Origin of the sequence: Trichocoleus sp. Lan (assembly GCF_039961855.1) — a bacterium.
Lineage (GTDB): Bacteria > Cyanobacteriota > Cyanobacteriia > Cyanobacteriales > FACHB-T130 > FACHB-T130.
Genome location: NZ_JAMPKA010000008.1, coordinates 56,858 through 114,528, shown reverse-complemented (window position 1 = coordinate 114,528; position 57,671 = coordinate 56,858). Strand labels below are relative to the sequence as shown.

Genomic DNA, 57,671 nt, shown 5'->3' with positions numbered 1-57,671 from the left:
CCTACAACCGATGAGCGGTGAGATTTTTAATGCAGCTATATTGTCCTCTACCCTGATTTTAGTGGGTCTGGGTCTAGGCTTTTTGTTACTCAAAATCCAAGGCGGCGAAAACGAGTCCCTCTAAGGGCAACCCCTGAAAGCAAGGGCAAGCCACGCCGGGGCGTGTTCCATCAACGCGCCTAGCAGCTTGTCCGTTGCCATAAAAACGAATCGTTGATTTGTTCCTCGCCCGTTGCTTTGTCATCTGGCGAGAATTTACTATTGGGAATTTTCATAGGATTAGCGACTAGGATTAGCGACTAGTAATTGAAGTGCGCGATCGCTCTGATTACTAGTTTTGTAAACTTTCTTTGCGTTAATTCTGAGATTTCTGATAACATCTTATAGAAAGTTTAAGATTCCTTACTAATTACTAGATGACTTTATTAATTGTCGGTGCCACCGGCACCCTGGGCAGACAGGTGGCTCGTCGGGCAATAGAAGAGGGCTATCAAGTTCGCTGTCTGGTACGAAGTGCGAAGAAGGCGGCATTTTTAAAAGAATGGGGCGCTGAGTTAGTCGGCGGCGATCTCACCAATCCTGAAAGCCTGAAAGCAGCCTTTGAAGGTGTCACAGCCGTGATTGATGCGGCAACTTCACGACCGACAGACGCCACTAGTATCAAACAGGTAGACTGGGATGGCAAAGTAGCGCTGATTCAAGCCGCCAGCGCTGCCAAAGTTGATCGTTTTATCTTCTTTTCCATCTTGGATGTTGAAAAGTATCCCAATGTCCCGTTGATGGAAATCAAGCGGTGTACGGAGCTTTTCTTAGCAGAATCCGGGTTAAATTACACCATTTTGCGACCTTGCGGCTTTATGCAAGGGCTGATTGGTCAGTATGCAGTGCCGATCTTAGATGGACAAGCTGTATGGGTGACAGGGGACACCTCTCCGGTGGCTTACATGGACACTCAGGATATTGCTAAGTTTGCAATCAAAGCCCTGAAGGTTCCGGAAACTGAAAAGAAAACCTTCCCGATTGTCGGTTCTCGCGCTTGGGGTGCTTATGAAATCATCCGCCTGTGCGAACGTCTTTCTGGGCGAGAATCCAAGGTCACGCGAATGCCTTTGGGCTTACTGCGGACAGTGCGACGGATCGCTCGCTTTTTTGAATGGGGCTGGAACCTAGCAGATCGGTTGGCTTTTGCCGAAGTGGTAGCGACCGGCAAACCCCTGAATGCGTCGATGGATGAGGTTTATCAAGTCTTCGGGATAGACTCAGCCCAAATCACGACTTTGGAGGCATACCTGCAAGACTACTTCAGTCGCATCTTGAAAAAACTCAAGGAAATTGATTACGAAAAATCAAAAAATAAAAAGCAGAATAAAAAGAAGATGCCCTATACATCTTGAACTGATTACAGCCTCAAAGCAAAGTGAGTTGTTAGTTGTTGGTTTTTAATAGGTTACATACCTAAAAACCAATCCTCGATCGCTAACAATTAAGAATGAACTACTACCGGACTCGAAGCGTGCCCAAAGCAGGGATTATATACAATGACACCAAACCTGTAGCTTGTCGCGCTGCAACAGAGTTAAAAGACAAGCTGACAGCCGCTGGTTGGGAAGTTTGCATGACAACAGGTTCCGGTGGGATTTTGGGATATTCTCGCCCCGATCGTCCGGTATGTCATACCCCAATCGATTCCCTGGCTCCCCCCGGCTTTGATGAAGAGATGAAATTTGCCGTGGTGTTAGGGGGAGATGGCACGGTTCTGGCGGCATTTCGCCAAGTAGCACCTTGCGGGATTCCCTTGCTGGCGGTGAATACTGGGCACATGGGTTTTCTCACTGAAGCTTATGTGAACCAGATCCCGCAAGCGCTGGAAATGCTCATGGCTGGGGAGTATGAAGTCGAAGAGCGGGCGATGCTCGCGGTGCAACTATTTCGCGATAATGTCCGGCTGTGGGAAGCGCTGTGCCTGAATGAAATGGTGATTCATCGGGAACCGCTCACTAGTATGTGCCATTTCGAGGTGCTGATTGGGCGTCACGCGCTAATGGATATTGCCGCAGACGGGGTGATTATCTCGACCCCGACTGGCTCGACGGCTTACTCATTGAGTGCTGGGGGGCCGGTGGTGACGCCTGGGGTGCCGACATTACAGTTGGTACCGATTTGTCCTCATTCACTGGCGTCTAGGGCATTGGTGTTTGCAGATAGCGAACCTGTGACGATTTTCCCTGCAAATCCTAACCGACTGGTGATGGTGGTGGATGGGAATGCTGGGTGCTATGTATTGCCAGAAGATCGGGTGTATCTGGAGCGATCGCCTTTTTCAGCTCGATTCATCCGCTTGCAATCCCCTGAGTTTTTCCGAATTTTACGAGAAAAACTCGGTTGGGGTCTGCCTCACATTGCTAAACCGACATCGGTTGAATTGCCTTAAAAAAAGCCAGGAGTCATGAGTTATTCGTAATTTCCCAACGAATGACCCATGACCCATCAGCCGGATGAATTACAAAAGTTAACATAAACCAAGCCGTTAATCTCCAGCTTTGGGTATCCCCCCTCTGATAGACTTCTAACTGGAATCGCCAGATGAAACGACGCTAAATCAAGCAGTTGAGAGGATAATTTTTGTGGAAAACACGCTGGGATTAGAAATTATAGAGGTAGTTGAGCAAGCTGCGATCGCATCCTCCCGGTGGATGGGAAAAGGCGAAAAAAACATCGCTGACCAAGTCGCGGTGGAAGCCATGCGGGAGCGGATGAACAAAATTTATATGCGGGGTCGGATCGTCATCGGTGAAGGCGAACGGGATGATGCCCCCATGTTGTATATCGGAGAAGAAGTTGGTATCTGTACCCGCGAAGATGCCAAAACTTATTGCAACCCAGATGAATTAATTGAGATTGACATTGCCGTTGACCCCTGCGAAGGCACCAACCTCGTTGCCTACGGTCAAAATGGTTCAATGGCAGTTCTGGCAATTGCTGAAAAAGGCGGTTTGTTTGCCGCTCCTGACTTTTACATGAAAAAGCTGGCAGCGCCCCCAGTTGCACGCGGTCATGTTGATATTAACAAGTCCGCCACCCAAAACCTGAAGATTCTCGCAGAGTGCCTGGGTCGCTCGATTGAGGAACTGGTGGTCGTAGTGATGGATCGCCCTCGTCACAAAGAACTGATTCAAGAAATCCGGCAAGCGGGAGCCAGAGTGCGACTGATCAGCGATGGTGACGTTTCTGCTGCCATCTCCTGCGCCTTTGCCGGTACCAATATTCACGCTTTGATGGGAATTGGTGCTGCACCCGAAGGCGTCATCTCAGCAGCCGCTCTGCGCTGTCTGGGTGGACACTTCCAAGGTCAGCTGATCTACGATCCAGATGTGGTGAAAACTGGATTGATCGGAGAGAGCAGAGAGAGCAATATCGCACGGCTTAATAGCATGGGCATCACAGACCCAGACAAAGTTTACAGTGCTGAGGAACTCGCCTCTGGCAAGACAGTTCTGTTCGCAGCTTGTGGTATCACTCCTGGTACGCTCATGGAAGGCGTCCGGTTCTTCAAGGGTGGGGCACGGACTCAAAGCTTGGTCATTTCCAGCCAGTCGCAGACCGCCCGCTTTGTTGATACGATCCACATGTTTGAAGAGCCGAAGCAACTGCAATTGAGGTAGTCTGCGGATAATCGGAAATCGGGTTGCAGGTTGTAGGTTGCAGGTTGAAGGTCGTGCAGGTTAACTTTCAACCTTCAATCTTCACCCTTCAATCTTCAATCTTCTAATCTTTTAACCATCAACCCAATAAGCAATTAGTAATTAGCAATTAGCAAATGAATATTGCAGTCGTAGGTCTTAGCCATAAAACAGCGCCGGTTGAGATTCGGGAAAAATTAAGTATTCCAGAGCCAGCGTGTGAAGGTGCAACTCTTGCCCTCATGAGCTACCCCCACATTGCAGAAGTCGCGATTCTTAGCACCTGCAACCGCCTGGAAATTTACATCGTGGCTCATGAAACCGAACAGGGCGTTCGGGAAGTCACCCAATTTCTTTCCGAACACAGCAAATTTCCCCTCCATCAACTGCGGCAACACTTGTTTGTTTTGTTGCATGAAGATGCAGTCATGCACTTGATGCGAGTGTCAGCAGGTTTAGATAGTTTGGTGCTGGGGGAAGGGCAAATCCTGGCGCAAGTGAAACATACTCACAAACTGGGACAGCAATACAAGGGCATTGGTAGCATCCTGAATCGGTTGTTCAAGCAAGCACTGACTGCTGGGAAGCGAGTTCGGACGGAAACCAGTATCGGTACGGGTGCTGTCTCCATCAGTTCAGCAGCGGTAGAGTTAGCCCAGATCAAAGCCCAGAACTTGGCAGCTTGCCGAGTGATGATTCTAGGTGCGGGGAAAATGTCCCGGCTGTTAGTGCAACATTTACTGGCAAAAGGAGCGGTTCACATCTCGGTGTTGAACCGTTCTATGCAACGGGCACAGGAATTGGCGAATCAGTTCCCAGAGGCACAGTTGCAACTGTATCCACTGTCAGAAATGATGTCAGCGATCGCTTCCTCAGATTTAGTGTTTACCAGTACCTCTTCCACAGAACCCCTGTTGAATCGATCGAAACTGGAAATTCACCTGGAAGCGCACCGAGGTTTGATGATCTTTGATATTTCCGTGCCGCGTAATGTGGATGGGGATGTTAACGAGCTGGACAACGTGCAGGCATTTAATGTCGATGACTTAAAGGCAGTGGTGGCTCAGAATCACGAAAGCCGCCGCAAGATGGCAATGGAAGCCCAGGAATTGCTAGAAGAAGAGGTGGAAGCCTTTGATCTCTGGTGGCGATCGCTGGAAACCGTTCCTACCATCAGCTGCCTGCGCGATAAAATGGAAACGATTCGCACCCAAGAGTTAGAAAAAGCTTTGTCTCGCTTGGGTACGGAATTTGCCGAAAGACATCAAGAAGTTATCGAGGCACTAACGCGCGGAATTGTCAATAAAATTCTGCACGATCCGATGGTACAACTGCGATCGCAGCAGGATATCGAAGCCAGACGCAAAGCGATGCAGGCACTCCAAACTCTGTTTAACCTGGATATAGGCGAACAATTTAGCTAATCGTTCGGGGTTCATCGTTCAGGGTTCATGGCAAACTTCTATGAACAATGAACAACGAACAACGAACAATGAATAATGAATCGAATTTTTCCAGGACTTTTACTGCTACTAGGACTGTGGCTAGCCTTCGATCTAGTCGCTTACCTAGTAGCAGATGTTTTTTGGTTCCAGGAAGTCGGATATCTACCGGCGTTTCTTCTCAGGGTAAGCACTCAGGCGGGGTTGGGGGCGATCGCATTTATTGTCACCGCTGGCTTTTTACTGGGTAATCTATATCTTGCCCATCGTCTTAAGTATTCTAAAGAGATCCCCCCAACAGGGTTTAAAAAGGGGGAGGTTGATTCTCACTTTTTTCTAGCGAAGCAGCGCGTTGGTGCGGGAGTTAGGGGAGATAAAGTCTTAAGTGAAGAGTACCAAAGAGAATCTTTGTCTTCGATCCGTCCTCAGTCCTCAGCACTGAAATTGCGATCGCTTTTGCCTTTGCTAGGAGTACTTAGTTTAGCGATCGGGTTGATGCTGCTGCACTACAGTCAAATAGCCACGAGTTATTGGCATTCTAAGGTCGGGTTGCCAAGTGTATCTCCTCTGTTGCCAGTTTGGTTTCAGCCTGACTTGATCTGGCAGATGGGTAGAAAGATGCTCTCTAGCATCTGGCAGGTTGTCGTGGTGTTGGTATCGGCGGCTCTGGTGTTGATTTATCCGCAGTTTTTGTTAACAGCGATCGCGCTTGTCCTCAGTTTATTTTTTGGACTGGTGCTATCAAGCCACTGGGCGAGAATTTTACAGTATTTTCATCCCACCAGTTTTAACAGTGTTGACCCCTTATTTGGACGAGATATCAGCTTTTATGTATTTCAGTTGCCTGTTTGGGAGTTACTAGAATTTTGGCTTTTTGGACTATTTTTGTATGGTTTTGCAGCAGTCACTCTAATATATTTGCTATCTGGAGATAGTTTTAGTGAGGGAAGATTTTTAGGGTTTTCCAAATCCCAGATGCGCCATTTGTACGGACTCAGCGGTTGCCTATGTGCTGCTTTGGCTCTCGGTTATTGGTTATTGCGGTATCAATTGTTGTATTCCACCACCAGCGTTACTTATGGTGCCAGTTACACCGATGTCACCGTGCGATTGCCACTGTATACCGGATTGAGCGTATTTTTACTAGCGATCGCGTTGCTTTTGTTTTGGCAGACAATTCAATTAAAAATTAAAACTTTTAAATTAAAAATTGGTTTGTTGGGATTTTCAATTTTCAATTTTTTATTTTTAATTGGCTTACCTGTCGCAGTGCAACGCCTCATTGTTCAACCCAATGAGTTGGTGCGAGAAAGAACCTATATTGAACACAGTATTGCCTATACGAGGGAAGCATTTAATTTAGAGAATATTGACGTTCAAACCTTCGACCCTCAAGCAAATCTTACTGCCGTAGACCTCCAGCAAAATGAACTGACGATTCGCAATATTCGCCTTTGGGATACACGTCCCTTATTACAAACAAATCGCCAACTGCAACAGATTCGGCTTTACTACAAATTTCCTGACGCCGATATCGATCGATATACTTTGAAACTAGAAGCATCTGCACAAAGCGATGGGACAGAAAAACGACAGGTGATTCTGGCAGCAAGAGAATTAGATTACAATGCCGTTCCCCAAGAAGCTCAAACTTGGGTTAATAAACATTTAGTTTACACTCACGGTTATGGCTTTACCCTCAGCCCTGTGAATACAGTTGGCGCAGGTGGGTTGCCAGATTACTTTGTTAAAGATATTGGAACGAGTGCAGATTCTGGTGATAACAATGCCTTAAATGTATCCAGCGAACGCATTCGAGTCAGCATTCCGATTGGGATACCCCGGATTTACTACGGCGAACTCACGAATACTTATGTGATGACGCCAACGACAGTCGAAGAGTTAGATTATCCCAGTGGCAACGAGAATGTTTATAACACTTACGATGGTACTGGCGGCGTCTCCATCGGTTCGTGGTGGCGTCGTCTTTTATTTGCCGAGTATTTGAAAGACTGGCAGATGATGTTTACGCGGAATTTCACACCGCAAACCAAGCTGTTGTTTCGTCGCAATATTGCACAGCGAGTTCAGAAGATCGCGCCTTTCTTGCAGTTCGATAGCGACCCCTACTTAGTGGTTGCCAAGACCGATGTATCGAAGGAGCAAAATTACCTTTACTGGATTATTGACGCTTATACAACAAGCGATCGCTATCCTTACTCCGATCCTGGAGAAAACCAATTTAATTACATCCGCAACTCTGTCAAAGTCGTCATCGATGCCTATAACGGTTCGGTTAATTTTTACGTTGCCGACCCCCAAGACCCGATTATTAACTCCTGGACTGCTATCTTTCCCGACCTGGTAAAACCATTAAATGCAATGCCCACTTCCCTGCGGAGTCATCTCCGCTATCCAGTGGACTTTTTCAGCATTCAGTCGGAACGGTTGCGGACTTATCACATGACCGACCCCCAGGTGTTCTATAACCGGGAAGACCAGTGGCAGGTTCCGACTGAGATTTATGGCAGCGAACCGCGACCCGTAGAACCCTACTACCTAATCACAAGACTGCCAACTGCCCAGGAGGAAGAATTTATTCTACTGCTTCCTTTTACACCCACCCAACGTAACAATTTAATTGCCTGGTTAGCAGCGCGTTCCGATGGGGAGAATTACGGCAAGCTGTTGCTTTATCGGTTTCCCAAACAGGAGTTGGTCTATGGCCCAGAGCAAATCGAAGCTTTAATCAACCAAGATCCGGTTATTTCTCAACAGATTTCTCTATGGAATCGGCAGGGTTCCAGGGCAATACAAGGTAATTTGTTAGTAATTCCAATTGAGCGATCGCTTCTCTACGTCGAACCTCTTTATCTAGAAGCAGAACAAAATAGTCTACCAACATTAGTGAGAGTGATTGTCGCTTACGAAAACCGGATCGTTATGGCAGAAACTCTAGAAGAAGCACTTCAGGCAATCTTTCAACCCGAAGAATCCGCTACCCCAGCAATTATCCGTCCAGTCGAACCGTCGGGCGCTCCTTAAATCGCTTATTCCAAGAATTTAACACTTTGTAAAAATGTTTTCTGGAAAGCATCTCTACAAAGTGTAAATTCTCAAAAAAAACGTAGTTATCAAATCAAACGAATACTACTTTCTGTGGTGATGCTACATAGCAGAACCCTTACTAATACTCGATTAGGGTTGCGGCTGGAGATATAAAGCGAAAGGATATGAATCACCTAATCATCAAACTTTCTATTTGAATCAAATTCAAAGATTTGATTCAAATTTATAGTTTTTAGCTTGGGGTTCATCACGACTATCCCAATAACAATCAACTATGAAATCAACGATGAATAGATAGGCAAGTATCTCTAGAGAAGATAAATTAAGATAACCGATGAAATTACCGAAGCCGAAAACAGGTCTAGGATGCAATACTGGCGAGAACAGCGTTGTGTTGAAAACCTGCGAAGATTTGCAGAGCGCACAATTTACGATGACATCATGCCAGGACTCAAATAGGAATAGTTCGACATATAAATTAAAAAAAGTATCTTACTGCAATTAATCTCCTGGAAATCTCAATAGCTCGATCGCTCTCCTTGTCAAGCTTTAAAAATAAATTGAGACAAAAATACGAATAAACCTGATGACCTCAACACCATTGCCGACAATCATAGACTCTGCGCCTCCGAATCAGTACTCAGCCCCGCGCTTACCCCGCAGTCTTAGCTCTCTGGAAACGTGGGGCTTTGGTGTAACGGCTCATATCTCTTGGCCTGCCATAGCCCCCGTACTGCACATTGCTCTCGGTACGGGGGCTATTTTTGTCTGGTTGCCAGGAACGATCCTTGGCATCTTGCTAAACCTGCAAGTAAAACGCTTAGGCAGGCATTTTCCTGACGTAGCCGGAGGAACGCCCAACTATACCACCCGATTACTAAAGCACTATCCGGGGTTAGCCCGTTACGCGGCAGTTGGTTACTTCTTCAGCTGGGTTTCGACGCTGGCGATTAACGTGGTTGTCCTTACAGAACTCATTAAGGTAAACCTGGAGCCTTTAGGAATTACTTGTCCCGATACTCTTGTGAAAATTGGCTTGACGCTGATCGCGTTTATTTTGGCGTTTAGCGGCACCCGCGCTTTAAGTATCCTGCACTTATTTTTTGTTATCCCGGCAATCGGACTTTTACTCGCTTTTTGTCTATTTGGCATCGGCTGGTTAGCCATTTCCCCAGCAAGTCCTGGCTTTTTCCCATCCAGTTGGTCGCCTCCCTCTTTTGTAGATTGGGCGAAGTGGTTATTCTTCGTCACCTACACGACCTACGCTTGTGAATCTGCGTCTGCATTTGTTGCTGATAGCCGACGCCCTGATGAAACGTTGCGGTTTCTAAGTATCTCCTGTTGGATCATGCCGCCCATCTTTCTGGGGGGTTCCTGGGTACTGATGCGCTTAGCAACCGACCCAGGTTTGGGTAGTGACACTTTCTTAAATTTGTTAGCAGTTTCTACGCCGTTCTGGGGGCAGTCGGCAGCGATCATCGTTACCTTCTTTCTCGCTGCTGGGTCGCTTCTGAGTTGCGCGACGGTGCTTTCCAACTGTCCCCGGATGCTGTACCAACTTGCTACAGACGGACATTTATCTCCCGTGTTCGCTGTGGTGTCCCGACGGGGTGTATTCGGTCCCGCTTTGGTGCTGACGTTGTTGTTCACTTTCATTTGTCTAGCTTGGGGGGATGTCGCCCGGATTGCGGTGGTGAGTAACACCGGCTGGTTTGTGTCTATCATGTCGGTACATTTAGCACTGTGGCTGCGCCGAAAGAGACCGGAGGTATTTCTGCCTTGGTGGTCGGGGGTCTTCTTTTTGCTGGAAGTCGTTGTCTTAGTGGTTGGGGGTTTAGCTTGGGGTTGGAAAGACTTCTTGATTGGGTTGCTATTTCCTCTAGGGATTTTGGCAGCAGATCGGGTGATACGCCGCATCCGGTGGGCACCCTTTCATGCTGCTTGGTGGATTCAGCATTACCGAGGGCGATCGCAAACTAAAATATCCGATTTTGTAGGGTTTCAGGTAGTCATCCTGATCTTACTGATCTGTAGCGCTGCCACGATTAGCTGGATGTTTAGAGCCAGAATCGGGACAGTAGACCTGGGTCAGAATGGCAACAATCTCTATGTGGTGATGCTGCTGATCGCTGCCTTTGTTGGGGTAGCGATCGCTTGCTGGACAAGTTTGCCCCAAGTCATGGCAATCGTCGAAGCCAGAGAACAGTCTGAGCATTTGTTCAATATTGCCATTGACGGGATTCTCGTCGTCGATGAAAAGGGCGTTATTCGGCAAGCCAACCCAGCCGCCGAGCAACTATTAAAAGCGATCGCTCCCAATCTCCTAGGATGTCGTCTCAACCAGATATTTCCCGCCTTGGCAGGTCAGCCAGATAATTGGTCGAGTCGGAGCGAACATACCCTAAAAACGCCCGAACATCCCACCATCGTTGAGGCAGCCGTCTCTAACCGTTTCAATCAGGACTTTCAAGAATATGTGGTACTGGTGCGCGATATTACCGAGCGCCAGCAAGCTGAGGAGGCGGTGCGGAATTACAGCCACACTTTGGAACAAAAAGTTGACGAACGCACCAGCGAACTCGCTCACGCCAACGCCGAGATTCTTGCCCTCAACGAGCGTCTTCAAGCCGACAATATGCGCATGAGCGCTGAGTTAGCCGTAACGCGCCGACTGCAACAGATGCTATTGCCTAAACAGCAAGAACTTGAATCGCTTCCTGGACTGGAGATTGCCAGCTTTATGGAACCTGCCGAAGAGGTAGGCGGCGACTACTACGATGTACTCAATTATGAGGATAAAGTCAAAATCGGGATCGGCGATGTCACCGGACACGGGCTTGAAAGCGGCGTCTTAACGATCATGGTGCAGACAGCAGTCCGGACGCTACTGGAAAACAACGAAACCGACCCCAAAAAATTTTTGGACGTACTCAACCGCACTATTTATCACAATGTGCAGCGGATGAGTTCCGATAAAAATCTCAGCTTTTCCTTACTGGACTACCAAGCGGGAACGCTGCGCCTGACGGGGCAACACGAAGAAATGATTGTTGTGCGTTCCGGCGGTCAGGTGGAACGGATAGACACGGTTGATTTAGGCTTCCCGATTGGGCTAGAAGCAGACATTACCAATTTCGTTGCCCAGATTCAGTTGCAATTGCACTCAGGGGACGTCGTGGTGCTGTACACCGATGGCATTACTGAAGCCGAAAATAGATTCAAGGTGCAATACGGGTTAGATCGGCTGTGCGACATAGTCAGCCGCAGCTGCCAACAGACCGTTGAGGAAATTAAACAAGCTGTGATTGAGGATCTGCGACGGCATATCGGTGAGCAGAAAATTTACGATGACATCACTTTGCTGATTCTTAAACAGAAATAAGCCGAGTTTGACTTCTTATCTGTTGTAGATGCAAAACAGCTTGCATTGCCTTCACACCAAAGGCTGTAGTCTGCGCTGTTTGTATAGAACTTGCACTTTATCTTTCGTGAGTTTGCTGCCGCTCTCAAACTCAAATTGCTGGAGCGAGAAGTTTTAACCAGTTTGTAAGTAAATGTTCTGTAAAGTTTGTTACAAAAGCCCCTAAGAAAGGGAATATTTAAATAGTGATACAAAACTCTAAAAATATCCCTTGCTAGGGTAATCCATTTTTTGGCAAAGATAAAAATTTATGGCAATTGAGGAAGAAAAATCATTAACAGAACAGCTCTTTTTGAAGATAGAAAGCTTGTCCCAAGAATTGGAAGACTTGAAAAGAGAAAAAGTTGACTTGGAAATCTTGCTGGAGAATACTACCGAACACTCGGATACGGTTGCAGCGCAGTTGTATGACAAGGCAGTGGAGGCGGGAAAACAAAGCGATCGCAGGCTGGCGCAATTTCTAGAAGCCCTGCCAGTGGGCGTCTTCGTGGTTGATGCTAGCGGTAAATCTTACTACGCCAATCAGACGGCACAGCAAATCCTAGGCAAAGGCATTATGTCAGAAGCCACTGTCGAGGAATTGCCAGAGACTTATCAACTTTATCTCGCAGGCACAGAGCAATTGTACCCCAGCGATCGCCTGCCGATTATACGAGCGTTGAGAGGCGAAAAAGTAACCGTTGACGATACGGAGATTTATCAAACAGACAAAATAATTCCCATAGAGGTGTGGGCGTCCCCCATTTTTGATGACCGGGGCGATATTGCTTATGCGATTGCTGCCTTTCAAGACACCACCGAGCGCAAGCGATCCGCAGAAGCGCTGCAACAAGCGGAAACGAGGTATCGCAGTATCTTTGAAAATGCCATTGAGGGAATTTTCCAGATTACATTAGACGGACACTACATTTGTGTCAATCCGGCCCTAGCAAAAATTTACGGCTATGAGTCTCCTGAGGAGATGATGAATAGCATCCCAGAAATCAAAGAGCAAGTTTATGTTGACCCGAAATGCCGCAAGAACCTTTTAGATTTATTAACTAAACAGGGTGAAGTTAAAGGATTCGAGTATCAAATTTATCAACAAGATGGCAGCATCATCTGGGTTTCCGAGAATACCCGCGCGATTTGTGATGCCAACGGCACCTTACTCTACTACGAGGGAACCATCATTGATATCACTGAGCGCAAGCAGATTGAGCAATCTCTAAGGGCAAGCGAAGCGCGAGAACGAGAAAAAGCTCAACAGTTAGCGCGATCGCTGCGCGATTTGCAGCAAGCTCAAGTTCAATTAATACAAAGTGAAAAAATGTCTTCTCTTGGTCAATTAGTCGCAGGAATTGCCCACGAAATCAACAATCCAGTCAACTTTCTATCTGGCAATCTCTCCTATGTCCATGACTACACCTGCGATTTGCTCAGGTTGTTAAAACTTTACCAACAGCATTATTCAAATCTAGTACCAGAAATCCAATCAGAGGCACAAGCGATTGATATTGACTTCCTAGCAGAAGACCTACCTAAAATACTTTCTTCTATGAAGATAGGAATAGACCGCATCCATCAAATTAGCGTGTCTCTGCGTACCTTCTCTCGTGCAGATACATCCAGAAAGACACTTTTTAATATTCATGATGGCATTGATAGCACTCTACTAATTTTGAAGCATCGCTTAAATTCAAACGGAAATCGTCCAGGAATTACATTAATTAAACAATATGAAAATCTCCCGCTTATAGAGTGCTATGCTGGACAGCTCAATCAAGTATTTATGAATATCATTGCCAATGCCATTGATGCGCTAGAAGAAGCAATAGCTTCTGGAATTTTCAGTAAAAATCAAAAACTTGTGCCTACTATTCGGATTAGCACGGAAATAAGGCAGAATAATCTAAGGGTAAAAACTGAAAATAAATTAGTTGATTCTTCATTTTTTGGGCTAAATTTCTCTCATATTTTGATTCGGATTGCAGATAATGGAGTTGGTATTTCAGAAGAGTCAAAACAACAGTTGTTTAAACCTTTGTTTACAACCAAGCAAGTCGGCAAAGGCACTGGATTGGGTCTCTCAATCAGTCATCAAATTGTAGTAGAAAAACATGGGGGACAGCTTGGATGTATCTCTGAACTAGGACAAGGAACAGAATTCTACATTGAGATTCCGATTAGCTGTACAGAGGCAAATCAATGAGCCAATGTACAAGCAAATCATCTTCGCGATGTTCAAGCAAAAATGTGTAATTGGTAATGAATGTTTAGTTAAAAGGAATTATTTATAGTAATTCTCGTTTGGATGCAGTACAGTTTAATCCCACCTCTGCCGCTGCCCGAAAACCAGGGAGCAGTTCCATATTCCCCTTCTTTGCTTTTCAAAGAGGCGGTTAAGAAGCAAGTAGCAGAATGTATTGTAAGCGAGAGGAGTAACCACTATATTTCAAGACTTAGAACTCAAAATATGACCAATTACCAATTACCAATTACCAATTACCAAATTGATATGATTCAAATATTCGGAGACTTCAGGGACGAGCTTCCAAGCAGTCAGGAAGGCTTAACAATTGTATTTTCGCCTACCTCCATCCCCCTAAAGCAACGCTGGCGCAATAATGGTTTATCGGCTGATTTTATGGCTGACTATTTTGCAACTTTCTTTCCTGGTAATAAAAATACGACCGAAACCGACCCAAAAGCAGAGATCAAAAGTGCTGTTAGTTTTATCGCCAATGAGTTGCTAGAGAATGCGATGAAATTTAACGATGATATATCAGTGCAACCTATTAGTATTCGGCTGCAAATGCATAACGATCGCCTGGTATTCCTCGGTACGAACAATATCAATCCAAGCGCGATCGCTAAGTTTCAGGCATTTATCACAGAGTTAACCACCTGCGACCCGAGCGAGTTGTATCTTCGCCAGCTAGAAAAAAATGCAGAAGACGAGAGCGAGAGCGAATCTGGGCTAGGCTTTTTGACAATGATGAACGATTATCAGGCTAAGCTAGGTTGGAAGTTTGAGACTATCCAAAAAGAGTCGGAGCCGGAAGCGATCGCCGTGACCACAATGGTGCAGTTGGCAGTATAGCTTACCGAGTTGTTCAGAATATGCAAGGAGTTGATGCGTAATGGAAATTAAGACCGAAGATTACAGCATTTGGTACGACTCGGTTACTGAAACAGCGATCTTTCAGGGTTCGCTTCGACTTAGCGGAATGGAAGAATATGCACCAATCGTAAAGTTACTTAACGATCTAGTTGACTCAGAGCCACCAAAAATTACCTTGAACTTGCGGGAACTAGAATTTTTGAATAGTTCGGGAATCAATGTTCTGTCGAAATTTGTCATCAACGTGCGTCAAAAAGCAAGTATGCAGATGATTGTACAAGGCTCTAAGAATATCCCCTGGCAAAGTAAGTCGTTGAAAAATTTGCAGCGACTAATGCCTTCTTTGCAGCTGGAATTGGCATAAAAACTCCTACAAGGCTAAGATACTGGCACTTAAAACTAGATAAGTTCATTTTCGTCAAGTGCAAATCCTAAGGCGATGCAAGAAGAACAACCCTCAAGGGAACAGCTGTTTTTAGAAATCGCAAATCTGCGCCGGGAATTGGAAGACTTAAAAAACAAAAAAGCTGATTTGGAAATCTTGTTGGAGACGACGACAGAACACTCCGATATGGTTGAAGCCCAGCTGCATCAGTCCAATCAAAAGCTACAAGCCGAAATTGCCGAACGCCAGCGTACCGAAGAAGCACTACAAGCGAGTCAAGCAGCACTCCAGTCTCTTTTGACAATCGTTACTAGAGATAAGATCGATTTGGAAATTTTGCTGGAGACGACTACGGAACATTCCGATAGGGTGGAAGCTGAGTTGCATCAAAAAGCAGAGGAGGTAGTACGTGCCAGCGAGAGAAGGTTGGCTCAATTTCTAGAAGCCGTGCCAGTGGGTGTTTTCGTGATTGATGCGAGCGGCAAACCCTACTACGCCAATCATACGGCACAGCGGTTACTCGGCAAGGGCATCGCCCTGGAAGACACTACCGCTCAACTGCCAGAACTTTATCAAGCTTATGTGGCAGGGACAGATCGGTTGTACCCGAATGCCCAACAGCCCCTAGCGCTGGCGTTGAGTGGCTCCTGCTCGACTGTTGATGATATGGAGGTTCGCCAAGCAGACAAGATTATCCCGATAGAGGTGTGGGCAACGCCAATTTTTGATGAGAAGGGCGAAATTGTCTACGCGATCGCTGCCTTTCAAGATATCACGCGACGCAAGAAGGCAGAAGCAGAGCGAATTCAGTTAATCGATCAACTTTATCAACTAAACACTGCTTACGAGCGGTTTGTACCCCGTGAATTTCTTCAGTTTTTGAAGAAACAAAGCATTATTGATGTCACATTAGGCGACCAAGTGCAGCAGGAAATGTCGGTATTATTTGCCGACATTCGAGACTTTACTGCACTATCAGAAAAAATGACGCCGTCAGACAATTTTCAATTTATTAATGCCTTTTTGAGCCGCATGGAGCCTGCTATTACTGAGAATAACGGCTTCATTGATAAATATATCGGTGATGGGATTATGGCGCTGTTTAGTGGTAGTGCAGATGATGCTATTAAAGCAGCCATTACAATGCTACATAATCTTGCCGAGTATAATCAGCATCGCGCCCAAACTGGTTATCATCCAATTCAAATCGGAATTGGCATCAATACGGGTTCTTTGATGCTGGGTACGGTGGGAGGAAATAACCGGATGCAGGGCACTGTCATTAGCGATGCTGTCAACTTAGCCTCCCGTATTGAAGGATTGACGAAAGAGTATGGAGTGTCATTATTAATCAGTCATCAGACTTTTTTACAATTACAAAATTCATCTGATTACTTCATCCGCATTATCGATCGGGTGAAAATAAAAGGTAAATCCGAAGAAGTAACAGTTTATGAAGTATTCGATGGGGATTTAGCGGAATTAAAAGATGGTAAATTAAGCGCAAAAACAATATTTGAAAAAGCTTTGTTATTTTACAAAAATCAAAAATTTCATGAAGCTGCACAACTATTTCAAGATTGCTTATGGTATAACCCGATGGATAAAGTTGCTAAGATATATTTAGAGCGCTGTCAATTTGTATCTACTAATTTCAGGATAAATGAAGAGTAATCGAAGCAGAAGTATTTAGTTAAAAATATATTTTCAAGACTAGTATTTGTAATTTAAGTTACTTATCCATATAAAAATACAGAAGTTTTTCAATCAACTTTGGGTAAATAAGGGGGTAAGAGACGAAGAGACAGTATAAACAACAGCAAAACTACGGCAGAAACTACAACAATTGCTTAAAAACTAACTGGTTTATTACTCAAATGAGCGAATGAGGCTGCCTAAATTTCTGAGGAGCGTGGTAGATTAGCCGAAGTGTCTACAGAAAGAATGCAGCCTCTAACGATTATCTCTTACAAGATTTTATCCAAAAATTGCTTAGCGCGATCGCAGTCTGGATTTGTAAAGAACTTACTAGGCGGTGAATCTTCAGCCAGTTTTCCACCATCAAGAAACAAAATGCGGTCGGCAACTTCTCGCGCGAACCCCATTTCATGGGTGACAATTGCCATTGTGATACCAGTTTTGGTGAGGTCTTTCATCACCTCTAGCACCTCTTTCACCATTTCCGGGTCGAGTGCCGAGGTCGGTTCGTCAAACAACATGATATCTGGCTTCATTGCCAAGGAACGCGCGATCGCGACCCGCTGTTTCTGTCCCCCTGACAACTTAGAAGGATAAACATCAGCCTTTTCTGATAAACCTACTTTATTCAGCAGTTCCATTCCTTCTCGCCGCGCCTCTTCCGAAGAAATGCCCTTTACCTTTTTAGGCGCATACGTCACATTAGAAAGGACGGTTTTGTGAGGAAATAAATGGAAATGTTGAAACACCATCCCGACATTTTGCCGAACCTTCATAATGTCGGTTTTTCGTGAGGTGATGTCTGCGCCTTGTATATAAATCTTACCCGAAGTTGGCACTTCCAGTAAATTCATGCACCTCAAGAAAGTGGACTTACCAGAACCCGAAGGGCCAATCACCGCAACAACTTCCCCGTGTCCAATCTCAGTCGAAATTCCTTGCAAAACCTTCAGATTTCCAAAAGATTTATGCAAATCTTCAACCTTAACTGCTGCGTTGTAATCTTCGTTCGAGTACATAACCCCCCCATGTTAAACTCATGACCATTAAATAGTAAATCGCGCCTGCAAATAGCAAAGGTTCAAAGTAGATATATTGTTCTGCACCCACAATTTGGGCGCGGCGTAACAAGTCAGTTACCCCAATTGTAGAGACTAATGCTGAGTCTTTCAGTAGTGCAATACTCTCATTTACTAATGCTGGCAAAATATTTTTTATCGCCTGTGGCAAGATAATATCCAGCATCATCGGTCTGTAGGGAACTCCTAAAGACAAAGCAGCTTCCTGTTGCCCTTTATCAACGGCAAGAATACCGCCGCGAATTGTTTCAGAAATGTAAGCGCCTGAGTTGAGAGTAAAGGTAATGACACCGGCTAATAATGCCGGAATATTGTAGCCAATCAACTGAGGCGTTGCGTAATAAACTAAAGCGATTTGCAATAGTAGCGGCGTTCCTCGAAAGATAGAGGTGTAGGCTGTTGCAAACCAAACCAGTGGTTTAAAGGTAGAAATCTTAAATAAAGAGAGGATTGTCCCCCAAATAAAGCCCAAAATTGCTGAGATAGCAGTGAATTGGAGAGTTACTAATATTCCTTTTAGAATAAAAGGAATCCGAGGCGTTATCTTAGCAAAAGCCAAGCTGGAACTGCTGGCGGGAGTTTCAGTTTTTCCATTATTTTCAAACCACTTTGTCACCAACCTTTCTATTTCACCGTTCTGTTTCATTTCTGCCAGAACGCGGTTGAAGTCATTGACTAGAGGCGAACCTTGGGCGAAAGCGATCGCACTCCCTGCTTCCCCAGTATTCGGAACCGTATTAAATTCCAAATCTGGGTTATTGGCAATAAAACCTTTAGCGATGGTATCTTCAATAATTGCAGCTTCGATACGATTTGATTTAACTTCTTGGATAATTTCACCAGTCTTATTAAGGGCTACCAGATTCGCGCCCTTTATTTCTTTAGCAGCTTTTTCTTGAGTAGAACCCAATTGAACGCCGACTTTTTTTCCAGCTAAACTTTCAGGTGTCGTTAGGTTACTACCTTTTCTAGCAACAATTGTATTTTTAGCTTCATAGTAAATATCGGAAAAATCAACATTTTTTCTCCGTTCTGCTGTCGGTGTCATCCCAGCCATCGCAAAGTCAGCCCGACCGGATTGCACAGCCGGAATTATGCCGCTAAAATCTGTATCTTTAATCTCAAGTTGAAACCCTAGCTCTTTAGCAATATAGTTGGCAATGTCTACGTCGAAACCTACAATATCAGCGCTACCGCTAGCCGTATCTCGAAATTCATAAGGTGGATAGTCCGCTGACGTGACCATCACAAATTTTTTACCTTGATATTGTGGCGATTGTGCAAAGACGCGATCGCTTCTCCAACCCCCAAAAAGTAAACTTATCGATAATGTGATAGAAAATAGGATGGCAAAAAGCCATTTCCTTTTTGGCATGGCTAGTAAGTCCTTAATGTCTTGATGTATAAATATTTAACACTCAAACCACAAGACCATTTCTACTATCTTAAGGATGATATTTTGCTTACATAAAGTTACATTTTCAAAATTTTTATGATAAATAAGCTCATAAAAAAACATAGGTTTGTTAACCTTACTCCAAACCCTCTTCACCTCCCTCTAACTTTCTCCTCTTAGGAGAAAGTCAGCAGGTTAGGTTTGTTTGATTCTAAAAGACGAAACTCGTTCTCACCACACCAATCACAGCATCGGGATTTCGCTCATCATGGTTAGGTGCTGTTAGCCAAAAGAAACCAGGAGTAATCGAAATATTTTCGGTTAATTGATATCTGTAGAAAGCTTCGATGTGATATCCGGTATCGCGATCGCTTCTTTGTCCGGGAGGTAAACCAATCGCCTCTGCTAAAGCACGATTGCTAGTCCCTGTTAACTTTGGTTGCATCCCTAACACAATGCCACCTAAATTTCCCTTTTTGCCCAAATCAGGGAAAGCCAGCGTTACCGCATAATTCCAGACATCTGCATCCCCCTTGATATTACCAAGAGCGCGGGCGGCAGTGTAACCCACCCAGCCACCGAGTTCAAAGCGGGGACTAAATCGGTAGTTAACTTGTGCGCCGTAACCATTACCCACCACAGGATTCCCATCAGGATCGGTAAGATCGATGACTTTGGCGGCGTTGCTACCTGCGAGAGTATCGACACCAAAAGCTTGAGAAAAAGAGTTCAGGTAAAGCAAGCCAAGTTTCAAGCGATCGCCACTATAAACTAACTGGGCAAAAGCACTGTAACCACCATTAAATATACCTGAGTCTCTGCCTGGGTTACTAGGGCCGTTAAGGGCGTCTTCACCAAAGTAACCAACATCTAAACTGAGGGCTTCGCTAAGGGCATAATTTGCTGCAATCCCCGCTCGATTTCCCAAGGGAAAATACACAGGATTGACTTGACCAAAATTAGAAATAGCACCCGTAGAAGTGTCGATAAAAGGAGCAATTGTATCTGTTACATACGACGGATCGATTGAACCCGCTTCAATATAAATTCTGAGTTTGTCTCCAACTGGAAAGCGATACTCTAATTGGCTAATTCTGGCTTCATTATTTTGAGATACGCTACTGGGAGTAAACCGAGTTTCACCTGTTAAGCCTGGATCTGGCCCTCCACCAAATGTTGCCCCAGTGTCAAACTGCCTCAAATTAGTGATTTGAAAACGAGTCCTTAAGCGGTCTTTTCCAGTGAAGCTAGTGTTAAAATCAATGCGAGTCCGATGACCGAGAGTAGCGTTATTTACATCGCTAGCATTCTCACCAAAAGCATCGCCTGCATAGGTGATAACCTCACCGCCTAATTTAGTGGTCGTAGAAAATTGGTGAGCTTCCAGTTGGGTTGTTCGAGCTTCCAAAGTATCCACTCGACCCCGCAGCGCCGTCAGTTCTGTTCCAAATTCATCAATCAGCCGTTGTAAGGTTCCTAAATCGTCTTTGGTGACAAAATCTGCTGAACTAGCAGCAATCAATTTCTCAATTTGCTGCAAGCAGGTATTTAACCCAGCCGCAAATTCATAACGACTCAGCGCCCGATTGCCACGAAAGGTGCCATCCGGATATCCTGAAATACAACCGTAACGTTCAACAAGCGATCGCAGGGCTTCATACGCCCAATCCGTCGGTTCTAAATCTCGCAACTGCGACACGTTGCTGACTCGATCCATCGCATCAGTCTCTTCAGTTCCCTGAGAAACGGTATCTGCCCCAACTAGAGCGTCAGTATCCTGGGCAAAGGGATGGGTTTCCTCTGACACAGTTGGAAATTCTGCTGCTTGGGCAATGCTAGCGCTCGCTAAAGCGTTAACTAGCACCGCGAGGCAAAATTTTAGAGGGGCACGAAACAGTTTCAAGACGGTCTCTCCTCACACTTTTTGGCATTCCTAATGAATTTTGTCACGTAAATGCCGATCGTGCTCGCTGAATTTACGCTGGATGTTGTTTAAATACTACATTTTTGCCTAGCAAGTAATTGTATATTCTCCTACCAAGAAGAAGTTCAACATATACTCTTGCTGATTATGCGAAAAACAACCCCAATTTCTTGGAGAAATCGGGGTTCTAAAAACTGAGGATTTAGTTATCTAATGTCCAACAATTCTACGTCGAAAATTAGAGTGGCGTTGGGAGGAATGACTCCACCCGCACCACGAGAGCCATATCCCAATTCAGGAGGGATAATTAACTGGCGGCGTCCGCCGACTTTCATGGTGCTGAGTCCTTCGTCCCAGCCTTTGATGACTTGTCCAACGCCGAGTTTGAACTCGAAGGGAGAATTGCGATCGCGCGAACTATCAAACTTCGTGCCATCCTTTAGAGTGCCGGTGTAATGCACTACCACCCTTTGACCTGTTTTAGGAGTTGCCCCCTCGCCTTCCTTTAACTCAGTGTACTTAAGACCAGAAGGCGTTGTCTTCACTTCGCCACTGGCAGTTTCATCACTTCCCGGGTTGGTATTCATCGTTATAAGCCTTGTAATATCAGCAGTAGGATCGTTACTGGGAGTTTTTGCAACAACTGCGGTTTCAGTTTTGGTTAGTTCAGCTGCTTTTGCATCTCCTTGATTGCTGCTCGTAACTTGAGCAAAAATCAAGAGTACTACACAGGTAAACATTACCCCAACGCTGATTAGAATTTCTCTCATTCATCCGTTCTCCGTACCTCTAAGACCTCAAAACTTTAGATTTTAGATTGAGAGAATTTTCGATTTAATCCAAAATTCCCCATCCAAAATCCAAAATTGATTGTCCCACTAGATTTTCAATCCTATCAGCTTTACTTACCGCCAGAGCTTATTTTCCATATCACGCACCTGACGTTCGAGCCGGTCAATGCGTCCCCGCAATTCATCCATTTCCGACTGGCGAGGAACCCCCAGATCCTGCAACATATTCCGCATTTGCCGTTGCATCTGGATCTCCAAGTTCCCCTGATCTGACTTGAGCTGCTGCATCAAATCATCTACCATCCCCTTAGCTTGCTCGGGGTTGATTTTGCCTTCCTTGACCCATTCATCGCTCACTTCGCGGATTTTGTCGGCTACCAAAGACGTAGTCCCCACACCCATCATTAGTAGCTGCTTAAGCCAGTTGTTATTATCCATTTTCCCTTCCTGTCACTCCGCCGCGACTTTGAGCGGCTAAACACGTATCATAAAGCGGTGCTAAAATCTTACCGATTTTTCGCCTACAGTTCTATTTTGTGACATTCTCTCAACAACTGCCGCCTATCTTCCAGACTTTGCTCGTGGCAAAATCAATCTGTCTGATGGATGATTGAAGAGTCTATTTACAGCTTCAAAGCAGCTTATACTCCAGCTCATGGTAATTGAGTGGCTTCAGGTAAGAGTCGCCCCCGAACTGCGGGAAAAATACATTCAGAAGGATGGCGAAATCTGGACAGCTTTCCTTACTACCTGTCCGGGTTTTTTGGGTAAAGAAGTCTGGCTTAACCCGAACGAGCCAACAGAGGTCATTTTAGTCATTCGCTGGGCGACGCGGGAACAGTGGAAGTCTGTTCCATCAGAACGCCTGGAAGAAATCGAGCAGCAGTTTGTCCAAGCGATGGGAAAGGCTTTTCCCATCGTTCAGTTAGCAGAATATCAAATCCGAAAGTTTCCCCAAGCTTAAACTGGATCTAGAGGTCTTTTTAGATTGCGACTTGCTGACTGGATAGAAACCTAGAATTACCGTGCTGCTATCCATGCCGAACTGTCCAAAGTGCCATCAACCCGTCAATGCCCAGGTAACGACCTGCCCTTATTGCCGAACCGAGCTAAAAGCCTACGGTCATCCTGGCATTCCCCTGCATCGAGCAACAGGTGAGAAATTTCTGTGCGACACCTGCACTTACCACGAAGATGATACCTGTACGTTTTCCAAGCGTCCTTACGCCAAAGAATGTACGATGTATAGCGATCGCTCTCAAGAATCTCACCCGATGACTGTCACTCGCTACAGTCTCGGCTGGCGTCACTCGCTTCAACTTTGGTGTCAGCGAAACCAGCCTTTGTTGCTGCTATTCGGTCTCATCGTCGTAAGTTTAGCGATCGCTTTCTATGCAAGCAAATAATCTAGACAACCTTCGCCGTAACCGAACTGGTTCCTGAAGCTTCTTTTGCTTCTTTTAGAGGCAACTCCTCAACGGGTGCTGCTTCTTGAAAAACCGTCAAGTCAAACCAGAAAGTTGTACCGACGCCGACCTCGCTAACCAAGTGAACCCTGGTGTGATGCTTCTCAATGATATTTCTAACAATTGACAAACCCAAACCTGTTCCTTCAAGGGTGTGAACTCGGTTTTCTACTCGGAAAAAACGATCGAAGATTGCCTCTTGGTCTTCTGTATCGATGCCGATTCCCGTATCAGAAATTTCAATCCGCACTAATTTGGGATTGTTCGTTGCAGGAATTTTCCCGCGTTCCTCTGCGCCGGAAGGGAAGACTCCGCCTTGACTCCGCTCATCCCTCGACTCCAGCAAATAGGCGCGAATTGCCACCCGTCCGCCTGTCTCAGTAAACTTCAGTCCATTACCGACCAGATTAGCAAACACCTGGAGCAACAAATCATAGTTGCCCCAGACTGCTGGCAAATTCGGTTCAATCTCTTGGATGAGTTCAATTCCTTTATCGCGGGCGTTTAGCTGGTAAGTCCGCAGCGTTTGCTCCACAGGTTGGGCAATATCTACAGGCTCAAAGTGATAGCGCTTGTGCGACTCAAGCCTAGATAAATCCAAAACGTCATTTACCAGGCGAGTCAGGCGGTCTGTTTCTCGATTCGCAGTGTCTAAAAATTCCCGACGTTCCTCTTCTGTCAAATCTTCGCCGTATTCGTGGAGCGTTTCAATAAACGACTTGATGTTAAAAAGCGGCGTTCTCAATTCGTGGGAAACATTGCTAATAAAATGACTTTTCGCCTCGTTCAGCTCTACCTCACGAGTAATATCCTGTACCGTCATCGCAATTCCCTTGATGGTTTCCCGGTACTGGTCGAGGACGGTCGTTAGGAGAATGCGGACGGTGCGGTTCGCCGGTTGGAATAGCGTCACCCGAAACTCTGCCCCTTCGCATTCGCCAGCAACAATTTGATGCAGGGGTCGCGCTAGCTCCAAGTTTACTGGAGAAGGCAAGCAATGCAGAGCATTAGATCCCACCACATCAACGCCATCCCACCCGAAAATTCGTCGCGCTGTCGGGTTGACTAAGATCACCTGAAAGTTGGTGTCTATCAGCACCGCTCCATCAGCAATCGTAGAAACCAACGTCTCTAGCTTGGCTTTCTCTGCTGTCAGTTCCTCGATATTTTGCTCTTCATAACTCTCCAGCCGTTCTGCCATCTCGTTGAAACTGTAAATCAGTTCGCCCAGTTCTCCTCCGAGTGGCAGGTCAACTCGTTGCTTGAAGTTGCCAGCGGCAATATTTTTAACCCCAACGAGAAGTTCTTTAATTGGCTGAGTAATGGTTAAGGCATTAAAAACAGCCCCCAAAATCACCATCACCCAAATGGAAATAAATACCGCAATCGTGACATCTCGTGTCAGATGGGACGACGCCACCACGGTTGGATTGGCGTTAATCCCAATTGCCAAAACCCCTAAATTTTTGCCATCGTGCGACAGGGGAACAAAGACATCCGTAACTTCCCCATCCGGACTTAGGTGCTGACGCACCATTGGTAAGTCGGAATTATCAGCGTAATCCTCTGGCAATTGAATCCGACGCTGAATTGTCAGCGAGTTTTGTACCTCGGACTCAGAGAAAGGAATTCCAAAATAGATTTTGCCAGTTTCGTCGGCGTAGAGCATATAGCGCACGCTGGAGGTGCTGCTGTAGAAGCGGTGAGAAAAACGTGCCACCTCCGTCAGATTCTTTTCAGCAATCTGAGGCGCGACATTCGCCGCCAACAACAAACCCAGGTCGCGCCCGAAGCGAGTATCATTCAGCCGAGCATCCTGCTGAATTGTATTCACTGCCCAGAAGGTCAGACCGCTCATCACCAAGGAGACGACTAAGGTAGCAGCCGCCATCAGGCGCGTCTGGAGAGTAAACTCAGACCACCAATGGGCAATAACTTCTCGAAGGGTTTTTAATAGAGCCAGCAAGGTAAATTTGCCACTAAAAATGGTAAAAATTAGAGATTTATCAAAAATTGTAGAGGATTCTTCCCAGGGATAGGTGGATTTCTGAACGTTTCTCAATTATATTTATCCACTTCTATTTTCTCAAGTTCCCCCTGGAACTCTCATGTATCTTTGGATGCAGCTTGACTAAGATTTTGAAGAAATTTAAAGATTTACGTGATGTGCAACTTTCCAAAACTCTCTAGCTTAGGCTACAGAGCTTTGGAAACGAGGAGCGATTGGATTGCAGTTGCACATGACGTTAAACGCTAAAGTTTCCCTGCCGTGCGGACGCGATAACCAATATCCCGTCGGTAGTACATCCCCTCAAACTCAATGCAATTAATCGCCGCGTATGCTTGAGCGATCGCTGCATCAAAATCCTCTCCAATGGCGGTGACTCCCAACACCCGACCGCCTTCTGTCACCACTTGTTGCTGCTTCTTCTGAGTGCCTGCATGGAACACATTTGCTCCTGCTGCCTCGGCTTGCTCAATGCCGGTAATGATGTGACCTTTTTTATAGCTTTCGGGATAACCCCCCGCCGCTACAACGACACAGGCGGAAGCGCCTGGTTTCCACGCAATCGGAGGCTGTTGGGCAAGTTTCTGTCCGACGCAGGCAACCAATAAGTCTTCTAGAGGGGTTTCGAGTAAAGGCAAGATCGCCTGTGTTTCCGGATCGCCAAAGCGACAGTTAAATTCCAAAACTTTCGGATCGCCTTCGGGGGTAATCATTAACCCAGCATAAAGGACACCCCGGTAGTCGATGCCCCTCGCTTTTAAAGCGGCAACAGTCGGCTCCAGAATTTCTTTCTGAACCCGCGCACTCAGGGCAGGTGTCAGGATGGGAGCAGGACAATAGGCTCCCATTCCGCCCGTATTTGCCCCTGTATCGCCCTCACCGATGCGTTTGTGATCTTGAGCCGGTAACAACTGGCGAACGGTCAAGCCATCCGACAGCGCCAAAACCGAGACTTCCTGACCCGCTAAATATTCTTCAATCACTACAGTCTTGACTCGACTGGAGAATAAATCTGCGATCGCAGAGTATGCCTCTTCCACCGTTGCCGCTACTGTAACACCCTTACCCGCTGCCAAACCATCGGCTTTAACAACAATCGGTGCCCCTTCCGCTGCTACATAAGCTTTTGCAGCTTCTGGCTCTGTAAACACCTCTGAGTTGGCGGTTGGGATACCCGCTTCCCGCATCAAATCCTTTGCCCAAGACTTACTCGCCTCAATTTGCGCTCCCGCTTTGGTGGGACCAAACACCTTGAGATTTTGGCGTTGCAAGTAATCTGCGATCCCCAAAGCCAGGGGGGCTTCAGGCCCGACGACCACCAGCGAGATGTTATTCACTTGAGCAAATCGTGCTATTCCCTCAAAATCATCAACACTTAAAGGGAGATTCTGACAACGATCCAGAGAAGCTGTGCCGCCGTTTCCAGGAACACAGACTATCTGCCGAATGCGTTGAGATTGCAGCAGTTTCCATACCAGGGCGTGTTCGCGTGCCCCATTGCCAACAACCAAAACCTTCACGTTCGCCTCGCGCTCCTGTTTTTGTTTTCTTGAATCTTGCTAAATTGCAGGCTGTACGCCCGCCCAGACTAGGGACAGCGCCTCAATCCAGCGGCTTATCCTCAGGGACGATTTCCCATCTGAAAACCAAGTAAATTTACAGGGCAAATCGTATAAGGCAAGCAAATACTTCATTATGCCACGCAATTACCAAATGTCTAAGTTAGCCAACAGATACCTGATGGATGGGAGCAAAGCAGGGCTAAATTTAATCCTTTTGGGATTGAACCAGTAGAAATTATTGCCATTGTTCCAATTCTGACAGCCAGTGCCGAACCAAAGCGATAAAGCGATCGCGCCGAGTTTCAAAATTAGCGGCAATCGAGATAAAACTGATACCCACTATCAACCCGATCACCCACTTGAAAAAGGAGTAACGGAAAACAAAAATCACCAACTGATAAAAAGCAGTCAGTAAAAAAGTGGCGGTACCAACGTAGAGAAATGCCCGGACTCGGAAAGCTAATCCAGCAAAAATGAATAAAATACTCAAAATTCCCGGTACCAATCCAGTTTCTTGGTGTAGCAAAAATGCCGCTCCACAAATTACCCCAGCGCCTAGGCAACGAAATAGGTGGCGAGTCTGTTTGCGGCTTGGTAGCGTCAACCCAGAATCGACTTGGGCAATATACAGCCAGGATAAGCCAATCGGCATAACGTACCACAAGTAATCGAAAAATTGTAATTCCAAAAACCACCGAAAAAGTGCCCAATTAATCAGTGCTAGGCTGATATAAGTAAAGCGAATTTGATTGGATAATTTGGCAATAAAGATATAAAATGCCGCTGTTATCAGCAAGCTAATCGGGTGAATTTCTACTCTGGTTTCCCAAATCATCACCAGTGGCAGAATATATGCCGCGTGCAGCCAAGGTCTTTTAGGCCATCCCCACTTCTCCCAAGGCAAAATATACAGAAAATAAGCCCAAACACAAGAAATCGGGGCTTTCCAGGGAACTAATGGCCCAGCCCAGAACTGCCCAATGGCTGTATAAAGCCAAAATATTCTGATGACACCTACTTCTAATAAACCTAGGTAAACCCAGACTTCTGCAATGGTAATCCTCCAGTTTTCACTGAATAAGGAAGGTGCTGAATTTTCCTCTGTCTTTAAAGGGACTTGGGAACTTTCCCTGTCTTTTGGGAGGAAAGAAAGGGAAAATCTGCGACCTTGAAAAATCGCGTATCGGATTAAAAACAAGCCAGTTCCTAATCCGAGAATTCGGCTAGCTGCAATGGGATTACCAATCGCCGCGATGAGTAAGCAACTGCTCCAAGCCCAATGAAGATGGGCAATTACTTTCAGTTCTTCAGCAGTAAGGTGTAAGTAATTTAGAAGCCAGGGGAATAGCAGGCGATAGGCATACATGATGCTGGTGCCGAGGGCGGACATGACAATGAATCCATCGCCCAAAGCTCCACCTGATGCTTGTAAAAGTTGATAGAACAAAAGTTCGTAGGCAGAAATGGATACTCCCAGAAGTCCCAAATAGAGGATGGGTTTAAGTTCCTGCCGTCGTCTGCCAACTCCAATCGCAATGAAAGCGATCGCAAGCGTACACAATCCCGTCCAACTGGTAAAAGTATCCCACCGCAGAAGTGCCCCCAACACGCCGTATAGTAGCGGCAGGATATGCCACCTGTTCGGAACACTTTCGATTTGCGATCGCCGCCGCCATGCTTCTCCCAAAAGCTGCGTGCTTAAACCTAAGACGATATTTGCGATCGCTAAATTCATCACCGAGTGTTCAAAGAAGCCCAACGTTTCGGCTGTTAACAGTTCTAAACCCCAACCCAGTCCGTAAAATGCCCAATGATTCGGTTGTTGCCAACTGCGATAAGCGATCGCCCCAATTGTCAACGTAACTGCAAGTAAATATTCCCCACCGGGAGAAGCAACCCCTTGGTAGAGAAAAAGGGAATGCAGCGTTAGCATCAACAGCTCAAAACTACACAACGCGATCGCCCAACTCTCAACCGCTTGTGCATAAAGTGCCGCTAACGTCCCATGACGACGCATCAGCCAGGTTCTGGCAAGCCATAAACCCACCAGCGCGATCGCTCCAGCTAAAAACCAACCCGGTACCGAAAGGGGCGGCACTCCAGGCACACCATCCCCCAGCAGCACGCCGAGAAAACTCAGGCTAAACCCGACGGTAATGACGGCTGCCGCCAGATGCCGCAAATAGCGCGTATTCACCAACATCAGCCCAGTTGCCATTCCTAAGCTAATGAATCTACCTCCAGGTAGCACGAATGTGAGAATTTGTAGCATTCCCAAACTGGCGACACTCAACCAACTCGCCAATGTGCGTTGCTTTCCAGCAGTTTGACTGGCAACTCCCGTCAAAGCCAAAGGTGTAATTAGCCAGAAAATTGCCCACTGCTGACGGCTAAAGGCATCGTCCCCGAATAAGGAAACATTCGCTAACAGTAATTGATAACTGAGTCCCGCCAGCCCTAAACCGATGTGCCAAGCACTTTGCTTCCACAGAAGTACTGAGGAGGGTAGTAGGACGTGAAGGGTCCATTCGGCAACCATCACCGCCAACAAAATGCTTGCCCAAACTTCTTGGTGCAGATTGGGAAAAAAGCGGTCAATTGTAGAGAATAGCGTCAGCAACCCCACCAAGTGAGTGAAATACACCAGACTGACCCTAGTGGGAAGTCGGCGCTGTGTCACAACTGCCAGTGTCACAGTCGAAAACAACAGATTGAGCGATCGCAATGTGGGATTTAGTAAACTAATTAGACTCAGCACCGCCCCAAAAGTGAGTGCCAGTTGTTCGCCAAAAGTGGCTAAATCGGTCTTAGCAGCTCGATGCAGCCAATCGCTGACCCCGACGATAAAAACAACGTAGGGAAATAAAACCAGGCTCAGCAACGCCCAAGGAACCGTTTCCGAACCCGTCAGTTGTGTGCCAGTTGCGATCGCCCATTCTTGCACGGAACCCGGAACTAACCGCCAAACCAGCCAAATCGTCTGTAAGCCAATTCCTAAAAATGCTGCCAGATCAACCTGTAGCCAAAAACGCTGCAATCGGCTGAAGAAAAACCACAAGCCCAATCCGCTAACTGCCGTTGCTTGCCAGGGAACCGTTGTTCCTACCGAAACCAGCCAACCGAGGCACAACAAACTACCGCCAACTTTCTCCCACGGCAATGGGAGTGATTCGGTGGATGTTTCGGGTTGCTGTTGCGATAACCACGCCACCAGCCAGCCGCAGATACCAAGGGCTAACCCCAACTGCGTTACAGGTACTTGGACAATAAAAATTGCTCGTACCAGCAGCACCACCAAGGCATAAATCACTACCCCGGCTGGCAACTCGATCCCGATTCCCGTTTTTTCGATAGTCTTCGCAGCTTGTCGGTGACGAACTTGATAGAACGCCAGGAGGGACGTTCCCACCATTCCCAGATAAACGGCGATGACGGGAAATCCTGACAAATTCCAGCCCCAATGCAGGTAACTGAGTCCCAGGATATTCAATGCTGGCAACGCTTCTAGTAGTTTCAGCCGTCCAGAAGCAGCCAAGCGCCAATTTTTCAATACTTGGAAAGCGATCGCTGTCAGAAGAATGGATGCGATCGCAACTACTATCAGATTGACGGGATTCTGCCACAACCCAAAGCTATCCATTGCCCAAAAATTCACGGGCATTAACAGTAGGGTGACAATTTGCAACGTCTGCGCCGTCAATTGCAAACTGGGTTGGCGATTCGCCCAAGCGCTTACCCGCCAAAAAATCAAGGTATACGCGAATAAAACCCCATACTGCCCAGCAGCAGGAAATCTTTCCCATTGAGTGGCGGCTAGCACCCCGGAGGACACCACCACCATGAACACTCCCAAAAACAGCAGCCACCGGACGCTGAGTTCTGCCATCAGCGACTGCCATACCCCTGGGATCGCTTTGGGATGTTGGCGAGAAGCATTCCTACCAGCAGCAGCTGGTAGTAACTGCGAATCAGAAGATATCGTAATTTGAGGCGTTACTTCAGGCGTTGGTTTGGGCGTTACCGCAGCGGGTGGCAACGCACAAACCAAGTATTTTTGACTTAAATCGTTAACCTGAGCCTCAGAAATCAAACCCAAGCGCAGCCAAACATCCAGTCCTTGCAATAACTGAGGCTGCGAATTGCTAATCGTTACTTTAATGTTGATGGAGCGGTCATGTGAAGATGACATCAGCAGCCACCCTAAAGATGAATACTCAAATCATCTTCTTGATTGAAGGATTGGCTGTGGTTATTGTGACACTTTAGGGTATTGAAAGCACGCTTGTCCGGCGGGCACTGTCCACCAGACGCTTACTCTTTATCTTTATCCCCTAGTGCTTCTTTTTGCTGCTGATAGCGCTGTTTAAACAGACGCTGCTGTAGCTGGTGTTCCACAATCGGGGCGGGATAATTACAGCGATCGCGTTCATTCGCCGGTATCTTCCCACTGACGAGATATTCTGTATTTACAGACCTGAGTTCTGGCACCCATTTCCGGATATATTCCCCGTCTGGATCGAATTTCTGCGATTGAGAAGCTGGGTTAAAAATTCGGACTGGCTTGGGGTCCATCCCGCTAGAAGCACTCCACTGCCAGCCGCCATTGTTCGCAGAAAGATCCCAGTCATATAGCTTTTGCATGAAGTATTTTTCCCCCAAGCGCGGATCGATTAGCAAGTCTTTGGTAAGAAAACTGGCAACAATCATCCGACAGCGGTTGTGCATCCAGGCTGTTTGATTCATCTGGCGCATTGCTGCATCGACAATCGGGTAGCCGGTTCTCCCCTCGCACCAAGCTTGGAAATGTTCTGGATTGGTGTCGTACGGGAAATTTTTGAGCGTTTCGCGGAAGGCACCCTCGGCTAATTCTGGGAACCAATACATCGCGTGTTGATAGAACTCTCGCCATGCCAGTTCCTGTTGCCATGTGCGGATATGGGTATCTTTTTCCTCGCTGCGGTTGTCTTCTAACACCTTCAGCGTGGCATCCCAAACCGTGCGAATGCCAATTACACCAAATTTCAAAGCGGCGCTGAGTTGAGAGGTGCCGCTAACCGCCGGAAAATTCCGCTGTTCTTTATATTCTGCGATCGCTTGATCGCAAAATTCTGCCAGCTTCTCTTGCGCCGCCTTCTCCCCTGGCGCACTCACCAGTTCGTTTTCCCAAATAAATCCTAAATCCTGAGCCGTAGGCAGTTCACCCGCACCCGCTTGTCGTGCTTTCTGCTGTTCTTCTGGTGTAAGTCCCTCGGCATTTTGGAGTTCGGGTGCAGGTTTAGCCTTGGGTTTACTACTCCAATTTCTCCAGAACGGAGTATAAACTGTGTACGGCTGATTAGAACCTGAGCGAATCTCCTCTGGTGCGTGTAATAGCTGATCCCAGTGATTTTGGACAAAAATACCCTTTTCTTTCAGGACTTCGCTAATAGCGCGATCGCGTTCTTTTGAATAAGGCTCGACATCCCAATTCCAGAATACAGCCTTCGCATTTAGCTCCGCCGCCAAAGCTGGGATTGCTTGAGTCGGATTGCCTAGAAGGATCAACAACTGGCTACCAGCCTTCGCGTAGCGTTCTTGGAGTGACTGCAAACTACCAATCATATAAGTCACTCTTGCCGGTGCCACATCATCCTTTTTCAAAATATTCGGATCTAGGCAGAAAACCCCTACCACCTTTTGGCTTTGCTGCCGTGCAGCAGCCAATCCTAGATTGTCCGAAATGCGTAAATCGCGGCGGTGCCAAAACAAAATCAGGTCAGACATTCAATCCTTGCTTTTCAAATAACTCGCTTATGTTTGACAGTTTAAAAGGTGACAACACCGTGTGTATCACTCCTGCGAGTGACTGCAAACTAAACGGCTATAGCAATCCTCAATGATTCGTGAAGGCGAGATCCGCGACTTTAAAGAAGTCGCGGATCTGAACCGCTGGTATCTTACAAATCAAACAAGATTCCTATATAGCGTTTCTCAGGTGGGTGGAATATATTGCAGTTCTAATGCTCAGTAGAGACATGACATATCATGCCCCTACTGATGTATCGCACCTAATTGAGAATTGAAATAATCTTATATCTGGCTATTAAAATATAAAAAATTAGCCAGTCTAAACTGGCTAATTTTGTGTAGTCGCAGACTTTAACGTGACGAACTATTGTAAAAAAGGACGAGCTAAGAAAAAACTAGAAATCGATTTAGCATCTACTGGTTCACCCGCCAGAATTGCTTGCTCTAATTCCTGGGGAGTCATCAAAATCGTTTCAATATCTTCGTCAACATCTTGACTGGGAGGTATCTCCAAACGTTCTAAATCTTGCGCTAAAAAAGCGTAGATAAATTCATCTGAATAACCGGGAGCAAGGGAAAACTTACCTAAATTTTGCCATTTGTGAGCGCGATATCCGGTTTCTTCTTCAATTTCGCGCTTAATAGTCTCCTCTGGAGCTTCATTCGGTTCTATCGTTCCAGCCGGGAACTCCAAAAGACGCCCCTGTACAGCAAAACGATACTGCCTCAATAGGATCAACTTCCCTTCTGAGGTTACAGGAACAGCAAGCGCACCACCAGGATGCCGAATGCATTCCCAGTCTCCCTCTACTTGGTTCGGGAGGCGCAGACGGCTGACTTCAAAATTAAATTTACGCCCCTGGTAGAACAAGCGTTGTTTGAGGACTTCAGGGGGTTCTTGACCCAGTGCCATAGGAAACTACAAACGACGGACTTCTGAACAGTCTACAGCCTGAACGAGTTGCGCGATCGCACATCCAGAAACTGGATCGAGCCAATCTGGTGCAATTTCCGCTAAAGGCACCAGCACAAACGCTCTTTCTCTCATCCGAGGGTGAGGCAACTGGAGAGGCGGAACCTCCCCACCTTGAGTGTCCAAAATCACATCATCAAAGAGCAATAAATCAAGGTCAAGTGTTCTCGCCCCCCAGCGCTCTTGACGGACGCGACCAAAGCGATCTTCAATTGCCAACAGGGTCTCTAACAATTGCTGAGGCTTCATCTGAACGTGCAGCAGGGCACAACCATTCAAATAATCTGGTTGAGGTGGCCCTACAGCCTTCGTTTGATACCAACTAGACTGGGCTTGCAGAGTAATTCCAGGAGTTCGGTTCAGCCTTTCTAGAGCAGCCTCTAGAGTGGCGCGGGAGTCGCCGAGGTTGCTACCAAGAGCAACTGCGCTTCGCCCACCCTTTGCTAACGCAGTTTTTGCGTATGTCATGATTCCAGCCTGACCCCTTCAGGTGCGGCTATAAAGAAACTTAGCCTGCCTACACAGGCTAAACAAATTCAGTCGAATAGAAGATTAGGACGCTTAGGTGTTTGAAGCTCCTCTGCCCAAAACTTGCTGTTTTAAGGTCTGGAAGTCTTGAGATAGTTCTTTGCGGCTTTCAGCAGTAAGTAAGTAACGATAAACGAACCAAGCCGTATATCCGATGCCAATCAGCTGTAGGGTTGGCGCTATCAACGGCAAGCTATGAATCGCCGTTAGCAAAGCCACTGTTATCCTTAATGTGACTAACACTGCTAAGAGTAGTCCAAGGGTAACGAGCGATCGCTGGTAGGAGGAAAAAAAGTTGCCCGCATAACTTGGCATCTTCTCTAAAAACCTAGCGATTTGTGCCCACACCTGCTGCACTTGCCCAGTATAGGCTTGAGTAGACGACACTTGTAACTCCGAAGGTGTTGCTTCTACGTTTTGTACATTGACTTCTACCGAAGGATTTTCAGATTCAAGCCTACTTTCAGAAGAGGGAGTTTCAGGATTCATATCAATTTTTGGGAATGACAACAACTTGATGTCTTGGTTGGTTATGGGAGTGTTTCTTCTAGTTCTGCTTTTTCTAATCAAGAAGTGAAGAACAGACTCTGCTACCAAGTTATTATCTATTGGGGTGATAAAAATCAAGCATCCTGAGGTACAAGTAGCAAAACTACCAAGCTGGAGCACCGAACGCTCGATTTTCTCCTTTAAAAATTGACAAGCTTTCCCGCAACCGGCTGTAGCATTGGTTCAGCACTCTATAGAAAGCTCTGTGAAACTCACTCAGTCCACTATCGATCTCACTCAAGCAGCAGCTAGTGAAATAAAGCGTTTGCAATCCAAGCGTCAAAACGCCAACGCTCTATTATTTCGTCTAGCAGTTCAATCAGGTGGTTGTTCTGGCATTTCCTATACTTTCAGCTTTGATGCAGCCGCAAAACCAGACGATAGACTGTATGAATGCAATGGCATTCAAGTATTGGTTGATGCTCAAAGCCTAACCTACCTCAATGGTCTCACCTTAGATTACTCAGAGGATCTCATGGGTGGCGGGTTTCGCTTCCACAACCCAAACGCTAAAGAAACTTGTGGTTGCGGTAATTCTTTCTCTATTAATGAGCCGCTTGCCGACTCTGCCACCCCAGAAGCTTAATCTCCAGCTCCTTTAAATTGACAGAACCCCTGACAGATGATACACTCAGAATTTGTCTGCATTTGGAACTAGCAAGGATTCAGTAACCCCAGTAACTCATGCCCACAATCCAGCAGCTCATTCGTAACGAGCGCCTAAGTACACAGAAGAAAACTAAGTCACCAGCCCTAAAAAGCTGCCCGCAACGTCGTGGTGTCTGCACCAGAGTATATACAACGACGCCTAAAAAGCCAAACTCAGCCCTGCGGAAAGTGGCAAGAGTCCGTTTGACTTCAGGTTTTGAAGTAACGGCATATATTCCTGGTATCGGTCACAATTTGCAAGAACACTCGGTTGTGATGATTCGGGGGGGACGGGTTAAGGACTTGCCCGGAGTCCGTTACCATATTATTCGCGGAACCTTAGATACCGCTGGGGTTAAGGATCGCCGTCAGGGTCGTTCTAAGTACGGTACAAAACGTCCCAAGGCAAAGTAAGCGGAGTGTCTATCTGTATTGGTACAGTCACAATTGATGGCTTCCGTTTTGCAGAAAAGACAAAACGCTCATACGGCTCGAAAGCTCCCGAATCTCGTGCCAATTGCACAAGAAATGTGTGAAAATATCCGCTTCCGAGCGGATGCCGATGAACCCCCGGTATAGGTGGTAGAGTTGGATTGAGGATGTTTTTACTGGATTCCGTGCGGGAAGACGCATCAGAGATGTTGTAAACACGTAGATAAGCACCCGTTAAAGCGAGTGTATGCGAATCCAGTAGGATGTATCCAAATCCGTAGAAGGTTGCTTCAGTTCCTCAAACCAAAAAATTGGGAAATTAATGCGCCAGGGAGACAACCGTTGCTGGCATTTAGGGAAAACCTCAATGTCCTCAATGTAGGTAGGGAAGAGTTTCACAATCGGGCGAAATCTCTACCTTAGTAGAAGGCGGCTCTCTAGAACCCGCAAAGACTTGTTGAAAAAAATCCCATCTCAGGCACGAACATTGGGAGGGATCGTAAAAATTCTGTATTTTATTCATTGAAGGCTTAGTATGTCTCGTCGTACCGTTGTTAAAAAGCGTCCTGTTCCCCCTGATTCGATGTATAACAGCCGTCTTGTCAGTATGATGGTGCGGCGGATTATGCATAGTGGCAAGAAATCTATTGCGACTGGGATTATCTATGATGCGCTAAAAACCATCGAAGAACGGATTGGAGCTGATCCCCTAGAGACTTTTGAGAAAGCAGTTCGGAATGCGACCCCTTTGGTGGAAGTCAAGGCTCGTCGAGTGGGTGGTGCCACCTACCAGGTGCCAATGGAAGTCCGCCCTGACCGTGGAACTGCGCTGGCGCTGCGTTGGCTAATTCAGTTTGCTCGTTCTCGCCCAGGCCGCACAATGGCTGGGAAGCTCGCAAATGAGCTGCTTGATGCCGCTAATGAGACAGGGAATGCGATTCGCAAACGCGAAGAAACTCACCGAATGGCTGAAGCGAATAAGGCGTTTGCCCACTATCGATACTAAGCACTACTACAGACGCGAGATCGGTTATTGCGACTGTTTTGCTCGCGTCTGTACGAGCTGAAAATCTTAAATAAAGTATACAATTTTAAACGAGATAGAACGCATAGCACATTACTAACTATGCGGCACAGAGGAAGGAGGTAGCTGTGGCACGTACCGTCCCGCTAGAGAGAACACGCAACATCGGAATTGCTGCCCATATTGATGCGGGCAAGACAACAACAACAGAAAGGATTCTGTTCTATTCCGGTATCGTTCATAAAATTGGCGAAGTCCACGAAGGTACAGCAACGACTGACTGGATGGAGCAAGAGCGGGAACGAGGTATTACCATTACCGCCGCTGCGATTAGCACGAGCTGGCGGAATCACCAAATCAACATTATTGATACCCCTGGTCACGTAGACTTCACGATCGAAGTAGAACGTTCAATGCGGGTGTTGGATGGCGTGATTGCTGTGTTCTGCTCGGTGGGAGGCGTGCAGCCTCAGTCTGAGACTGTATGGCGACAGGCAGATCGGTATAAGGTGCCTCGGATCGCTTTTATTAACAAAATGGATCGGACTGGGGCGAACTTTTACAAAGTTTATAACCAGATACGCGATCGCATGCGGGCAAATGCTGTCCCCATTCAGATTCCTATCGGTGCTGAAAGCAACTTTGAGGGAATTGTAGACCTAGTTCGGATGCGAGCCTACCTCTACAAAGACGATCAGGGCAAAGAAATTGAGGAAACAGACATTCCTGCAAACCTTCAGGAGGTAGCCCAAGAGTACCGCACTAAGCTCATCGAATCTGTAGCCGAAACCGATGATGCCCTGACGGAAAAATACTTGGAAGGTGAAGAACTGACCGAACTAGAGATTCAAAAGGCGTTGCGTAAAGGCACGATTGCTGGCACGATTGTCCCGCTGTTGTGTGGTTCTGCCTTTAAAAATAAGGGTGTCCAGTTGCTGTTGGATGCAGTGGTAGATTATCTACCCGCTCCCATTGACGTTCCCCCAATTCAAGGACTGTTGCCAGATGGCACTGAGGTAGTAAGGCACGCTAGCGATGACGAACCAGCGGCTGCTTTAGCTTTCAAGATTATGGCAGACCCCTATGGACGCTTGACATTCATTCGGGTATATTCTGGCGTAATCAAAAAGGGCAGTTACATCCTTAACTCAACCAAGGATAAAAAGGAACGCATCTCCCGCTTGATCGTTCTCAAAGCTGACGAACGCATCGAAGTAGAGGAAATGCGGGCTGGTGACTTAGGTGCAGCTTTAGGCCTGAAAGAAACCTATACGGGCGATACCATCTGTGACGAAAACTCACCAGTGATTCTGGAGTCTCTGTTTATACCAGAACCTGTGATTTCCGTAGCAGTGGAACCTAAAACTAAGCAGGATATGGAGAAGCTCTCCAAGGCTCTGCAATCGCTCTCAGAAGAAGACCCAACGTTCCGAGTTCACATTGACCCAGAAACTAACCAGACAGTAATTGCGGGGATGGGCGAACTGCACTTAGAGATTCTCGTAGATCGGATGATGCGAGAATTCAAAGTAGAAGCCAACGTTGGTGCGCCGCAAGTTGCCTACCGCGAAACCATTCGCAAAGCTGTCAAAGCTGAAGGGAAATTTATCCGTCAGAGCGGTGGTAAAGGTCAGTACGGTCACGTTGTGATTCAAGTCGAGCCAGGAGAGCCGGGGACTGGTTTCGAGTTTGTCTCCAAAATTGTTGGGGGTATAGTACCTAAAGAGTACATAAACCCAGCAGAGCAAGGGATGAAAGAAGCCTGCGAATCGGGTATTGTAGCTGGATATCCGGTGATTGACCTCAAGGCGACGATGGTGGATGGCTCTTACCACGAGGTAGATTCCTCAGAAATGGCTTTCAAAATCGCAGGCTCAATGGCGATTAAAGAAGCTGTGATGAAGGCTTCACCAGTGCTATTGGAGCCTATGATGAAAGTTGAGGTGGAAGCTCCAGAAAACTTCCTTGGGGATGTGATGGGAAACCTCAACTCCCGTCGCGGTCAGATTGAAGGCATGAACTCGGAACAAGGCATTACAAGAGTAACAGCCAAAGTTCCGCTTGCAGAGATGTTTGGCTATGCGACGGATATCCGGTCGATGACTCAAGGACGGGGTATCTTCTCAATGGAGTTTAGCCATTACGAAGAAGTTCCTCGCAACGTGGCTGAAACCATCATCGCCAAGAGCAAAGGGAACACATAAATCGGTCTGTAGTCTTTGGTCAGTTGTCAGTAGAAAAGCCAACTGACAACTGACAACTGACAACTGGCAAAGGAAAAAGGAAAAAGGAACAGGTAATACATGGCACGCGCAAAGTTTGAACGCACTAAACCCCACGTCAATATCGGCACAATTGGTCACGTTGACCACGGTAAAACGACCTTAACCGCTGCCATTACGATGACTCTGGCAGCAATGGGTCGGGCGAAAGCAAAGGGTTATGCCGACATTGATGCAGCGCCGGAGGAAAAGGCTCGCGGTATTACCATCAATACCGCCCACGTTGAGTATGAAACCGAATCTCGCCACTATGCCCACGTGGACTGCCCAGGTCACGCGGACTATGTGAAGAACATGATCACAGGTGCAGCTCAAATGGATGGTGCCATTCTGGTGGTGTCGGCGGCAGATGGCCCCATGCCTCAGACGCGGGAACACATCCTCCTGGCTAAGCAAGTTGGCGTTCCCCGGCTAGTTGTCTTCTTGAACAAGCAAGACATGGTGGACGATGAAGAATTGTTGGAACTGGTAGAACTGGAAGTCCGGGAACTGCTAAGTTCTTATGAATTCGACGGTGACAATATTCCCATCGTCGCTGGCTCGGCGCTACAAGCGTTGGAAGCGATGGCTGCCAATCCCAAGACCCCACGGGGTGAGAATGAGTGGGTAGATAAAATCTACAAGTTGATGGATGAGGTCGATGCTTACATTCCTACTCCAGAGCGGGATATTGATAAGCCCTTCCTGATGGCTGTGGAAGACGTATTCTCCATCTCAGGTCGCGGTACCGTTGCGACTGGTCGGATTGAGCGGGGCAAAGTCAAAGTTGGGGAAACTGTTGAGCTGGTGGGAATTCGAGACACTCGCAGCACAACAGTAACTGGCGTGGAAATGTTCCAGAAGACCTTGGATGAAGGGATGGCTGGCGATAACGTCGGCGTTCTACTTCGGGGTTTGAAGAAGGAAGATATTGAGCGAGGTATGGTGCTAGCCAAGCCTGGTACAATTACTCCTCACACTCAGTTTGAGTCTGAAGTGTACATCCTTCAGGAAAAAGAAGGCGGTCGGAAAACACCGTTTTTCGCTGGCTATCGTCCTCAGTTCTACGTGCGGACAACCGACGTAACTGGAACCATCAAAGCTTTCACCTCGGATGATGGCTCTAACGCCGAGATGGTGATGCCAGGAGACCGGATCAAAATGACCGTTGAGTTGATCAACGCGATCGCAATTGAGCAAGGGATGCGCTTCGCGATTCGTGAAGGCGGTCGCACCATTGGTGCTGGCGTCGTCTCCAAGATCCTAAAGTAGGATTTTGACCAACAAATAAGGAGCAGAAAAGCATATGCTTTTCTGCTCCTTATCTATGTCCTTGAAATCAGATGCTAAACTCCAAGAGCTGTACGTGTACGGCAAAAAACCGCCGTTCTAGTAGCAACTAAAACCTAACAAATAACCACTAATTAGAACCTGGACAACTGAAAATGGCAACTATCCAGCAGCAAAAAATTCGCATTCGCTTGAAGGCTTTTGACCGGCGTTTGCTTGACACCTCTTGCGAAAAGATTGTCGATACGGCAAACCGGACACAGGCAACAGCTATTGGCCCCATTCCCTTACCAACCCGGAAGAAAATTTACTGTCTTTTGCGCTCTCCTCACGTTGATAAGGATTCGCGGGAACACTTTGAAACTCGGACTCACCGCCGCATCATTGACATTTATCAGCCCACCTCCAAGACAATTGACGCTTTGATGAAACTGGATTTGCCAGCAGGCGTTGATATTGAAGTCAAACTTTAAATACACGCTCTTGTGAGTCTGCATTCGACGAAGCCCTTTAGAGATACCTCTAAAGGGCTTCGTCGTTGGGATTCTAGGAAAGAGATCGGTTAAAGTAAGTAAAGAATCGCACGTACAGCAAGTATAGGGACAATGGCATCCTCTTCCTCAATCGCAGTTCGAGAACTCCCCCTGTTTCCACTGCCCGAAGTGGTGCTATTTCCAGGGAGACCTTTACCGCTACATATTTTTGAATTTCGCTACCGAATCATGATGAACACGATTCTGGAAAGCGATCGCCGTTTTGGGGTTTTGATGTGGGACCCAGTTCAAAGTAAACCAGCTGCCGTGGGATGCTGCGCTGAAATTATCCACTTCCAGCGTCTTCCCGATGACCGAATGAAAATCTTGACCTTGGGACAGCAGCGGTTTAGGGTCTTAGAGTACGTCCGCGAAAAGCCTTATCGCGTCGGTTTGGTGGAATGGATTGAAGACCATCCACCAGAAAAAGACCTCAGAACCTTAGCCTCTGAGGTTGAACAACTGCTCAGAGATGTGGTACGTCTCTCATCCAAGTTGACCGACCAAGACATGGAGCTACCAGAAGACTTGCCTACCCTCCCCAGAGAATTATCCTACTGGGTTGCCAGCAATCTTTACGGGGTGGCATCTGAACAGCAAGCCCTTCTGGAAATGCAAGATACGACAACCCGCCTAGAGCGCGAAGCCGAAATTCTCACGTCTACTCGCAATCACCTCGCGGCTCGTACAGTCCTCAAAGATGCACTCCAGTAAGTTTCATTAGTTGTTAGTCATTAGTCTTCAATGATTAGTTCAGTGCAAAAAGCCTCGCTAATCACTGATTCAGAACTAATGACTAAGGACTAAACACGAGCATCTGCTCGCAAGTCATACCAGCCATACCAGTGACGAACTGCAAGCCAGACAGCGCCCAAGAGAGCGGCTACGCTGAGAGTAAGTCCCGTGTAAGGAACGACGAGTCCCAAGACTGGCACAACCGCACCAGCAATCGTGCAAATGACGGCCGCAAGAGACGCACGGCGGTTTGACCCCAATCCCCACGCCAAGGCTAGTAAGACGATAGAGATGAGAGTCCAAGCTACCTTGACATCAATCAGGCGGCTAAGATAAGTCAAAGTTAGCAGACAAGCGAAGAAAATTCCGCCAGCGATCGCTACATTTCTGAGGCTCATCGGTAGCGACATATAAAGCAATAATATCCACCACAAGAATACGGCTGGTGCGAGTAACAGCAACCGGGGAAGGATACCTGTGTTGCGAATTGGGCCAGTCGAAGTAAAGACACCAAATGGATTTTGGACTGAAACGTTGTCGTCAAATACCCAGGTGAATCGAGTGCCTTGTCCCTCAACCTTACTTTCTGTGGGGATAATCCCACTAGCAAAATCCGCTCCAGGGAAGTTCGCCAGCGCGGTGAGGCGGAAATTGGAGAGTAATTGCCCGGTGGCACTATAAACCCAGCGCGGCCCGCCTTGAGCTTTATAGCTGACTTTAAAACTAGCTACTTGTCCAGGTTCGAGACGGAATGGAAAACCATAGTCACCGGGATTCGCTTGCTGAAGCCGAGTCCCGTCCCGCTCTACCTTATAGCTTTGCAGCAGTGAGTAACCGGCAGGCGGCGGGACTTCAAAGAAAAAATTGCTAATATCAGTCAACGGGTTGGTAACTTTATAATCGGCACTGTAGTCAACGCGATAAATTGCGCGACGATCTTGGGCATCTGTGCTTTGGTCAATTTTGACCTGAACTTGCGATTCGCTCAGAGTTAGCAAACGGCTAACTTCTCGCGTATCGTTGACTTTGACGATTTTACCCTCAACTTGAGTGGTATAAGTGTAAGGCTCTTTGAGGACATAGCGCACTTGGGGTGCAGGTTGCTCTAGCCTGTCACCGGCAACACTGGCAGCTACCTGAGCGACCCGTGCTTGTTCCCAGTGGTGGTAGCGATTGCCTAAAGTTGAGCTAAGAAAAAATCCTCCCACCATTAGAATTAAAACCAAGGCAGCGTGGGGTAAACTTCGCAATAATCGAGAGTAGCGAACCACCCATTCACCCATGAAAAGCGCTTGTTCTGGTTGATCTCGACGGAGAGAGAAATTTAGCAGCGCGATCGCAATTCCCAACGCACCAACTAGAAACACAATGATGAGGAAGGTACTCAGTACCTGCCCCCCAAATTTCATTAGCTCAGCCGGATGCGTTAAATCGGGCAATCCGGGAATGCCTTGAGCAGATTGAAACATAAAAGTTTGGGATTTTGTAGAGACGCTCGATATAGCGTCTGGTTTGAGTTTTAGAGACTACAGTCCCAAGGCTAGAGTTTCCCTACCGGCAGAATTGAATAGCTACCAAAGATTTTGAGCGTTTCGGTATAGGTGGATAATTCTTCTAAGGCAGATTGAACCGATGCCTCTGTAGTGTTCGCTTCCAAGTCAATAAAGAACAGATAGTCGCCAAGACTCCGCTTCGTCGGGCGAGATTCAATTCGACTCAAGTTAATGTCACGACTGGCAAACACTTGAAGCAGTTTGGCGAGTGCCCCAGGTACATTGGCAGGAACGCTGAACGCCAGAGAAGTACAATTGCCTCCGGTAGCGGGTTGTAAACTCAGCACCCAGAACCGCGTGTAGTTGTCAACATAATCATTAATCGGGCAAACCAGAATCGGTAGATTGTAGAGTTGAGCGGCTCTAGAGGAAGCGATCGCTCCCGCTGTTTTGTCCTCATCCAGATACTGTAGCGCCTCTGTCGTCGCATTTGTCGGCACCAGCTGCACTTGCGGCAGAAACCGCTCCAGCCACCCCTGACATTGAGCCAAAGCCTGTGGGTGAGAATAAACCGTCTGAATTGCCTCTAAATTCGGCGCTCGTGACATCAGAGCATGAGAAATTGGCAGTACCAAAGCTTGTTGAATTTGCAGCGTATCCAGCTGCCACAGGGTATCCAACGTTGTCGTAACACTGCCCTCAACCGAATTTTCTACCGGCACCACAGCTAGATCCACTTGTCCCTGTGCTGCGGCTCGGAGTGTCTGAGCAATGCTGGGATAGGGACATAACAACGCTTCCTTTCCCATCTGGGTTAGCCAGCTAACATAAGCCAAAGCAGCGGCTTCTGCGTAAGTGCCAGGAGGTCCTAAGTGTGCAACGGATACGACCATTAAAGCTAGCCCTTTATTTTTCCGTGATAGTCATTCTGACACCTTTTTTACCTTTCTCAGAAAGTCGGTGCTAACGAGGCTGTCCCTCGCAAGGGATAGAGTGGAGCTACTTTATGCCCTATCCCAGTGTCTATTTCTTATGCCTCCGAAAGAGGAGATCTGCTTCATAAATTTTTATAATTACAAAATGCTTTAGTTAGTGCCTTCTTTACTAGGACGGATTTTAGCTCCAGAAAAAATTCTGTCCGCTTTTTTAAGAACTGTAAAGTAAAATTAATTTAATTTAGCGTACAGAATTACATTCTGTTACCATCCTCTCATGCAAACTCAATTTGTTGCCTCCCAATCTGTTCAAATTGCTGTTCCGGAACAACCTGTTCCCATTCAGCATTATTTGCGCCAGCCCCAACGTCTTGTGCAGGCTCTAGTCGATCCGACTCGAATTGAACAACTCAGTGACGAGCTTTTTCGTTTGAAAATGCGTCCCTTAAGCTTTATGACCCTGAGCATTCAACCAATTGTGGATTTAAGAGTATGGGCAGAGTCGGATGGAACAGTTCATTTAACATCTACAAATTGCGAACTGCGCGGTGTTGAATATATCAACCAACGCTTTGCTCTCAATTTAATTGGTAAGCTTTCTCCGTGCGAATTGAATGGAACAACTCATCTCAAAGGAAAAGCAGATTTAGAGGTCAAAGTAGAGCTGCCGCCGCCTTTTTTGTTTACCCCTAAGCCGTTTTTAGAAGCGACTGGAAATGCGCTACTCAAAAGTGTACTGTTAACTATCAAACAACGATTGATGCATCAGTTACTTTTAGACTATCGTCGGTGGGCAAACGCTACTAATTCTCAGTCCTCTGCAATTAGCAATCAGCCTTCCGAAAGTTTTGAGTTTTGAAATTATTAGAGCGGTTTTGCTCGTTTTATCTGTTGTCTCAGCAATATGTTTGGATAAACCCGCTTGTACTCAATTGCTCAGGAGTAGGGCATCAGTAAATTGTTTTTATTGATTACCCACCCGACAGGGACTAAAAGACATTCGATGCAAGCGCGAAGGACCGTATTGTTGCAGAGCTAAGAGATGCGGAGCAGTACCGTAACCTTTATTAGCTGCTAAATGATAGGCAGGATACTGGGTGGCGAAACGCATGATTAAGTCGTCGCGCCACACTTTGGCAACAATGCTGGCCGCAGCAATGACCAGCGATCGCTCATCACCCTTCACAAGATTCTGTTGCGGTACCGCCAAGTCTGGCAGCGACCACTTCCCATCAACCAGACACATCTGCGGCTGCACCTTTAGCTTAGTGACAGCCCGCTTCATCGCCAATAACGACGCCTGCAAGATGTTGATCTGGTCAATTTCCTGATTGTTGGCATAGCCGATTTTCCAGTCAAGCGCGATCGCTTGAATGTGTTCTGCCAGTTTGCTGCGCCGATAGCTAGACAGCTGTTTGCTGTCTCTAACCCCAGCGGCTGCAAGTTCCTCAAAAGCAGACTTGGGTAGAATTACAGCCGCCGCCACCACCGGCCCAAATAAGGCTCCGCGCCCCACTTCATCCACACCCGCAACCAGTTCCCAATCGCCAGCTAACTCTGGCAGATCCGCTAGGTTGAAATTCGGTTTACGGATTCGCTTTACGACGGCGGGGGCATTTTCCACTTCCGGCGACACGATCTTTGACTCCTTGAGAATTTAGCTTCTGACGAATGAAGGATGAATCATAACAGTATGGAACTGAATTTTTAGGTAAATACCTACAGTCTTTCTCGTTTCATCCTTCATCCGGCGCGTTAGCGCCGCTTCGCTAACATCCTTCAGCCTTCAGAAGCCTCCGTTGCAGAAGACCGACGACGACGCCGCCGGTTTATCACGGGGCTACTTTCGGCTTCATTAGAGGATGCAGAAGAAGCACTCTCCACAGTGTCTTTTTCCCTAGGGGCTTCTGGTTCGGACATCACCACAGGCATCACCAACTGAGTTGGTGGTTCCTCGTCCGTTGTCTCATCTCCCCCATCTCTCATCTCATCTTCCTCGTAGGCGGAGGATATATAAGAGAATTTCTCGTCAAGCGCGGACTCTACGCCAGGAATATCCCTATCTATGATGTTATCTATGACGCTGACAGCTTCCCTGCTTGGTTCTACAGACGGTGCATGTGCAGTTTGGGCAGACTCTCCGGGTAAGGTGACAGAAACAATCGCTGATTTAGGATTTTTGACCTGCCGATTCAGGAGTACCAACGGAGAAATTCCCATTAAAGCATAGATATCTTGTTGCTCTGGGGTCATTTCAATCGAAACAATCTCCGGCGGTTCAACTTCCTGCCTGGAAGGTTTAGGTCGCTCCGGTCTTGACGCCCGACGACCTTCTTCCACAGCGGGTAAAACGGGCAATGGCGCTGCTGTAAATACCTCGGTATCTCTCGATACTTCTGGTTCTGCCACCGGACTCTGTCTGAAATGATTCACTAGTGGCGGAGAAGTCGAGACTCGAACGGGATTTTTAGTGATTTCCTCTCTTGCAGGAGGTTCGCCAATACGGCGGCGACGACGACGGCGATTATTGTTATTGACTCCTCCCCGTTCCTGATAACTGGGATGATGCATCAAATCCATTGCGTCATCATCATCATCATCATCAACAGCTAAATCTAGGGCTTCGCTGCGACTTTCACGGATGTCTGGGAGGGGCATTTCCCGGACGCCAAGTTCGTTTCGTTCGTTTCGTTCGTTTCGATAAGGTGCCGTCCGGACTTCCCTTACAGGCACTGGCACAGAATGCTCGGAAATTTCCCCGCCATTTCGGGCAGGCTCACCGGGAAGGCGAACTTGATGCCCCAAGCCGCCGCAGGTCGGGCACGCCTGACTAAACAATTCGTAAATATTTTGACCTTGGCGCTTGCGGGTCAGTTCTACTAAGCCGAGTTCTGAGAGTTGAGCAATCTGCGGTCTTGCTTTATCTACTTTCAGTGCTTTGTTAAAGTGTTCCAGCACTTGCAGCTGGTCTCGCCGCTGATCCATGTCAATAAAGTCAACAATAATCACACCGGCGATATTCCGAAGCCGCAGTTGGCGGGCAATTTCCGTTGCTGCCTCGCTGTTTGTCCAAAGAACTGTTTCGCGGGCTGTTGCGGAGCGGGTAAAGGAACCGGAGTTAACATCGATGACCGTCAATGCTTCCGTCGGTTGAATGATAATGTAGCCACCAGAAGGAAGATCAACTCTGGGCTTGAGGGCTTCTCGAATCGCGGCATTGACGCGGAAGTATTCTAAAATCGGGAGACGCTCGCGGTGATGGTCGATCAAAACCCCTTCAGGCGATCGCCCTCCGCTCCAGCTAAGTAAGTATTGCTTAACTCGTTTGACTCCCGTGTGGGAATCTACCACAATGCGATTGACTTCCGCACTGTACATATCTCGCAGGACGCGCTGAATGAAATCATCGTCTCGATTCAACAGCGCTGGTGCCCTGGTGGAGTTTACCTCTTGCTGAATTGCCTCCCACTGTTTTTGCAGAGACTCTAAATCTTCAATGATGGCTTCTTCCGAGCGTCCTTCTGCTTCTGTCCGCACGATCAGCCCCATACCTGCGGGTTTAATCAGAACCGCTAACGCTCTTAGGCGGTTGCGTTCGCTCTCACTCTTGATTTGCCGAGACAGACTTACACCCCGTCCGAAGGGCATCAACACTACATAGCGTCCGGGTAAGCTGACGTTTCCGGTAAGCCGGGGGCCTTTGTTGCCCGTCGGCTCTTTCATCACTTGTACCAAGACTTTCTGCTGGGGTGTCAGCAGTTCTGTAATCGCACCCGCAGAGCGTTTTAGCCGCAACGGACCCAAGTCAGTAACATGAATAAAGCCATTGCGCTCTGTATCTCCAATGTTTACAAAGGCGGCATCTATCCCAGGTAAGACATTTTCAACAACGCCCAGATAAATGTCTCCAACTTGATGGTTGCCAGTCGCAACGACGAGTTCTTGAATTTGATCTTCCCAAAATACGGCAGCGATTCGATGCTGCTCTGCGATGATAATTTGCTTTGGCATTCAATTTCCTCAAAATTTGCAGCAAGCTGATAGCACAACAGACAGGCGGAAGTTGCTCACTGGCAGAAGGCGGAATGGAATGTATTCATTTATCCTTCCGTACCCTTCGAGGTACAACGAAGAGCGGCTCTTCGAGAAGACCTTCGGTCTACGCCCCACATCCTTCATCCTTTCGAGGTGACTCTCACTTTTGCTCAAAAAAAATAACAGTGTCAGCCTGAAACAACTCTGTACGGGCCGGTTTTGTTTTACCTTCTGGTTCAATGACAGCAGGGATAGATTCTAAACCCGCCCCTACCTAGAGAGAATAAAGGTGCGATCGCCCATAGTCACTGGAATCAGTAACCGACAAGCTGGGTCAACTCTTCCCCGATGAATTTAAGTTGCCAGTGCCATCCTTTTTCAAAAAGGTTGAACGCTGGACTTTGCCAAGAATGAACAGAAAGTCTCAAAGAAAAGCTAGCTGCGCGAGCGCCACCATGACAGGTTCACACGAGGGGCAACCCGATGGAGCCTCGATCCGCAATTGCTTCTATTGTGATGTATTATATCGCGCTGTTACGCCGATCGGACGTAACTTAGATTGGCAGTGGCGTTAGCCAGAACTTTCTCAGCCTAAGTTTGCAGATTTGGTTGCTTAACCGACAATCGAAGCTTGTCTACGCAGACTGGAAATCGTCGCGATCGCGTGCTGTGCGACTCGATCGATCTCCTCCGCGGTATTCTGCCGTCCAATCCCAAACCGCACCGACGCATAAGCCAAAAGTTCCGAGCGTCCCAGCGCCGTCAGAACGTGAGAGGGAGACACTTTGACAGAGGTACAAGCCGATCCAGAAGACACTGCCACTACTGGTTGCAATCCCAGCAAGAGCGCTGCTCCATCTACACCCTCGACACTGATATTAAGGTTTCCTGGTAATCGCTGGGTCGGATGTCCATTTAAATGAATCCCTGTCAAACCGCTCAGTTGCTGCCATAGGCGTTCCCGCAACTGGACGAGGCGTTGCGTCTGCGATTCCATTTCCGTGAGTCCGAGTTCTACTGCCTTAGCAAACCCAACAATTTGCGGTGTATAAAGAGTACCAGAGCGCATCCCCCGCTCATGTCCGCCTCCATGCATTTGGGGTGCCATTTGAACTCTAGGGTTGCGGCGTCGGACATAAAGAGCGCCGATTCCTTTCGGACCATAGACTTTATGGGCAGTCATTGACATCAGATCGATGTTCATCGCCGCTACATCTAGGGGAATTTTGGCAATTGCTTGGGCTGCATCCGTATGGAAAAGTACCTGATGCTGGCGACAAATTGCTCCAATTTCTGCCAACGGCTGTATAGTCCCAATTTCGTTATTCGCCGCCATCACCGAAACTAAAATCGTGTCCGGACGAATCGCTTTCTCTAACTGGGTTAAATCAATAAGTCCATCGCTTTGGACGGGGAGGAAAGTCACCTCAAAACCAAGCGATCGCAAATAATCACAAGGATCGAGAACCGCATTATGTTCCGTCTCTACAGCAATAATGTGGCGTCCTTTTTGAAAATAAGCTTCCGCGACGCCCTTAATTGCTAAATTATTTGCCTCCGTCGCACCGCTGGTAAAGACAATTTCTTCCGGTGTGGCGTTAATCGCGTCTGCCAAAATTGCTCTCGCTTGTTTGACAGCAGCTTCCGCTTCCCAGCCATAGACATGGGTAATACTGGCAGGGTTGCCAAAATGCTCGGTAAAGTAAGGCAGCATTGCCGCTAACACCCGCTCATCAAGAGGTGTCGTTGCATGGCAATCGAGATAAATAGGGCGCTGAGTCAATTGTTTCGTGGAATGGTTCACAATCCCATTTTGGCAAATTGTAGGTCTAGCGATTGAGGATACGATAGCCGTAGCCTCAGCTCGGTGCAGAAGGAGGTTCCCATGAGTCTGACTATCCAGGATTTAGAAAAACTGCAAGAAAAGTGGTGAATGTTTCAGGGCGATCGCTTTCTAGGTTTTCTAGAAAAATTATCCCAAGATCCTCAATATTTTAGGGCGACGATTGCCAAACCTCGATTTTCCCTTCCTCACCATTGCTGACCAGGGTTTTCCCATCAGGACTAAAAGTAACAGAATTAACAGCGCCTGAATGGTTAGAAATCGGGCTTTTTAGCTCTCCTGTTTGTGGATTCCACAGCTTGATTGTCTTGTCCCGACTTCCACTCGCGAGAGTCTGCCCATCGGGACTGAAAGCAACCGAATTAACATAGTCTTTATGGGCAAAAATAGTCCGTGTAGGGCTACATGGCTGTGCACCTTTACAACCCTTCAAAAGTTCTTGCAGATTCCATAGATAAACTTTGTCGGAAATGTTGCTAGTGGCGAGAATCTGACCATCTGGGCTAATAGCGACAGCAGGAACACCATTGTTTGAAGGCTCAGAGACGGTGCTAATCAGGGTACCTGTGGACAGATTCCACACTTTGATTGTTTTGTCATCGCTGCCACTGACAAGGGTTTGTCCATTTTGAGCGATCGCAACCGATAAAATAAAGCCTGAATGCCCCTTGAGAGTATTTTTCAGTTGCCCCGTGCCCAGATTCCACAGCTTGATTGTCTTGTCCTTACTCCCACTGGCGAGAGTTTGTCCATCTGGGCTAATCGCAATCGAATAAACCCGATCTTCAGACCCTGATTTGAGGGTTTGCAGTAGTTGCCCAGACTGCAAATTCCACACTTTAATGGTTCCGTCGCCACTACTACTTGCTATCTTCTGCCCATCAGGGCTGAAGGCGATAGAATAAACCCAGTCTGAATGACCTTTGAGGGTTTGCAGTTGTTGTCTCGTCCCTAAATTCCACAGCTTGATAGTGTTGTCATCACCACCGCTTGCGAGGGTTTGACCATCCGGGCTAATCGCAACCGAATAAACATTTTTTGAATTTCCAATAAAAGTATTGGCTAAAGCAATATTTTCTACCCGATCCCAAGAATTATTAAGTTGTTGCAACGACGGTGATGGACTATTTGCAATTTGTAATAAAGGTGATGAATTATTTTGTTTCGGAAAGTAGTAAATCCCCGCTGTTAGCGCGAAAGCAGTGGCAAGACCGACTCCAATTCCGATCAGCCAATGAGGTTTATTTCGAGGAGTCGCAACACCAGCATTGCTAATGGGTGTATCGACCGAGGATGTTGATAACTCAGCAACAGCATCCTGGATTGTTTGTGGCTGAGATGGGTCGGTTTGAGGTAATAGTGTAGAAGTGACAATTGGTTGAGTCGTGGCGGCTGGAGGCGTTAGGGTTTGTGTGGGTGGCACATGATAAGCCCCCGTTGACATTTGGGAATTAACCCATTGAAGTGCTTGCAAAGCTTCTGTTGCTGTTTGGTAGCGTTGACGGTGGTCATAGCGCACCATTTTGTCTAAAACATCGGCGAACGGCTGGCTGACTTGTACCTTATCCCGCCAAATCATCTCGCTGGTTGTCGGATCTTCTGGTAACTGGCTGGGTGGTATTCCTGTAATTGCTTGGATACCAATCATTCCCACTGCATAGATATCGCTGCAAAATCGCGGTTTGCCACCGAGTTGTTCGTTCGCCATGTAACCGGGCGAACCAATCGCAACCGTTAAAGTAGTATTCCTTTCAGAGTTAGTTTTTTGAGCGCTAACTTGTTTAACTGCCCCAAAGTCAATTAAAACGATCTTTCCATCTTGTTTGCGCCTAATTAAATTTGAAGGTTTGATATCGCGATGAATGACCTCTTGCTGATGAACAAATTCTAATATTTTTAAAATGTCTCCACAGAGGGTCATTACCTGATTTTCACTCAGATGCTTACCAACAGGTAACTCTTGCTTGAGTTCATGCCCTTCGATAAATTCTTGTACTAAATAGAACTCTTGCTCTTGTTCAAAATGAGCCAAAAGTTGGGGAATTTGATCGTGTTTTCCCAGCTTGTAGAGGACTTGGGCTTCTCGATCGAATAAACGCTGTGATACTTGTAAAGTTAAGGGGTCGGTAGCTTGGGGTTTAAGTTGCTTAACAACACACAGTGGATTTCCGGGTAGCTGCCAATCTTCAGCCAGGTAAGTTTGACCAAAACCCCCGCCTCCCAAGTGTTTGACGATGTAATAGCGACCACTGAGCGTTTTTCCCAGCATGACATTTGTACAGTGTAGTTGTCTGATAGTTTAGCCTTGGGAATCGGGAAATCCACAGAGTACGCGAACTGACAAGTCAGCGCTAGGCTAACCCCTCGCTTCGCATGAGCGCGATCGCTTTTCGCCCTCTTGTTTCCTCAGCCTTGATTCTCTACCCTTATTTCCCCAAGCTCCTCGCTTTAAGGCACGCTCCAAACCTTAATGGTTCCATCCAGGCTACTACTATAAATCGTCTGCCCATCCGGACTAATCGCAATTGCGAAAATCGTGTTGGAATGTCCCGTCAGGGTGCGAATCAATTCTCCAGTCCGCCGATTCCACAATTTTAGGCTGTTTTCCCTAGTACCACTGCCACTAAAGAGCGTCTGACCATCTAGACTAAGGGCAACCGCATACACCCCCCCAGAAAAAGAGCCATTCGGCAATCGAGATCCATGAGGAAACGTATTCAGCAGTTCGCCTGTTTGTAAATTCCACAATTTTGTAGTTCCATCTGGACTGCCACTGGCTAAGGTTTCACCATTCGAGCTAATCGCGATCGTCCTCACTGCCTCGATATGTCCCCCAAAGGTGCGGCGCAGTTCGCCCGTTTCCAAATTCCACACATTGATGTCATAAACGTTACTACTGACCAGCGTTTGTCCATCTGGACTAATGGCAACATTCCGAACGCCCTCATCTAGCCCTTCTTTGATCCCGATCAGCGATCGCACCAATTCACCTGTTTGCAAGTTCCACACTTTGATGGTCTTGTCCTGACTCCCGCTAACAAGGGTTCGTCCATCTCGGCTAATCGCAACGGAATACACATTTCCTAAATGCCCCCTCAGGGTGCGAAGCAGTTTCCCTGTTTGCAGGTTCCACACCTTAATTGTTTTATCGGCACTCCCGCTCACGAGGGTCTGACCATCCGAACTGATGGCAACAGAATAAACATATCCTGAATGCCCGGTCAGCGTGTGAATGATTTCTTTGCTGCGGACGTTTCTAATCTTAATCGTCTGGTCGAGACTGCTACTGACAAGGAACTGACCATCCGGGCTAATTGCAATCGATGTAACGCCGCCTGCATGACCGGGGAGGGTGTTGACTAAAGCAATTTCTTGTGGTTTTTCTCCAATGGTATGAGGTCTTTGAAAATAGAAAATTCCGACTGTCAGAACTAGAGCTGTAGCAATACCCGCGCCAATTCTTATTAGTACAGGAGCCTTGTTTTGGATAGTAGAAATCCCTTCTTCTTCAGACTTTGGTGGTGCTTCCTGAATAACCGATGTCGCCACAGAAGAATTTTGGCTTGTCGGTTGCCTTGCTGATGAGATTTGAATCGACAGCGTCTGCGTGACGGGTAGCAAAGAAGCAGTAGGTGATGACCTGACGTTATAAGGAGGGGGTGTCATCGGCTGCGTTACTAAGCCAGTATTGAGCTGCTGGAGCGCCTGCAACGCTTCTATTGCTGTTTGGTAGCGTTGGCGGTAGTCATAGCGCACCATCTTGTCTAAAACATCTAGTAGGGGCACAGAATACCGCGTCCCGACTGGCAGGCGATCGCGCCATAAAATTTCACTGTTTCTGGAGTCTTCTGGCAGTTGAGATGGCGGTAATCCGGTAAGGGCTTGAATTCCCAGCATCCCTACAGCATAAATATCGCTACTGAATCGGGGTTTACCGCTGAGTTGTTCGTTTGCCATATAACCGGGGGAACCAATTACCACCGTTAAAGTTGTCTCTCCTGAAGAACTGACTGTCTCAGTGCCAACTTCTTTAACGGCTCCAAAATCAATTAAGACTAATTTGCCATCCTGCTTGCGCCTAATTAAGTTTGACGGTTTAATATCCCGGTGGATGACATCTTGCTGATGGACAAACGCTAAGACTTCTAAGAGGTCTTGTAAAAGAACAATGACGAAGTCCTCTCTCAGTTGCTTCCCAACAGGTAATTCTTGCTTGAGTTCGTGCCCTTCGATGAATTCTTGTACTAAATAAAACTCTTGCTCCTCCTCAAAATGAGCTAAAAGTTGAGGAATTTGATTGTGATTACCTAAGCGATAGAGGACTTGAACTTCCCGATCGAATAAACGTCTAGCTACCTCCAACGTTAATGAATCGTTAGCCTTGGGTTTGAGTTGCTTAACGACACATTGTGGATTGCCCGGTAGCTGCTGATCTTCGGCAAGGTAAGTTTGACCAAACCCCCCGCCTCCCAAGTGTTTGATAATTTGGTAGCGACCACTGAGCGTTTTTCCCAGCATGAGGTAGATGCAGTGTTCTGGCAGTTATTCTAGATTAGTCCCCAAGGCTCTGGTTTTGCTTGCCAGCCTTAGATGTTTTAACGCCCAACCCCTACCCCTGCAAGAGAAATCAGGAAACTTGTCCAGTTTCACAAGTCTCACTGAGTAGAAACACTCGTCTCGCTTTAGATGACTCCTAGCTCGTCCGGGAATGACAAGAGCCGTGGGAATGCAATAGATGAATGAAAGATAGAATTGGACTGCGGCGCGATCGCATACCCTTTGGAAACAATTTAGGGCGACTCCCACCTGATTATGGAAGAACGCCCTAGAAAATTTGATTTCAAAAAAACACTTAAACTGGGTAGTCGCTCGTCGAGCTACCCAACTTTGAACCCTAGCCTACTTTTTTTGCTGACTGCGGGAGTAGTCATCTTGAAAACGAACAATGTCATCTTCTCCTAAATATTCCCCATTCTGAACCTCGATTAATACCAGAGGAATGACACCAGGATTCTCTAGGCGATGAGTATGGCATTGAGGAACATAGGTCGATTGATTGCTGCTAAGAGTCAGTTCTTGCTCGCCACAAACAACCTTCGCTGTGCCTGAAACCACGATCCAGTGTTCGCTACGGTGGTAGTGCATTTGCAGGCTGAGCCGGTGACCAGGCTTTACTTCAATGCGCTTGATTTTGTAGCCTCGCCCTTCTTCCAGAATCGTGAAAGAACCCCAAGGGCGCAATTCCGTTGCAGCAATTCCGTTGGTGGCTATCGAACTGGGTAAAGGGAAGGCAGAAGTTTGAGAAATTTCTTGCGCCTGAGCCATTGATGTTTCTCCTTAAAACCGTTGCTTTGTCAGCATGGTGAATACATTTTGAGAATGGACAATTGTAGTGAGCGATCGCTGACACATTGAGGGAATCTTTGCCAAACATAGCAAATCAAACCAGGCTGTTGTAACCGTAAACTACTGAATCCTCGCAATCTACATCAAGTCTTCATAGAAGTTTTAACGGTTGACAAATTGGCTAAATCGTAAAAAAATCCTAAATCAGCGACTACCGGGTGGGCTGGAAGAAGATACCAAGACCGTTGTGAACGCGGGCGGCACTGGAGGGAGGGCGATCTAGGAGCTGCCCCCCTAAGTAGAGGCTGGTAGAGCTGCCACCGTCGAGGTTGAGGGCGTCAATGATACCCATTTTTTGCATCAGGGCAGCCATTTCTCTCAAGGTAGGCCCAGTTCCACCAACGCGATTGTGAACGGCAACAATCATTAGGTTGCCGTCTGCGGTCGTTCCAATTGCACTGCGAATTGCGGCTTGCTTATCGAAAGCGTCGCTAAATTGCTCGCCTTTGGCATTCAGCACAATTTGCCGATTTTGCAACAAAAGGGGACCAGCACCAACAATGTGCGGGTAACGGTTAAAGTCAGCAGGGACAGTAGCTCCCTCTACCCATACTTTCGTACCAAGCGGGAGAGAACTGGCTGGTCCTCGGTTGGCGCGTAGGGTGAGTAAGAAACCATTGCGGGGAATGGGAAAGGCAGTTTTACCCGCAATCCCTCCGGGTAGAAGGCTCGTGACTTGGTTGTTCTGGACAACGACAATGATTTCATCATCAATGAGCGGCGTGTAGGTTGCTCCCCACTCCGGGGTATAGCGGGAAATGCCTGCCTTGACGTAGCCACTGTTGAGGAAAAGAATCGGCAAACGCGCACCCGTTGAGGTGATTAAAGTTTCTTGGAGCGCCAGACGCCCAATTTTCACCGCTCCCGTATCATTCCAGGCGATTGCGCCTCGATTCAGAATCGGCCCGGATAACCAGCGCCCATCCCGCCGAATTGCGCCTAAAGGTAGCTGGTTCTTGCGATTAAAAAAGCCCCCGTTGACTGCCGCCGAGGCGTGCCACATCTGGGCTGTCTCGCTCAGGGGAGCGACTCCCACCATCTTGGAACGATGGCTCCAGATCGGTTTCATTTTAAAAAAGGGCAAGTTGACATCCCCCTGAAGACGGGGATTCAATATCAGTCCGACCACCGGAAATCGGGAAGAACCCAAACTCACATACTGCTGTTTCCAGCGGATTCCTTTCGCCCAAAGAATATCTCGCTCTACCATCGCCTCTGGTAGAAAATCGATAACCAATCGATTCGGGTTGGGTAGGGAGGAAAAGCGAGGAGACAGACCGGCTGGAATGTTGATACGGATTTGGGTTTGGTTCTGAATTGATTCCACCACTGGAGTCGGTAATTTCGAGCGATGGGGAAGTGGAACCATCGAGGGAATCTCTCCTTCTGTTTCCCTGTCCTTCTCTGCGACCTTCCCTTGCTTCGGAGCCTGTAGCAGCGGTACTGGAGCGGAAGAAAAACGCTGGAGGAGAGCGGGAGTAGCCACTGCATCCATTGTGACGACTAATTCTTCACCCTCTTTTCTCACTTGCCACGGCGTCGGACGATCGATCTCGATCGTCATGCGCGAACCCCTCGGTTGCAGTGCTGGTTGAATATCTGCCACTTGCGCTGGCTTAGAGGAAATCAAGAGCTTGGTGCCCTTTACCTCCATCTGCCAACCGGCTCTCTGGGCGAAATCGGTAATATCTAGATAGCGATACGACCCCACTGCCTGCGTCGCCAACATTAGCGGCTCCATTGCCGGTTGGGAAAACCACTGTACCGGCTGTCTGGTGACGTCCCCAGTATTTAAAAGCTCTACCCCCAATGTTTGACTCATTCCAGCGTCGCTAATTCCGGTACGGACAGACTTTCCCACTCGCCACTGACTCCAAGTGGCTGGCAAGGTGCGACCGTTGATAGAAACTTGATAACCCAACCGAGAAATCTGAGGCGATGCTGAAGGCACCAACGCCTGTGTGGTTAGGGGCAATTCCGGTGCCGATAATTTTTGAAGTTTCCCAGTGGGAGCTGCAACAGGCAACGCTTGACTGGGCAACTTGTTGGGCCTGCTGAGAGCGGCATAAAACTGTAATCCTTTGGGGGGGAGCTTGTGGGGGGCTACAGGTATCTGCTTGGCAGTCGGTGGTGCTATCTGGCTTTTTTGTTCGCTCTCCCGTGCCTTTAACACTG

At 47.2% G+C, this 57,671-nt stretch carries 44 protein-coding genes (1 of these 44 cut by a window edge); 22 read left to right on the top strand and 22 right to left on the bottom strand.

The window, feature by feature from the left end; translation table 11 throughout:
• The first annotated feature begins 10 nt into the window (after window positions 1–10).
• Window positions 11–124, top strand: coding sequence for a PetM family cytochrome b6-f complex subunit 7 (locus NDA03_RS09390; RefSeq protein ID WP_190415454.1), 114 nt, complete (start codon window positions 11–13; stop codon window positions 122–124).
• On the opposite strand, the gene NDA03_RS09385 is transcribed toward NDA03_RS09390, so the two are convergent.
• Window positions 86–244: a hypothetical protein gene (locus tag NDA03_RS09385; RefSeq protein WP_190429786.1), complete on the bottom strand. Its 159-nt coding sequence runs from the start codon at window positions 242–244 to the stop codon at window positions 86–88. The two genes, NDA03_RS09390 and NDA03_RS09385, sit on opposite strands and share 39 nt — an antisense overlap.
• A gap of 172 nt (window positions 245–416) precedes the next feature.
• Between NDA03_RS09385 and NDA03_RS09380 the strand changes: the two genes are divergently transcribed.
• The 10 genes from NDA03_RS09380 to NDA03_RS09335 all read left to right on the top strand — a co-directional run bounded on the left by NDA03_RS09380 (window position 417) and on the right by NDA03_RS09335 (window position 16,774).
• Window positions 417–1,394: an SDR family oxidoreductase gene (locus tag NDA03_RS09380; RefSeq protein ID WP_348237890.1), complete on the top strand. Its 978-nt coding sequence runs from the start codon at window positions 417–419 to the stop codon at window positions 1,392–1,394.
• Between the two features lie 119 nt (window positions 1,395–1,513).
• Window positions 1,514–2,431, top strand: a complete 918-nt coding sequence (locus NDA03_RS09375; RefSeq protein ID WP_190415730.1) for an NAD(+) kinase — start codon at window positions 1,514–1,516, stop codon at window positions 2,429–2,431.
• A gap of 193 nt (window positions 2,432–2,624) precedes the next feature.
• Window positions 2,625–3,662, top strand: coding sequence for a class II fructose-bisphosphatase (gene glpX, locus NDA03_RS09370; protein WP_190415450.1), 1,038 nt, complete (start codon window positions 2,625–2,627; stop codon window positions 3,660–3,662).
• Window positions 3,663–3,817: 155 nt separating this feature from the next.
• On the top strand, window positions 3,818–5,104 hold the full coding sequence (locus NDA03_RS09365) for a glutamyl-tRNA reductase (protein WP_190525697.1): 1,287 nt from the start codon (window positions 3,818–3,820) through the stop codon (window positions 5,102–5,104).
• Window positions 5,105–5,179: 75 nt separating this feature from the next.
• Window positions 5,180–8,167 carry a UPF0182 family protein gene (locus NDA03_RS09360; protein ID WP_348237889.1) on the top strand — a complete coding sequence of 996 codons (2,988 nt, stop codon included), beginning with the start codon at window positions 5,180–5,182 and terminating at the stop codon, window positions 8,165–8,167.
• A 610-nt stretch (window positions 8,168–8,777) separates the two neighbouring features.
• Window positions 8,778–11,573 carry a SpoIIE family protein phosphatase gene (locus NDA03_RS09355; RefSeq protein ID WP_348237888.1) on the top strand — a complete coding sequence of 932 codons (2,796 nt, stop codon included), beginning with the start codon at window positions 8,778–8,780 and terminating at the stop codon, window positions 11,571–11,573.
• Window positions 11,574–11,862: 289 nt separating this feature from the next.
• Window positions 11,863–13,803: a PAS domain S-box protein gene (locus NDA03_RS09350; protein ID WP_348237887.1), complete on the top strand. Its 1,941-nt coding sequence runs from the start codon at window positions 11,863–11,865 to the stop codon at window positions 13,801–13,803.
• Between the two features lie 306 nt (window positions 13,804–14,109).
• On the top strand, window positions 14,110–14,694 hold the full coding sequence (locus tag NDA03_RS09345; RefSeq protein WP_190415728.1) for a DUF6272 family protein: 585 nt from the start codon (window positions 14,110–14,112) through the stop codon (window positions 14,692–14,694).
• Between the two features lie 40 nt (window positions 14,695–14,734).
• Window positions 14,735–15,079, top strand: a complete 345-nt coding sequence (locus NDA03_RS09340; RefSeq protein WP_190532304.1) for a hypothetical protein — start codon at window positions 14,735–14,737, stop codon at window positions 15,077–15,079.
• Window positions 15,080–15,154: 75 nt separating this feature from the next.
• Window positions 15,155–16,774 carry an adenylate/guanylate cyclase domain-containing protein gene (locus NDA03_RS09335; protein WP_348237886.1) on the top strand — a complete coding sequence of 540 codons (1,620 nt, stop codon included), beginning with the start codon at window positions 15,155–15,157 and terminating at the stop codon, window positions 16,772–16,774.
• 293 nt (window positions 16,775–17,067) lie between these two features.
• Here the strand turns inward: NDA03_RS09335 and NDA03_RS09330 are convergent, their stop codons facing one another.
• From NDA03_RS09330 to NDA03_RS09310, 5 genes are all read right to left on the bottom strand, one after another.
• Window positions 17,068–17,817, bottom strand: a complete 750-nt coding sequence (locus NDA03_RS09330) for an amino acid ABC transporter ATP-binding protein (protein ID WP_190430774.1) — start codon at window positions 17,815–17,817, stop codon at window positions 17,068–17,070.
• A complete protein-coding gene (locus tag NDA03_RS09325; RefSeq protein ID WP_348237885.1) occupies window positions 17,783–19,252 on the bottom strand; it encodes an ABC transporter substrate-binding protein/permease in 1,470 nt (489 codons plus the stop codon). Before NDA03_RS09325 ends, NDA03_RS09330 begins: the two co-directional genes overlap by 35 nt.
• 232 nt (window positions 19,253–19,484) lie before the next feature.
• Window positions 19,485–21,176, bottom strand: coding sequence for an iron uptake porin (locus NDA03_RS09320; RefSeq protein WP_348237884.1), 1,692 nt, complete (start codon window positions 21,174–21,176; stop codon window positions 19,485–19,487).
• Window positions 21,177–21,403: 227 nt separating this feature from the next.
• Window positions 21,404–21,967 carry an FKBP-type peptidyl-prolyl cis-trans isomerase gene (locus tag NDA03_RS09315; RefSeq protein WP_190525681.1) on the bottom strand — a complete coding sequence of 188 codons (564 nt, stop codon included), beginning with the start codon at window positions 21,965–21,967 and terminating at the stop codon, window positions 21,404–21,406.
• A gap of 135 nt (window positions 21,968–22,102) precedes the next feature.
• Complete coding sequence (locus tag NDA03_RS09310; protein ID WP_190415431.1) at window positions 22,103–22,426, bottom strand: phasin family protein; 324 nt, start codon at window positions 22,424–22,426, stop codon at window positions 22,103–22,105.
• A 217-nt stretch (window positions 22,427–22,643) separates the two neighbouring features.
• Between NDA03_RS09310 and NDA03_RS09305 the strand changes: the two genes are divergently transcribed.
• The gene (locus NDA03_RS09305) at window positions 22,644–22,952 is read left to right on the top strand and encodes a TIGR03792 family protein (protein WP_190536981.1); all 309 of its coding nucleotides are present in this window, start codon (window positions 22,644–22,646) and stop codon (window positions 22,950–22,952) included.
• 73 nt (window positions 22,953–23,025) lie between these two features.
• Complete coding sequence (locus NDA03_RS09300) at window positions 23,026–23,394, top strand: zinc ribbon domain-containing protein (RefSeq protein WP_190536982.1); 369 nt, start codon at window positions 23,026–23,028, stop codon at window positions 23,392–23,394.
• A gap of 1 nt (window position 23,395) precedes the next feature.
• On the opposite strand, the gene nblS is transcribed toward NDA03_RS09300, so the two are convergent.
• The 7 genes from nblS to NDA03_RS09265 all read right to left on the bottom strand — a co-directional run bounded on the left by nblS (window position 23,396) and on the right by NDA03_RS09265 (window position 34,801).
• Complete coding sequence (gene nblS / locus NDA03_RS09295; RefSeq protein ID WP_190415723.1) at window positions 23,396–25,420, bottom strand: two-component system sensor histidine kinase NblS; 2,025 nt, start codon at window positions 25,418–25,420, stop codon at window positions 23,396–23,398.
• Between the two features lie 287 nt (window positions 25,421–25,707).
• Window positions 25,708–26,982 (bottom strand): phosphoribosylamine--glycine ligase, encoded by a 1,275-nt coding sequence (gene purD, locus NDA03_RS09290; RefSeq protein ID WP_348237883.1) that lies wholly within the window; start codon window positions 26,980–26,982, stop codon window positions 25,708–25,710.
• A gap of 277 nt (window positions 26,983–27,259) precedes the next feature.
• Window positions 27,260–31,213 (bottom strand): DUF2157 domain-containing protein, encoded by a 3,954-nt coding sequence (locus NDA03_RS09285; RefSeq protein WP_348237882.1) that lies wholly within the window; start codon window positions 31,211–31,213, stop codon window positions 27,260–27,262.
• A gap of 122 nt (window positions 31,214–31,335) precedes the next feature.
• Window positions 31,336–32,787 (bottom strand): deoxyribodipyrimidine photo-lyase, encoded by a 1,452-nt coding sequence (locus NDA03_RS09280; RefSeq protein WP_348237881.1) that lies wholly within the window; start codon window positions 32,785–32,787, stop codon window positions 31,336–31,338.
• A 388-nt stretch (window positions 32,788–33,175) separates the two neighbouring features.
• Window positions 33,176–33,724: an NUDIX hydrolase gene (locus tag NDA03_RS09275; RefSeq protein ID WP_190441028.1), complete on the bottom strand. Its 549-nt coding sequence runs from the start codon at window positions 33,722–33,724 to the stop codon at window positions 33,176–33,178.
• Window positions 33,725–33,730: 6 nt separating this feature from the next.
• Entirely contained in the window at window positions 33,731–34,252 is a 522-nt protein-coding gene (gene folK, locus NDA03_RS09270; protein ID WP_348237880.1) for a 2-amino-4-hydroxy-6-hydroxymethyldihydropteridine diphosphokinase, read from the bottom strand.
• Window positions 34,253–34,345: 93 nt separating this feature from the next.
• Window positions 34,346–34,801, bottom strand: a complete 456-nt coding sequence (locus NDA03_RS09265; protein WP_190415415.1) for a CAAD domain-containing protein — start codon at window positions 34,799–34,801, stop codon at window positions 34,346–34,348.
• Window positions 34,802–35,066: 265 nt separating this feature from the next.
• Here NDA03_RS09265 and NDA03_RS09260 point away from each other — a divergent pair, with 265 nt between their 5' ends.
• The 8 genes from NDA03_RS09260 (at window position 35,067) to NDA03_RS09225 (ending at window position 41,763) form a co-directional block, all read left to right on the top strand.
• Window positions 35,067–35,447: an iron-sulfur cluster assembly accessory protein gene (locus NDA03_RS09260; RefSeq protein ID WP_348237879.1), complete on the top strand. Its 381-nt coding sequence runs from the start codon at window positions 35,067–35,069 to the stop codon at window positions 35,445–35,447.
• A 98-nt stretch (window positions 35,448–35,545) separates the two neighbouring features.
• Complete coding sequence (gene rpsL / locus NDA03_RS09255) at window positions 35,546–35,923, top strand: 30S ribosomal protein S12 (protein ID WP_190415413.1); 378 nt, start codon at window positions 35,546–35,548, stop codon at window positions 35,921–35,923.
• 36 nt (window positions 35,924–35,959) lie between these two features.
• Window positions 35,960–36,088, top strand: a complete 129-nt coding sequence (locus NDA03_RS09250) for a hypothetical protein (protein ID WP_348237878.1) — start codon at window positions 35,960–35,962, stop codon at window positions 36,086–36,088.
• Between the two features lie 388 nt (window positions 36,089–36,476).
• Window positions 36,477–36,947, top strand: a complete 471-nt coding sequence (gene rpsG, locus NDA03_RS09245; RefSeq protein WP_190415409.1) for a 30S ribosomal protein S7 — start codon at window positions 36,477–36,479, stop codon at window positions 36,945–36,947.
• Window positions 36,948–37,093: 146 nt separating this feature from the next.
• A complete protein-coding gene (gene fusA / locus NDA03_RS09240; RefSeq protein WP_348237877.1) occupies window positions 37,094–39,169 on the top strand; it encodes an elongation factor G in 2,076 nt (691 codons plus the stop codon).
• A gap of 99 nt (window positions 39,170–39,268) precedes the next feature.
• Window positions 39,269–40,498 carry an elongation factor Tu gene (tuf, locus tag NDA03_RS09235; protein ID WP_190415405.1) on the top strand — a complete coding sequence of 410 codons (1,230 nt, stop codon included), beginning with the start codon at window positions 39,269–39,271 and terminating at the stop codon, window positions 40,496–40,498.
• 173 nt (window positions 40,499–40,671) lie between these two features.
• A complete protein-coding gene (rpsJ, locus tag NDA03_RS09230) occupies window positions 40,672–40,989 on the top strand; it encodes a 30S ribosomal protein S10 (RefSeq protein ID WP_190415403.1) in 318 nt (105 codons plus the stop codon).
• 132 nt (window positions 40,990–41,121) lie between these two features.
• Window positions 41,122–41,763 carry an LON peptidase substrate-binding domain-containing protein gene (locus NDA03_RS09225; protein ID WP_190415401.1) on the top strand — a complete coding sequence of 214 codons (642 nt, stop codon included), beginning with the start codon at window positions 41,122–41,124 and terminating at the stop codon, window positions 41,761–41,763.
• Window positions 41,764–41,852: 89 nt separating this feature from the next.
• Here the strand turns inward: NDA03_RS09225 and NDA03_RS09220 are convergent, their stop codons facing one another.
• On the bottom strand, window positions 41,853–43,253 hold the full coding sequence (locus tag NDA03_RS09220) for a hypothetical protein (RefSeq protein ID WP_348237876.1): 1,401 nt from the start codon (window positions 43,251–43,253) through the stop codon (window positions 41,853–41,855).
• Window positions 43,254–43,324: 71 nt separating this feature from the next.
• Window positions 43,325–44,170 (bottom strand): prephenate dehydratase, encoded by an 846-nt coding sequence (gene pheA / locus NDA03_RS09215; protein ID WP_190441043.1) that lies wholly within the window; start codon window positions 44,168–44,170, stop codon window positions 43,325–43,327.
• A gap of 319 nt (window positions 44,171–44,489) precedes the next feature.
• Between pheA and NDA03_RS09210 the strand changes: the two genes are divergently transcribed.
• A complete protein-coding gene (locus tag NDA03_RS09210; protein ID WP_190415395.1) occupies window positions 44,490–45,071 on the top strand; it encodes a DUF1997 domain-containing protein in 582 nt (193 codons plus the stop codon).
• 105 nt (window positions 45,072–45,176) lie between these two features.
• Here NDA03_RS09210 and NDA03_RS09205 read toward each other — a convergent pair whose 3' ends face one another.
• The 7 genes from NDA03_RS09205 to NDA03_RS09175 form a co-directional block, all read right to left on the bottom strand.
• Window positions 45,177–45,776: a ribonuclease HII gene (locus tag NDA03_RS09205; RefSeq protein ID WP_199299825.1), complete on the bottom strand. Its 600-nt coding sequence runs from the start codon at window positions 45,774–45,776 to the stop codon at window positions 45,177–45,179.
• 215 nt (window positions 45,777–45,991) lie between these two features.
• Entirely contained in the window at window positions 45,992–48,223 is a 2,232-nt protein-coding gene (locus NDA03_RS09200) for an Rne/Rng family ribonuclease (RefSeq protein WP_348237875.1), read from the bottom strand.
• 637 nt (window positions 48,224–48,860) lie between these two features.
• Window positions 48,861–50,030: an IscS subfamily cysteine desulfurase gene (locus tag NDA03_RS09195; RefSeq protein ID WP_190415391.1), complete on the bottom strand. Its 1,170-nt coding sequence runs from the start codon at window positions 50,028–50,030 to the stop codon at window positions 48,861–48,863.
• 211 nt (window positions 50,031–50,241) lie between these two features.
• Window positions 50,242–52,359 carry a serine/threonine-protein kinase gene (locus NDA03_RS09190; RefSeq protein ID WP_190415389.1) on the bottom strand — a complete coding sequence of 706 codons (2,118 nt, stop codon included), beginning with the start codon at window positions 52,357–52,359 and terminating at the stop codon, window positions 50,242–50,244.
• A gap of 179 nt (window positions 52,360–52,538) precedes the next feature.
• A complete protein-coding gene (locus NDA03_RS09185; RefSeq protein ID WP_348237874.1) occupies window positions 52,539–54,608 on the bottom strand; it encodes a serine/threonine-protein kinase in 2,070 nt (689 codons plus the stop codon).
• Between the two features lie 381 nt (window positions 54,609–54,989).
• Window positions 54,990–55,415 (bottom strand): phosphomannose isomerase type II C-terminal cupin domain, encoded by a 426-nt coding sequence (locus NDA03_RS09180; protein WP_190415385.1) that lies wholly within the window; start codon window positions 55,413–55,415, stop codon window positions 54,990–54,992.
• 232 nt (window positions 55,416–55,647) lie between these two features.
• Window positions 55,648–57,671: the 3' portion of a phosphodiester glycosidase family protein gene (locus tag NDA03_RS09175; RefSeq protein WP_348237873.1), read on the bottom strand. 151 nt of this gene lie beyond the right edge of the window; 2,024 of the gene's 2,175 nt are visible here — the last part of the coding sequence; its start codon lies beyond the right edge, outside the window; it ends in the stop codon at window positions 55,648–55,650.

What these genes read in the sequence shown, in the direction of transcription:
- NDA03_RS09275 (WP_190441028.1), bottom strand. Translation starts at nt 33,724, where the DNA reads ATGGCACTGGGTCAAGAACCCCCTGAAGTCCTCAAACAACGCTTGTTC.
- NDA03_RS09345 (WP_190415728.1), top strand. Translation starts at nt 14,110, where the DNA reads ATGATTCAAATATTCGGAGACTTCAGGGACGAGCTTCCAAGCAGTCAG.
- tuf (WP_190415405.1), top strand. Translation starts at nt 39,269, where the DNA reads ATGGCACGCGCAAAGTTTGAACGCACTAAACCCCACGTCAATATCGGC.
- NDA03_RS09210 (WP_190415395.1), top strand. Translation starts at nt 44,490, where the DNA reads ATGCAAACTCAATTTGTTGCCTCCCAATCTGTTCAAATTGCTGTTCCG.
- NDA03_RS09310 (WP_190415431.1), bottom strand. Translation starts at nt 22,426, where the DNA reads ATGGATAATAACAACTGGCTTAAGCAGCTACTAATGATGGGTGTGGGG.
- NDA03_RS09385 (WP_190429786.1), bottom strand. Translation starts at nt 244, where the DNA reads ATGACAAAGCAACGGGCGAGGAACAAATCAACGATTCGTTTTTATGGC.
- NDA03_RS09365 (WP_190525697.1), top strand. Translation starts at nt 3,818, where the DNA reads ATGAATATTGCAGTCGTAGGTCTTAGCCATAAAACAGCGCCGGTTGAG.
- NDA03_RS09300 (WP_190536982.1), top strand. Translation starts at nt 23,026, where the DNA reads ATGCCGAACTGTCCAAAGTGCCATCAACCCGTCAATGCCCAGGTAACG.
- rpsJ (WP_190415403.1), top strand. Translation starts at nt 40,672, where the DNA reads ATGGCAACTATCCAGCAGCAAAAAATTCGCATTCGCTTGAAGGCTTTT.
- NDA03_RS09315 (WP_190525681.1), bottom strand. Translation starts at nt 21,967, where the DNA reads ATGAGAGAAATTCTAATCAGCGTTGGGGTAATGTTTACCTGTGTAGTA.
- NDA03_RS09280 (WP_348237881.1), bottom strand. Translation starts at nt 32,787, where the DNA reads ATGTCTGACCTGATTTTGTTTTGGCACCGCCGCGATTTACGCATTTCG.
- NDA03_RS09220 (WP_348237876.1), bottom strand. Translation starts at nt 43,253, where the DNA reads ATGTTTCAATCTGCTCAAGGCATTCCCGGATTGCCCGATTTAACGCAT.
- NDA03_RS09330 (WP_190430774.1), bottom strand. Translation starts at nt 17,817, where the DNA reads ATGTACTCGAACGAAGATTACAACGCAGCAGTTAAGGTTGAAGATTTG.
- rpsL (WP_190415413.1), top strand. Translation starts at nt 35,546, where the DNA reads ATGCCCACAATCCAGCAGCTCATTCGTAACGAGCGCCTAAGTACACAG.
- folK (WP_348237880.1), bottom strand. Translation starts at nt 34,252, where the DNA reads ATGACATACGCAAAAACTGCGTTAGCAAAGGGTGGGCGAAGCGCAGTT.
- NDA03_RS09285 (WP_348237882.1), bottom strand. Translation starts at nt 31,213, where the DNA reads ATGTCATCTTCACATGACCGCTCCATCAACATTAAAGTAACGATTAGC.
- NDA03_RS09380 (WP_348237890.1), top strand. Translation starts at nt 417, where the DNA reads ATGACTTTATTAATTGTCGGTGCCACCGGCACCCTGGGCAGACAGGTG.
- NDA03_RS09335 (WP_348237886.1), top strand. Translation starts at nt 15,155, where the DNA reads ATGCAAGAAGAACAACCCTCAAGGGAACAGCTGTTTTTAGAAATCGCA.
- NDA03_RS09250 (WP_348237878.1), top strand. Translation starts at nt 35,960, where the DNA reads ATGGCTTCCGTTTTGCAGAAAAGACAAAACGCTCATACGGCTCGAAAG.
- NDA03_RS09265 (WP_190415415.1), bottom strand. Translation starts at nt 34,801, where the DNA reads ATGAATCCTGAAACTCCCTCTTCTGAAAGTAGGCTTGAATCTGAAAAT.
- NDA03_RS09305 (WP_190536981.1), top strand. Translation starts at nt 22,644, where the DNA reads ATGGTAATTGAGTGGCTTCAGGTAAGAGTCGCCCCCGAACTGCGGGAA.
- NDA03_RS09200 (WP_348237875.1), bottom strand. Translation starts at nt 48,223, where the DNA reads ATGCCAAAGCAAATTATCATCGCAGAGCAGCATCGAATCGCTGCCGTA.
- rpsG (WP_190415409.1), top strand. Translation starts at nt 36,477, where the DNA reads ATGTCTCGTCGTACCGTTGTTAAAAAGCGTCCTGTTCCCCCTGATTCG.
- NDA03_RS09340 (WP_190532304.1), top strand. Translation starts at nt 14,735, where the DNA reads ATGGAAATTAAGACCGAAGATTACAGCATTTGGTACGACTCGGTTACT.
- NDA03_RS09350 (WP_348237887.1), top strand. Translation starts at nt 11,863, where the DNA reads ATGGCAATTGAGGAAGAAAAATCATTAACAGAACAGCTCTTTTTGAAG.
- NDA03_RS09190 (WP_190415389.1), bottom strand. Translation starts at nt 52,359, where the DNA reads ATGCTGGGAAAAACGCTCAGTGGTCGCTATTACATCGTCAAACACTTG.
- pheA (WP_190441043.1), bottom strand. Translation starts at nt 44,170, where the DNA reads ATGGTCGTATCCGTTGCACACTTAGGACCTCCTGGCACTTACGCAGAA.
- NDA03_RS09185 (WP_348237874.1), bottom strand. Translation starts at nt 54,608, where the DNA reads ATGCTGGGAAAAACGCTCAGTGGTCGCTACCAAATTATCAAACACTTG.
- NDA03_RS09390 (WP_190415454.1), top strand. Translation starts at nt 11, where the DNA reads ATGAGCGGTGAGATTTTTAATGCAGCTATATTGTCCTCTACCCTGATT.
- NDA03_RS09355 (WP_348237888.1), top strand. Translation starts at nt 8,778, where the DNA reads ATGACCTCAACACCATTGCCGACAATCATAGACTCTGCGCCTCCGAAT.
- NDA03_RS09225 (WP_190415401.1), top strand. Translation starts at nt 41,122, where the DNA reads ATGGCATCCTCTTCCTCAATCGCAGTTCGAGAACTCCCCCTGTTTCCA.
- NDA03_RS09360 (WP_348237889.1), top strand. Translation starts at nt 5,180, where the DNA reads ATGAATCGAATTTTTCCAGGACTTTTACTGCTACTAGGACTGTGGCTA.
- NDA03_RS09325 (WP_348237885.1), bottom strand. Translation starts at nt 19,252, where the DNA reads ATGCCAAAAAGGAAATGGCTTTTTGCCATCCTATTTTCTATCACATTA.
- NDA03_RS09180 (WP_190415385.1), bottom strand. Translation starts at nt 55,415, where the DNA reads ATGGCTCAGGCGCAAGAAATTTCTCAAACTTCTGCCTTCCCTTTACCC.